This is a genomic window from Psychrobium sp. MM17-31 (genome assembly GCF_022347785.1).
Classification (GTDB): domain Bacteria; phylum Pseudomonadota; class Gammaproteobacteria; order Enterobacterales; family Psychrobiaceae; genus Psychrobium.
On record NZ_JAKRGA010000005.1, the window covers coordinates 288,358 to 346,028 of the forward strand.

A 57,671-nucleotide genomic window follows, 5' to 3' on the forward strand; every position below is an offset into this window, starting at 1 on the left:
CCTTCAACAAAGTCGACATAGACAGCGCCGAGCTTTGGTTCATCGAGCTTAATAAGCTGTAGGCGCTCTGCCGTTAACTGCAATTGAAATTGATGATGTTCTTGCGTTTGCGTCGCCAGTCCCCAGCGCGCCGCAAGTTCTTGTGCGCGCTCTACAAGCGACTCATTATCCGCAACAACGGCAATATCAAGCGTGGCCATTATTGACTAAATCCAACGCGGTTATCACCAACGCTATATGCCAAAATCATGCTCATTTCTGTAAGTGATAAGCCACATTGTGCGTGCCATTCGTTAAACTGCTTTTGAATTGCTTTGAGGCTAGATTTGGTTTGTAAACCACCAGTAATCACGCCGCGAGCACGCATATAATTTTCAACATCTGACGATAATCTAAAAGTGTCTTTACCTAACGCACGCAATACGTTGTAGCCGGTGAAACCGCCAAGACGAGCGCCACGACGTTTAAATAGATCGCACAAACCTATGATGTCGTCTTCTGGCCAGTTAGCGATAAACTCACCGATAGGGCCATGTTCACGCTCTAGATCGCTAATGAGCAGCGCGTTTTCGCGAATAGTCGTCACTTTCTTAAGATTACGAATAATCTTAGGATCAGTGGCCTTACGCTCTACCATTTCATCCGGCATCATCAAGATTTTTTCGAGATTAAAATTGAAAAAATGTTCTTCAAAATCAGGCCATTTAGCTTCAACAACGCGCCACACAAAACCCGACTGAAATATCGACTTAGTCATTTGCGACAACACGCGATCGGCGGTTATCTTGGCGATTTCGTTTTTCGGTAATGGCTGGTACACCAGACTTGCTAACGCATCTTCGCCGCCCTTACGTTCGACAGCACGGCTAATGATGGCTTCGAAATGCTCGACTTTAGCGTCGCCCGTTGGCTCTACGATGTTATTCATTAGGCTGCCTCAATTCCGCTGTGACGCAGCAATGCATCGACCTGTGGTTCGCGTCCCATAAAGTTTTTAAATAAAGCCATCGGCTCTTGTGAGCCGCCTTGCTCAAGAATGCTTTCTAAGAACGAAATACCCGTTTCACGGTTAAAAATGCCCTCGTCTTCGAAGCGCGAGAAAGCATCTGCTGACAGCACTTCTGCCCACTTGTAGCTGTAATAGCCCGCCGCATAGCCCCCAGCAAAGATGTGTGAGAAACCGTGTTGGAAACGGTTAAAGCTCGGCGGAATAACCACTGAATATTGCTGACGCACTTCGTCGAGTACTTCGCCAACGCGGGCACCGACTTGTGGATCGTAGTTAAGGTGCAATTTGAAATCGAATAATGAAAATTCAAGCTGACGAATCATTTGCATCGCGCTGTGGTAATTACGCGCCGCTAACAGTTTATCTAACATCTCTTTTGGCAGTGGCTCACCAGTTTCATAATGACCTGAAATAAAGGCCAACGCCTCTTCTTGCCAGCACCAGTTCTCTAAGAACTGACTCGGTAATTCAACTGCATCCCAAGGCACACCACTAATACCTGATACCGCTGAGATATCGATTTTAGTTAGCATATGGTGCAAGCCGTGGCCAAATTCGTGGAATAAGGTCACTAACTCATCATGGGTAAATAGCGCAGGCTTGTCGCCAACAGGTTTATTGAAGTTACAGGTTAAAAATGCCACCGGATCTTGTAACTGACCATCAGCCTTAACGCGGCGATCTAAACAGTCTGCCATCCACGCACCGCCGCGCTTGTTGGCACGGGCGTATAAATCAAAATAGAAGCTACCGCGATGTTCGCCATAGCGATCGCTAATGTTGTAGTACTTAACGTCTTTGTGCCACACGTCGGCACCTGGTTGCTCGGTAATAGTTAGGCCGTAAAGACGATTAACCACTTCAAACAGACCCGCTACCGCTTTATCTTCTGGAAAATAAGGACGTAATTCTTCATCGCTAATAGCGTAGGTGTGCTGTTTTAGCTTTTCGCCATAATACGCCATATCCCATACTTGCAGGTTTTCAGCGTTGTAATGTTCTTTGGCAAAGGCGCGCAATTCATCGAGATCGCGCTGTGCTTGTGGTTTTGACTTAGCGGCTAAGTCTTCTAAGAAATCTACTACTTGAGCAGGATTTTCCGCCATCTTAGTGGCCAGTGATTTATCGGCAAAGCTATCGAAATCTAATAACTGAGCAAGCTCATGACGCAGCGCTAAGGTTTCGTTGATGATCTCGCTATTATCCCACTCGCCTGCGTTTGGTCCTTGATCCGATGCTCGAGTGCTAAAGGCGGTGTACATTTCTTCGCGGAAGCTGGCATCATCAGCGTAAGTTAAAACAGGTAAGTAGCTTGGGAAATCTAAGGTGAATAACCAACCATCTTGCTCTTTTTCTTGTGCCGCAGCTTTCGCTGCATCGATAGCGCTTTGCGGTAAACCAGCTAATTGCGCTTCATCGGTAATTAATTTAGTCCAACCTGCGGTAGCATCTAACACGTTGTTGCTAAAATTCGAGCCAAGCTCTGACAAGCGCATGCTAATTTCGCCGTAGCGCTTTTGTTGCTCTGGTGCCAACGCGATACCCGACAACTTAAAGTCGCGCAGGGCATCATTAATGACTTTTTGTTGAACATCGGTCAGTTCTTTAAAGCCTTCACTATCAGCCACTTGTTGGTAGGCTTTATATAAATCTGCATTTTGACCAACCCAGGTGCTGTATTCACTGAGTTTCGGTAAACAGGCTTCATAGGCTTGGCGTAACTCTTCACTGTTTAGCACACCGTTAAGGTGGCTTACTGGTGAGAAAATGCGATTTAACTTATCGTCAGATTCTTCCAATGGCGCAACCAAGTTGTCCCACGTGAATGGCGCATCATTGGCTAAAACGCTTTCAATACTCTCGCGACACAATTTAATCGCTTCTGTCACCGCTGGCTCTACATGCTCAGGTTTGATCTGACTAAACGGTGGTAAGCCCGTCATGGTAAACAATGGATTGTCTTGTAGTGATTGCGTAGCGTCGCTCATGATGCTGCCCTTTTTATTTTTGACTGCTAACTAGAATGGGGATAAACGAGCTGTTATTCAAGGCGTTGTTGAAAGAAATCGTCGATAGCTAGGGTCTATCATCAGCATCGAAAAGTCTTGCTCGAAATAATTGTGGATCTCGTTATACTGAGCCAACACGTCTAAATAGGAACAACTCATGATTGAAGAATTTGATTATATCTCGATTGGCGGCGGCAGTGGCGGCATTGCCAGCGCGAACCGCGCCTCAATGCGCGGCGCTAAGTGTGCCATTATTGAAGCGAAAGCGATGGGCGGCACCTGTGTTAACGTCGGTTGTGTTCCTAAAAAAGTTATGTGGTACGCCGGTCATATCGCCGAAGCGCTAACTTACGCACCAGACTACGGTTTCGAATTTAAGCGCGAAGGTTTTAACTGGTCGCAACTTATCAAAGAGCGTGAAGCTTATATCAGTCGTATCCACGCCTCTTACGATCGCGTGTTAGGTAATAACAACGTCACTGTAATCAACGGTTACGCTCGCTTCGTCGACAAAAATACTGTCGAAGTTGATGGCAAACAATATCGCGCAAAACACATCACCATCGCCGTTGGCGGCACGCCAGTAACACCTGACATTCCAGGTGCTGAATACGGTATCGATTCAAACGGTTTCTTCGCCTTGCAAGAGCTACCAAAACGCGTTGCGGTAGTTGGTGCAGGCTATATCGCCGTCGAATTAGCAGGTGTGATGCATGCACTAGGCAGCGAAACTCACTTATTAGTACGCCGCGACAAGCCACTTCGCGCATTCGATGACATGCTAAGCGATACACTAGTTGAAGTGATGGCAGCTGAAGGCCCAACTCTGCATACACAAAGCACACCAAGATCGGTCACCAAAAATGACGATGGTTCATTAACGCTAAATCTAGAAAGTGGCGAGAGCATCGAAGTTGATTGTCTTGTATGGGCAATTGGTCGTCGTCCAGTAACCGAAAACCTCAATCTTGAAGCGGCTGGCGTTGCAACCGATGAGCGCGGTTACATTCCGTCAGACAAATATGAAAACACTAACGTTGACGGCATTTACGCCCTTGGCGATGTGTGTGGTAAGGTTGAATTAACTCCCGTAGCCGTTGCTGCTGGTCGTCACTTAGCCGAGCGTTTATTCGGCGGTCAAGACGATGCTCATCTAGATTACAGCGACATTGCTACCGTGGTATTTAGTCACCCACCAATCGGTACTATCGGTTTAAGCGAAGCCGATGCCAACGCTAAATACGGTGCGGAAAACGTTAAGGTGTACAACTCACAATTTACTGCGATGTACAGCGCGGTAACTCAACACCGTCAACCAACTCGCATGAAGCTAGTTTGTGCTGGTGACGACGAAAAAGTAGTCGGCCTACACTGCATCGGCTTTAACTGTGATGAAATCATCCAAGGCTTTGCCGTTGCCATCAAGATGGGCGCAACGAAAGCAGATTTCGATCGCACTGTAGCTATTCACCCAACGTCCGGTGAAGAATTCGTGACAATGCGTTAAAAACGCTTTCCCCGTCAGCCTACTGGCGGGGAATATTAACCTCTAGGTTTCCCTTCAATTTTCCAGTTTTGAACTATAGTTAACATTCGATCTAATCACCTGTGATGTTGTTGGATGTTAAATGCAGTAAGAATAAAACCCTTGTTGTTAGCCTGCTTGCTAATGATTGTTGGCATCATTTTTTACAGCCAAATTCGCGGTTGTAATGCACTCTTTTTAGTGCCGTTAAACAATACGTCGCTATGCCAAACAACCCAATTCAACTCGACTGCCATCAGCGCCTTAATTAACGCGCTACCAACTTTTATTCACTGTGCAGCCTTTTGTTTCCTAACGTTAAGTCTCGTTAAAAATACTCTTCGTAACGCCGTATTAACGTGCGAGTCTTGGGTATTAATCGGCAGCACCTTTGAACTGCTGCAACTCATTTCTTCCGCGCCAACTAACAATTTACTTATCAATTACTTTAATCAAGGCACATACACCCATCTCGACTTGCTCGCCGTCATCTGTGGTGGGCTTGTTGTCTATTTCTATCAAAAATACACTGGAAACTGTCATGAAAGCGTTAAAAATTGCGGCGCTTAGCGCCATCTATCTGTTAGGTATGCTCACTATTATCGCCAGTGGCGGTGGAGGCGGCGGTAGCGATCCACAGCCTGCTCCTGAACCACCAGCAACGCTAAACGCCAATATTCAGGTTACTCAAACGCAATATTCGGAATTCAAAGTTGGTCAAACTACTGTCACTATCGAAGCAGAACTCGCGCGTAGTGTTTCCTACACCAATTTTAATTTCGAGTGGCAGGTAAAATATCCGTCGTCACGTATCGAGAAATATGCAGGCATTGGCCTAGCGGGTAAAAAGAAGATTATTACCTTACACGAAGCAGGCGACGTCGACATCGAACTTAAAATCACCGACGACAATTCAAATAAGTTTGATTTTAAAACCAGCATAGTCGTCAACGAGTTTTCAAAGGCCGTGCTAGTTCCCAACCTAAAAGTAGATGACAACCTCCATCAACAAGTGACTGCAAGCTTTGACGCCAGTGGTTCTTATGCCACCAAAGACAAAGATGGTGAGTATCCTGTTAACCAAAACCCAACGATTAAAGACTATCAACTGGATATTTACTTTGATGACGCGGTAATCGACACTCTTAACAATCAAAATGGCCGCTTTGAGCATCAACTCGCCAATGAAGGTGAATATAAATTAGTACTGACGTTAACAGCAAACGATGACACCAAAGCTAAATTAGAGAAAATAGTCCCCGTCAAAGCCGTCGCCGACATTGAGCCACAAATTAGCTATAACGTGGGCGCAGTGGTTTGTAACAATGGCTGCCAGCCAGCGTCTGGAGAAGAGGTCAATAAATATGTTCCCGGACGCGGCGTATACATTTATTACTTCGCAAAATCAGGTTATCACGTGGCTCATAGCGATTTTTCAACAGTTGCATTAGATATTCATTACGAATTCACCACGCCTAATGGAAAGGTCACTAAAGATGTGAATATCGATAACACCCATCAATATTGGAACAGCCATCTATTTTTTATGCCGACATTCCACAAAATGCCACAGGCAGCATTAAGATCAGCGCTAAAGTGACCAATGCTAACAATAAGTCTGCGATTTTAGAGAAAGAAGTCGCGCTAGAAGGCGGTACGGTTGAAACCGAAATCGTATTAAAATCAGGACAATTTCTGATTGAGCGCTTTAGTAAAGTTGGCGTCGGCACAGGTAATGGCAACTTCGCTTACACCGCCGAGGAGCATCGCCAGCAAATTATTGATACCAGTAAATTCACCTGCCAAGACTATATGGGATACAAAGAGTTAGCATTGGTTGAAACGATTAAAGAAGATCCCTTTTCCACTAATACCTTTGCTTCTGGCGACAAATTTAGATTTGTTCTTAGCTGTAATTTAGAACAGAAATGTCAAAACTATACTGGTGCTACTTTGGCCGGAAACGCCAGTGCCTTTGATGTGTTCGACAATTACCTCACCAGTAAATCAGTGACTTTTAATTGGGATAGCGCCCGCAGAGATATTAGTGCGTTGGGATTATGCCAAGATCTCTATAAGAGCTGGCCAATAACCACTAATCCGCAATGTCGCGGTGTAATGAAAAGCGACGGTTCAACGTCAAGTTGTGACGGTGTTAAACCCGCCCAAGAGAATGTCATGCTGTGTTGTGCCAGCACGGCAGATTATTAGGGTCTGTTGAACTTTCGAGGATGAATTTTGTGTAATTGACAAGACTGTTTCGCAAGGCATGAGGAGCGACGCCTAGTTTACCTCGGCTTTGTCTCCTGAGTCGCTCTAATTCCTGCATCCATGCAGTCATAGGCGAGCGACGAATAACGCAGCGAAATGCCATTAGGCAGCGTCTTCAACATAATTGTGGCATCATGTTTAAGTTACCAACCTATAAAACTAACGATGCCATCAATTACATATCATCATTTAGAGCCAATTAAATTTCCCCTCGTTAATAAATATTATCAAGCGCAGGGCAGTAATAATCGGGCTTCGAAAAACCAGCAAGTTGTGATCGCTAAAAATCAAGAAAACCACATTGTTGGCGTAGCAAGATTGTCTCCAATTGACAGCCATTGGCTACTTACAGGTGTTCATGTTGCACAAAGCGTTCGCGGGCAGGGAACTGCATCACAATTGGTAAATACCCTATGCGAAAGCCAAAGCATCGTTTTCACCTTCGCATTTGAACATTTAACCGCGCTATATCAAGGATGTGGCTTTGAAATCATCGTACCAGCGGATATACCCTGTGAGCTAGCGCAAAGGTTTAATGCCTATGTAAAACAAGGACGCAAAATTGTTGTTATGATAAGAAAAAATTAAAACAAAAAGGTGCCTGCAATGATCAATAGAAACATTCCACTGACAGATATTCACCGTCATCTCGATGGCAATGTGAGATTGCAGACCATTTTGGAGCTTGGCCGTCAATTCAACGTAGCGCTTCCTGCCGATAACCTTATCGATTTAAAACCTCATGTGCAGATTGTTGAAAAAGAACCTTCACTAGTCGCCTTCTTAGCGAAACTCGATTGGATGGTGGGTGTGATTGGCGATTTAGACGCAGCCCGCCGTATCGCTTTTGAAAATGTTGAAGATGCCTTTAACGCTGGTCTTGATTACGCTGAGCTGCGTTTTAGTCCGGGTTATATGGCGATGAGTCATAAATTACCAGCACAAGGTGTTGTAGAGGCTGTGGTCGATGGCGTAAAAGCGGGCCAAGAAAAATTCGGCGTGCGCACTAACCTAATCGGTATCTTATCTCGCACTTTCGGTGTTGATGCCTGCCAAGTTGAATTAGACGCTATTGCCAGCCAACGCGATAACATTGTTGCCGTTGATTTAGCAGGCGATGAGTTAGGGTTTCCTAGCGAATTATTCGTTGGCCAGTTCAAACAAGCCCGTGACGCTGGATTTAATATCACAGCACACGCAGGTGAAGCAGCAGGCAGCGAAGCCATCTGGTATGCGATACAAGAGTTAGGTGCATCTCGCATTGGTCACGGCGTGAAAGCGATTCACGATCCCAAATTAATGGATTACTTAGCTGAGCACCAAATCGGTATCGAGTCTTGCCCAACCAGTAACGTACAAACCAGCACGGTCAGCGATTACCAAACTCACCCGATTAAAAAATTCTTAGCTCATGGCATTAATGTATCGCTCAACACCGACGATCCAGGCGTGAGCGATATTGAAATAGCCCACGAATACACGGTAGCAGCGAAAGCTATTGGTTTAACGGAGCAAGAGCTATTAACGCTACAACAAAATGGATTAAAACAGGCTTATTTATCAGCCGCCGAGAAACAAGCGCTGATTGAGAAGTGTAAAGCTAGATAAATGAAAAGAGCATCAAATTTGATGCTCTTTTCGTATCCACCTTATTAGCTAGATTTCGATGTATGTGGAGTAAATCTTATTTTTCAGGGATGAAAAATTAAGCCAACACGGATGTTTTCACGGCGAATTTACGTAACATATTTCGAAATCTAGGCCCATGATTTAAACCGTAGTTACTTGCTTCTTATCAGGCAACGAGTAACGCAAAATTCGCTTTACTACCCCGCTATACTGCGTCCAAAAACTTCCGGTGTTGTAGGGAATACCAAACTCCTTAAAAACAGTCTGCACCTGTGGCGCAACTTCCTGATAACGCGATGATGGCATGTCAGGAAATAAGTGATGCTCGATCTGAAAACTCAAATGTCCCGTCAACACGTGAAACCAGTGTTTCCCTTGAATATTCGACGAGCCCAACCCTTGGCGATAATACCAATGGCCCAAACTTTCATTTTCGATCGATTCAGACGTAAACGTATGAACATGTTCGGTGAAATGACCACAAAAGATAATAGTTGATGTCCACAAATTGCGAAGTGAGTTAGCAATGGCATTACCCGCAATTACCCACAAGAACATGGGTCCGGCAATCGCTGGAAAAATTACGTAGTCCTTAATCAACTGACGTGCGCCTTTGCTAAAGAAACGGCGCTTTAACTCACCGTGATTAACGCAATCGCGACGGTTGTCTTTTTTCTTGCCAAAGAATACACGTTCGCCAGCGAGCTCGTGATAAGACACGCCCCACTGAAATAATACGCTTAGATTAAAGTAAGTAATAAACTGCCACAGATTCTTAACTCGCCATCTAAAATCACTCGATAAACGCAACAAACCGTAACCAAAGTCGCGATCTTTACCTATCACATTAGTGTAAGTATGGTGCTCGTAGTTATGCACTCTATTCCAACTAGCACCATCACACGCAATATCCCATTCATAAGATTTCGAGTTAATGTGCTTGTCGTTCATCCAGTCGTATTGACCGTGCATCACGTTGTGGCCAATTTCCATGTTTTCTAATATTTTAGCCAACGCTAATAACAAAACACCGACAACCCACAATGCGGGATGAATAAATACCGTCATTAGCAATAAGCGGCCGCTCCATTCGCAATAGCGCTGACGACGAATCACTTTGCGAATATAGGCCGCATCATGCGATCCCACCTTAGCCATAGTGCGTTGTTTTATGCCATCAATAGCCGTTTCAAAAGCTTTGTAATCTATTTCGCTCATTGCGTTAACTCCAAATCACTCATCGGCTGCGACACACACAGCTGAATTAGTTGTTCACCTGCACCAGATAGCTGGCCAGTACGCATGTCTTTCACCACACCACTCTTTTTCACGCATTGGCACTGGTGACAAACGCCCATGCCACAACCGCGAATAACAGATTGCTGCAGACGCTCTAGTTCACTCAATAAGTTTGCTTGATTAGAGACTGTGAGTTTTTGACGGTTGTATTGCACCGCAAAGTCTTGCTGCTGCTCGCTAATTTCAGGCAACACCGAGAATTGCTCTTCGAAATATGAAAAGCCCAATGCGTTAGCTTGCGAACGTACTTTTTTCATTAACTCGGCAGGACCACAGCAATAAACATCTCGCGGTTGCTCATCGACAAACAACGGCGTGACTTCGTGTTGCTGGCGATTGCATAGCTCTAGTGAGAAGTGAGCGTATTCTTGCGCAAGCGCAGAAAGCTGTTCGACGAAGAAGTGTTGGTCATGTGATGCGATATAACGCAAATGCACGGGCTGTGAATAGCTTGCGAGATGCTGCGATAACATTGCAATAATCGGTGTAATGCCAGAACCTGCGGCGATCATAGTGACAGGCAACTCATCGCTTTCAAAAACAAATTCACCAGTTGGCTTCGAGATTGAAAGCCACTGACCAACAACAGCAACATGCTCTAGTGGCTGAGTAAATTGTCCAAATTGATGACGCTTAATTAATAACGTAATTTGGCGATTTTTCTTAGCTTCATTAGGCGAGATAGCAACGGTAAAAGTTCGGTTGAGCAAACGACCGTTCGCTTCAATCGTCAATTGAATATGCTGACCAGCACGATGAATCGGCCATGTTCGAGGCACCGAAAGAGTCAGTAAACTGCAGTTGGCGCGCGAGTGGTCAACCTCGATAACTTGCGCTCTATAGGTATCAGAGCGCCATGCTGGTAACCATTTCTGCACAACAGGTTCAAAATATGCCGCCAAGCTTTGATGGTGTAAAAACCATTGGCTCAATTTATTGATAGTTCGAGATAACATTTTAAGAGTACACTTGTTAGCTGAATTCAGCGCACAAGTGTACGCCATAAATTCAAAATGTAAACAGCTGTTTTGAAAGAGCAGTTAATTTAAAAACATAATCAATTGGTGTATTTTGTCAGCATAACGTTAGAATCGAGAACTTGATTTGCCATCATTAAGCCCTAATGCCTTGATTAGTAAATGTAAAAAACAACCTTTAACAATATTGGTCATGATTGTTTGTGGCGTGGTCTATGCTGCTTTTTGGCAAAATGGGCTCGACGCTATTTCACTATGGTTTATGCAACAACAGTTCTCGTTTTCCTCCAGTTGGCAGCTTGTAACTCCTAGCTTCATTCATTACACACCACTACATCTCATTACTAATCTCGCAGTATGGTGGATTTTATGCCAAAGGCTTAAGCGCTATAACCAATGGTTTTTGCTGTTACTTTTTGTTGTTAGTGCTGCAACTTCGAACCTAAGTCAATGGCTAGTAACAGGCCCTGAATTTGGCGGACTTTCGGGGGTTAACTACGCTTTATTAGGCTACTTGTTAATTGGATTTCAATTAACGAAAGACGAAGAGTTCAAAGTCGATCCTCTTTTGATTGGATTGTTACTTTTAATGATTCCACTTGGTTTTAGTGAGTTGATGGGTAAATATGCAAACTTCGCCCATTTAGGTGGTTTGATTGTCGGTGGCTTATTTGCAACCATTCAATTTGCGGTATTTAAAAAACAGTAAAAGGATTTGTTATGACGACATTACGCCCGATGTACATGAGCGATCTAGTAACAGTATTAAAAATCATAGATGCCCACGACGAAGACGATGCAACAGCTGCTGAAGATGATTATCAGAGTGACGGTATCGAAAATCAATTCGTTTTAGAACTCGGTGAAAAAATTATAGGTGTAACTGGCTACAGAGCTATAGAGGCTAGCGACAATAGTTACTGGTTATCGTGGACCTATTTATCACCGGATTATCAACGACAAGGGCTAGGCAGGCAGTTACTGCAACAATTAACCGATAAACTACGAGAAAAGTCAGCTCGTAAGCTATTTGTAAAAGTGTCTGACTATTGTGAAGACGGTAAAAAACTATACGAAAATGCCTTTCATGCCTATCGCTCATTTGGTTTTACCGAAGAAGTTATCAATAGAGATTTTTACGAAGAAGGCGAAAGCCAGCACATATTGAGTTTTGATTTTTCTAATAAATCTCAAAATGTGGAATCGGAAGCTCAAGGAAAAAAGATCATCGAAGAACGCCCTAATATCCAATTTTGCGGATTATATGAAATTGCTGAGACAGATGGCTCTTATTCTTTTCGGTGGGAAGTTAAAGAAACTAAAAAACTCTTTGCTAAACGAAACTTTACTGCGGTCGACGTACAAACTGGCATCGACGCCGCTAAAGAACAAGGTGCTCGAAAAATATACTTGACCTTTCCGTCAAATTTGCCTTTAATTCACAAGCCGCTGCAGGATGCTGGTTTCGATTACGTCGGTTGCCTGTCAGATTATTATGAAGACGGCATACACGAATATCATTTTGTTTACAGTTTCTAAACTGCCAACACCGTGACAAAGATTACTTAATCAAGGAAGCACATCATGAACAAATCAGTATTTACCATCGTTAAAGTCGTTGCTATTGCAGCTATTATCGGCTGGGTTTTCTTTTCTAATGACTCAAACGACACAGAATATGCGAAAGACGAAATCGATCTAAACTTAGTACTCGACGTTACAGTTGAAACACTGCATACAGTATCTGAAAATACCCCAGAAGGAACCGACGCCGATCAGGCATTTATCGGTCTAGCAGATGCCCTAGCTGTTGATTACAATAAATCTCAGCCAGCGATTTACAAGTCTGAAATTGGCGTTTCTCCTCAAGTTGACGCTTCATTACTTGCCTTTGCTGACGACAACAAAAATAAAGAGTTAGATGAAAATGAAGTGGCACTATTTAAAATTGAAATCGACGGTGAAAATGCGCGTATCATAGCCTCAAGTCGCAGTGGTGCAGTAAACGATCATCATTTCAGTGGTACAGCTCTTATAGCTGGTTACTTAATTGGTTCAATGTTAACTCGTCAGCGCGCAGCTGGGGTATCGTCAAAATCACTTGCTAATAAGAAAACGATTACATCAAGAGAAGCCGCCAAGGCTCGTGCAGGTTCAGGTAGCCACTCTAAAGGTAAATAAGTTCATACCTCTTATACAACAAAGGGCTCTTCGAGCTCTTTGTTGTTTGTCTATTTGCGCTATATCCCTCTATCTAACTGAAAAATAACTATGTCTACTCCACAAAGCGTCACCAGTAGAGACTTGTCTGATCAACAAGCGCGTATTCTACTTTTTTCCATTCTTATCGTAGCGCTGTGCGGCATTGTCTACGAACTAATTATTGGTACAGTTTCATCCTATTTGCTGGGTAATAGCGTCTACCAATTCTCCCTCACCATTGGTGTGTTTATGTTCGCAATGGGCGTAGGTTCGTTGATATCAAAATACTTCGACGATCAATTTGTTCGCAATTTTATTACGATAGAAATAGCCATTGCCATGATTGGCGGTATTTGTAGTATTTTGCTGTTCATGACATTCCCATACGCTAGAGGGCTCTATGAGCTAGTCATGTATAGCCTAATACTAATTATCGGCGCTTTAGTCGGTATGGAAATTCCAATATTAACCACACTTCTATCGAAGCGAAAAAGCACTAAAGACTCTATAGCCAATGTAATGTCATTAGATTATTTAGGCGCATTAATAGGGTCGGTATCATTTCCGTTATTACTGCTGCCCACACTTGGATTAGTACAATCTTCCTTTGCAATTGGTTTGATTAATATTAGCGTTGCCATAGTTAACGTACTGGTTTTCAAAGATCATCTCCGTAACTACAAAGTAATGCGCAATAGCTGCTTTGCGATTCTCGCCTTGTTGATTGGCTTTATCGTTTACGGCACCAAAATAACCAGTTTTGCAGAGAAACACCTTTATTTTGATCAGGTGGTTTATTCTCAGCAAACCCCTTATCAAAAATTAGTCGTTACTCGTTCAACAACAAACCGCGATCGAAAGCTTTACATTGACGGCCATATCCAATTTTCATCACGCGATGAATATCGCTATCACGAAAACTTAGTTCACCCTACACTTTCAGTTGCTGGTTCTCGTAAAAATGTGCTTATTCTAGGAGGTGGTGACGGCTTAGCCGCAAGAGAAATTTTAAAATATGACGATGTTGAGCAAGTTCATTTAGTGGATATTGATCCAGAAATGACTAGGATTGCTAAAGAGCTACCTTTTCTAAAACGACTCAACGAAAAAAGTATGTGGTCACCAAAGGTGACAGCTTTTAACGAAGACGCGTTTAGTTTTATCAATAAACCGGGAATTTTATACGACCGCGTAATTGTCGATATGCCAGATCCACATAACGAAGCCATCAATAAACTCTACTCCAAAGAGTTTTACACCATGATAAAACGCAGAATGGCCGACAATGGCGTATTAGTGACTCAAAGTTCATCTCCTTTTTTCACCCGTCAGGTATTTTGGTGTATTGAAAAAACACTCGACCACGTATTTTCAAACACGCTTAGCTATCAAACAACACTGCCATCATTTGGCATTTGGGGATTTAACATGGCCCGTAAAGGAGCAAGCTTACCTAACGAGTTTACATTTGATATTCCGACGAGAGCCATTACCGCTGAGACAATGTCTGCAGCAATGGTGTTTTCAAAAGATATGACGAAGGTCGATACACCAGTTAACACCATCATGGTGCCAAAACTATATCATCTGTATATCGAAGATTTGAGCCGCTAACCGCGCAAGATATTTTTCACTTCAACACGCTCAGGTTGGAATATAGATTCCAATAACGAAATCGCTTTTTCTGGCTGAGCATTACCACACATAAAGGCATCAAAAGCGGCATAATTCAGCTCCGGCCATGTGTGAACACTAATGTGTGATTCGGCAAGCAAAGCTACGCCTGTAATACCGCCACCACCAGCAAAGGTGTGAATATGTATGTGCAATAAGGTTGCGCCAGCAACTTGTGCGGCTTGAGTAAGTGCATCTTCCATCAACTCGATATTATTGAGATCTGAAGCACCATGAAAGTCCGCAATAAGGTGTTTTCCAGTATTACCAATGACTGCAGAAACGTCACCCTCAACATTATTTTTACTACTGTCAGCAACGTCACCTGACGAATATGACTTACTAATTTGTTTATCAATCATGGGGTTGGTTACGACGTAATTCGCATCATTTACCGTGCTATTCATTGGTAATCTAGTCCTTTATACAATGCTGTGCTGTGCTGTGGTGCATTAAATTTCTGTTGCTCGACTATAGCACAGAGTTAGCAATAATGAACAAGTCGGTTTAGCGCCGATGAGACACACTGTGATTGATCAGTTGAGGCCAAAAATAGACAAGCAGCCATGAAATCAAACTCGCCAGCCCAATTCCTGCTAAATCAGCCAAATAATCGTAAATATCTAAGGTGCGACTAGGTAAGAAATGTTGACTCAGTTCTTCGATAGTTACAAACAATAAAACGGCACTACTACCCCAATAACAGTGGATTTTTTTCCAATGCCATGTTCGACATTTAGTTGAGAGATTAGCGAGTAAGGTGAGCGTGCCAAAAATGCAGAAATGACCAATTTTATCGCCATGGGGAAGCTGGGTAAAAAACTTAAACCAGCCAACCATTTGGCCGGTATTGGCGAGATAAATAACCCAAATGATAAAACAAGAAAAACAAACGGCTAAAGCGACAAATAATCGATGCATAACAATTAGTGCGTGAGTAAATGAATAAAAGACAGCTCACTTTAACCCTTTAAAACTGTACCTAATCTTGCTGTGAAATTATTTTGAAATAAGCGTTAAATGCTCACTGGAAATAATGATTTGGCCGTCTTTTTGACGCAAGGTAACCTCATCACCTTTTGCCACTACATTGTCGAATTCGAGCTCAACATTACCACTCAACACGCGCGTATTATCACTCATTTTAACGATTTGAGAGTTAGAACGAGTGGTTAATGGACCAGAGTATTGAATAATCACATTGCCGTTAAATGCATGAGTGCCAGCGTTAATAGAAGTGGTTTGTTGTTGTGCAGTGATAGTGAAGTCTTGTGCAAAGCACGCGCCTGAGGTTAACGCTAAGAAGGCTAGAGAAGCTGATAGTTTTTTCATAATAGTCTGATTTCCTTATTTGAAGTTGTGCTAGATACTCTAGATACAACTTTATCGAGTCCTTGATGAACATATACCCAACCAATATATTGCGGTGGCTTGAACATAAACTAACAGAATAAAAAGGCGCTGGCCATAAGTTAGGGTATGACCAGCGCAAAACCTCCACAATAAAGGGTTACTCGCTATAGAATCGCGATTCGTGCTTAATTAATACTTCGCCAGTTTCCATATCGCTGATAATAAATTCGATAGGAAGTACGCGGCGCGGTAAATTCACCGGATCAGCCGTTAGCGTAATGACCTGTGACGACATCTCGCCTGAATCTATGGCAAAGGTTTTAGTCAAACTCGATTGAATACCATCGATACCAGTTGCACGAATACTAAAGCTGCGCGCTTGTGGCGCTTTGTTTAGCAGCTTGAGTTGATAGCTATTCTCTATTAAATCGTCGTTATTAATGCGATATAGCACGTTGCGATCGCGCAGAATATTGAGCTCAACATCTGAGCGCGTGAACCAATAACCTGCCATTGCCGCGAATATCAAGATACAAGCGATGCCATAACCAATTATTTTTGCTCTAAACAAATGCGTTTTACCGCCTTTAAGTTCGTGTTCACTAGTAAAACTAATCAAGCCTTTCGGATAATTAAACTGCGACATAGTTTGATCACAAGCATCGACACAAGCACCACAGTTAATGCATTCATATTGCAAGCCATGACGAATATCGATACCTGTCGGACACACATCAACACACAAATTACAATCAACACAATCACCTAAGCCCATGGCTTTGTGATCGTCTTTACGGCGACGACGGCCACGATCTTCACCACGGGTCGCGTCATAGCCAACAAGCAAGGTATCTTTGTCGAACATCGCCGATTGAAAACGCGCGTAAGGACACATGTGCAAACACATTTTCTCTTTTAAGAAACCAGCATTGCCCCAAGTACACACTGCAAAAAAGACAATCCAAAACCACGCTAAACCGCCGAGAGAGCCATCGACGATACTCGTGTAAAGTTCGAGCGGCGGCATAAAATATGAGATAAAGGTTGTCGCCGTTAAAAACGCCACCACAATCCAACTTGTGTGTTTAAGGCTCTTCTTAACGAACTTCTCGCCGTTCATTTTTTGCTTGTCGAGCTTAATACGTTTATTGCGGCTACCTTCAATCTTTTCCTCTAACCAGAAAAACATGAATAACCAATGAGTTTGTGGACACAAAAAGCCACACCACACACGTCCTAACCACGTTGTGACAAAAAAGAGTGCGAATGCGGCCACCATAAAGAGGCCTGCAACTACGGGAAAGTCCTGCGGGTATAAGGTACTGCCAAAAACGTGCATTTGACGATTGGCGAGATCGAGATAGATGGCGGAATGACCACCGATTTCTATCCAAGGTAAAACGACGAATAACGTCATTAAAAACATGGCAATACCACGACGGATACGTTGGTATTTACCCTTTTGTTCGCGCACATAAATGGCGCTTTTCTGATTACTACCAGGGGCAATAATCAGATCTTTTGGATCGATGTTTACGGACATGCTCTTGCTACTTTTTAATAAATTTATACCTCGCTATTGGCAAGTAGCGCGCCAATTTAAAACAAAAATAACCTATTGAATATTAATGAAATTTAATTTTATCGCCCAAGACAACAACGCGATATATCGCGACACCCACGACATATCGCGCACAATGTATTATTTAAAGGCAATTAAATATCGATTGCCGGCTTGTCGACAGCAAAGCCTGCTGCGTGAAAGTGACCACCACCGCCATATTGCTCAGCCACTTTGGCCACATCGATACCGTCTTTAGCTGAGCGCAGCGAATAAACGCGTTTGTCCAAACGGTCGAAATATAATGCCGCAAACGGATAACCTTGCGCCAATTGCTCTCCCATTTCACTAATGAGATGCGTCGCATTAACACAAGGGACGCGATAACCGCCGATAGTTGCCATTGGCACCTTATCTCCCTGTGGTGTTTTCGCCAACTGTAGGTTTTGATAATCGACAATAGCACTGCCTTTAACAATTAATTCAGCAACTTTCTCGTCGTCGAGATACGGTTGCCACACATCAAGCTGCTTTGGCAGAGTTAACAACGCCGCTGAAACTTCTTTACTCTGCGGCAGCTGCCACCGCCACAAATCGCGGTCTTGCACGTATTTCAACACTAGTGGCGTTGGCAATTCAGGATTTAAGGTTTCCCAAGTTAGCACCGCGCCTGAGCGTGTCATATCAAATACGCAATAATCTAAACCGTCGAGATCTTCCATCGCACTTTTATGATGATCGATTACCGTCAGTTTTTCAGCTTGCTGATTAAGGGAAATTAAGGTTTGGCGATCATAAGAAAAGTCGACAATAAACACCGTTTTCCCTGTCACATCAGGCGCTTCATGGCCGTATTGCGCTGGCAAATAATCACACTCAACACCCAGCTTGTCGCAATACAGCTTAACCGCTAACGCCGCACCAAAACCGTCGGCACAATCCTTGTGGTAAATACATAAATAACTCATCTCAACTGCCCTTTTTCAAATCTGTTTCTTGCTTTAATTTCGCGGATTATTCTGGCCTTGCTATCGCCAATTTCTTCATTCTCGAACGCAACGTACTCTCTGGCAACTGCAAAACGGCAGCTGCACCTGTTTTGCCGCCAATACGCCATTGGCAATGCTTTAATACGCGCTCAATGTGTTCTCGCTCAGCTTCAGCCATAGTGCACATGGCTTTATTGCTCTTATTGCCATTTGCACTGAGCTCACGCCTAACTTCCATGATGTCATTGGTGGTTAAAATAGCCTCGTGTTCAAGCACATTTTGCAGCTCACGAATATTGCCCGGCCAATGATATTGCTTAAGTTTTGTTAGGCTTTTCTTTTTGATACCACGAATGTTTTTACCTAACTTGGCATTGAGCTTGTGAATAATCTCATGGCATAGCGGTTCGATGTCTTCAATACGCTCACGTAGCGGTGGAATATGAATTGGAAACACATTGAGGCGATAAAATAAATCCATCCGAAACGTGCCTTCATCCACCATTTTCTGTAAATCGCGATTAGTAGCGGCAATAACTCGAATATCCACCTTAATAGTTTTATTGCCACCGACCCGTTCAAACTCTTGCTCTTGCAGCACCTGTAGTAACTTGCCCTGCGCACTTAATGACAGCTCACCAATTTCATCGAGAAATAAGGTGCCGTTATTGGCGATTTCAAAACGTCCTTTACGGCGTTCAATTGCCCCTGTAAAGGCACCGCGTTCGTGACCAAAGAGTTCAGACTCCAACAGGTTATCAGCAAAGGCCGCACAGTTAACTTTAATCAACGGCGTGTTGCTACGCGGACTGAGCTGATGAATATTACGCGCCACCAGCTCTTTACCAGTGCCGTTTTCGCCGAGGATTAATACGGTGCTTTGTGTTTGTGCCACCAACTCAAGCTGCATTAGCATTTTTTCAAACTGCACACTGTGACCAACCAGCCCTTGACCAGACCATTGTTGCTGCAGCTCGTTAATGAGGTAGGTGTTTTCTGTTTGCAGCTGTTTTGACAGCGTTTTTACTTCGTCCAACGCGTCGTGAAGGGCTTTTTCGGCTGTTTTTTGCCGAGTTACATCGCGAAATACCGCGACAGCGCCAATGATGTTGCCATCTCGATAAACCGCCGTAGTCGTGTATTCCACAGGAAATGACGAGCCGTCTTTGCGCCAGAAAACTTCACCACTGACTTCGCGGCTTACACCGTCTTTAAGGGTGCCATAAATTTTACATTCGCAAGCGGGATAATGACTGCCATCAGCATGGCTGTGGTGGTGGTATTGATGAATGTTGTGACCGAGCATTTCGCTGTTTTTCCAGCCTGTCATGCGTTCGGCAGCGGGGTTTATAAATACTGCATTGCCATCTAAGTCAAAGCCATAAATGCCTTCACCTACGGCGTTTAACAGCAAATCAGAATCGGCTAAATATTGTTTTATCTCTTGAAACATCTGTCACAAACCCAAGACCACGAAATATCGAGGGTATTGTGACAGAGTTATTTAACCTTGAATAGCGTTACTATTTATTCACGGTTACTTTTGGCTCTAGACCTTCGCCTAATTTAGCCGCTAAACCTGCATAACGGTAACCATTTAGACGACCTGCATGCTTTCTAGCAGCAGCTTCTAGCTTGTACTTAAGCTCTGCAGCGATACCGCGAACCATTGCAACATAAGCTGCTGAAGGCTTTTCACCGCGGCTAGACTTAACTGGCGCCATGTCTTTTAGCAATTTAGCTACAAAGTAATCTTGCAGCATTACGCGATATTGATCAGATTGTGGGCGACGAGATTTAATATCACCGTAAATCGCTTCAACGTACTTATTCATAGTTGCAACTGGATCCATCACATCTTGACCAGCCGCTTGCAGCTTGATTAGCGAATCTAAACGGTAAGACGTTAATGGCGCGCCAACTGCAGAACGAATAATGTAGTTTGCGTATTGCTCAAACTTGTCGTAACCAATGCGCTCTAGAATTTGTTCATTATTCCAGAATGCAGGTAGGTTAACGCCGTTGTCGATTAAGAACTCAACTGCACGCTCTTGCTTGTCTTTGGCGTATGGCACGAACACTTGCTTGTCTTTGTGCGCTTGCGTTAACTCGTTGCGATACATCACACCACCAACCGCTTTAGCCACATGGCCAAGCTCGCGAGCGTGTTGCTGAACAACAGTTCTGTAAGCACTATCTAGCTCGTCGTAACCTTTGTTTGGCTCGAACGTAGAAGCTTCAATAATGTTGGCTAAGATGCGTTCTTTGTTCTTCTGACCTAAGCGAGTCGCTTCAACTGGGTCGTCACCGATAGCTTCAGTTAAGATACGCGGATCTAACTTGCTGCCTTTCGAGTATGCATCCCAACGTAGGCGCTTATCTGTTAACTGACGATCAGCAATCTTGTTTAACAACTTCGCTTCTTCTTTTGGCGATAAATCACCTGGGAATTCTTTGTAACCCCACTCGATAGCGAACTTATCGTACGGACCTGGATCGTAATCAATTGGCGATACACCGTCATCTGGCTGCATTACGTAGTTAAAGCGCGCGTAATCCATGATTGATGAAGAAACACCAAACTCTTTAACGAATTCAGGATCGCGTAACTGCTCGATAGTGTACGAGTTGTTACCGATAAAGTTGTGGTGTAAGCCCGTTGAATGACCAACTTCGTGTGCCACAACAAAGCGCACTAAGTCGCTCATTACGTCGTTTGGCAGTGGTAATTTCTTAGCGCGTGGATCTGTTGCACCCGCTTGTGCGAAGTACCAGCCTTCAAGTAGCTTAATAACGTTGTGATACATGCGAACGTCGGCTTCAATGATTTCACCAGAACGCGGATCGGCTACGTGCGGCCCTTGTGCATTTGGAATGCCAGACGGAATCCAACGAATTACCGAGTAACGTGCATCTTCTGGGTCCCAATCTGGATCTTCTTCCATCGTTGGGGCCATTTTCGCGATAATCGCATTTTTAAAACCAGCTTGCTCAAACGCAGGCTGCCAGAACTCGATACCTTCACGAACAGCTTCAACAAAGCGTTGTGGCGTGCCGCGATCGATGTACCAAACGATTGGCTCCTTTGGTTCACTGATTTCTAATTCTGGATTCTTCTTCTCTAAACGCCAGCGCTTGATAAAGCTAAAAGTATCTAGCTTGTTCTTCTCTGAGCTGTAGTCTGAGTAATTAGCCGTGAAGTAACCCACTCGCTTGTCGTAAAAACGCGGCTTCATTGGTGTTTCAGGTAGGGCAAAAATAGAGTGACGAATTTCGTTAGTCTGGTTACCTTTGCTGCTATTAAATTGTGCTAAAACAGTACCTTCAATGTTCTTTTCAAAGGCTTTAACTTTAGTGATTAGCGCCGCTTTTCCATTTAACTTGTACTTAGTCGCTTTAGGATTGCGTGGATTCGGGAATAAATCCTTGCTGCCACCTAAGTAAAGCTTAGTGATGTCGATAACTGGCGATTTAGCTTCATCTTTCGAGAACGTAGTAATCGGGAATTTAGCAATGATACCGTCGATAGATGCTTTCTTAACAACTAACGATTCTCTTGAACCATCTTCAGATACCACAGAGTAGTTGCGGTTGCGCAGCAATACATTGTCGCCATGACGCTCAAATACCACGTATTGACGGCCAATGTCAGCACTGATTAAACCTTTACCCGGTTGTGTACCAGACGTTTTGATTTGCCATACGAATTCACGACCAAACTCAGCGGCCGGAATTTCGAAATACACTTTGCTATCAACAAGGTGAGTCGTAAAAATACCTTCAGATGTTACCGCTTTATCGGTGATTACATCATCGTATTTTTTAAATTTGTCTTTTTTCTTCTTTTTCTTTTTAGCGTCACTTTTAGCGCCTTTTTTCGCATCAGCTTTTGCTTTGTCGTCAGGTGCTTTTTTAAAGCTGTCTTGAAGAGCAACAGTTGCTTGATCAGCAACTAACGCTTCTGATTCCGGCAACACAGTAGCCTGTGCAAATGCCGTTACATTGGCGATGCTTAGCACCAACAATGACTTTTTAAATAACTTCATAGGAGGAACCTGTAGTCAGTTGAATTCAATATTATTTTTATCAGGCCGTATGATGCCACGTTTGCAGCTAGGAATACGTTTTTGGCGGGAAGATTTTGTAACAAATATTTAGCAATAGGCGATTTTCAAACACAGACAAAAAAACCTAATTGAATATTCGATACTAATAAAAATCCCGATCATTTCTTGCACACCTCACCAAAGTGTATTACTGTACTAGTACACATAGTACACCTAAGATTTAAAATAATGACCAAAGTGACTGCTATTGCGATCCAGATAGTCCCCGGGGACGCCCGACCTATCTTTCGCCAAATAGTCGATGAAATACGCAAGGAAATAGCCACTGGCAATATTCCAGCTGGCGCGAAATTACCGAGCGTGCGTGGCCTAGCCATGCAATTAACCATTAATGCCAATACCGTTGCCAAGGCATACACTGAACTCACCAACTTAGGTGTGTTGGAATCTCGAAAGGGATTGGGTGTGTTCGCGTGTGAGGTGAGTCAGCCGTTATCAAAGGCTGAGCAAACCGAAAAGTTAGCCGAGGCGACGCAACTATTTGTTAATGAGGTCATGCATTTAGATTTTACACCGCAACAGGTGAGTGACCATGTGTTGGAACAATTGAATAAATTAACTCAACGAGATCAAAACAATGACTGATTACATCATTGAAACCAAGAGTTTGACGAAACGCTTTGGCAGTAAAATAGCGTTAAATTCTTTAGAATTAGCTATTCCCAAAGGCGGAATTCACGCGCTGATTGGCGCTAATGGCGCAGGTAAATCGACGCTGTTTCGAATTTTACTGGGGCTAGAAGCACCCACGCTTGGTACTACCGAAATTCTCGGCGCTAACAGTCGTGAACTCACGCCTGAGCAGCGTGGAAAAATTGGCTACGTTAACGAAGAGCACACGTTGCCAACATGGATGACTGCCGATGAAGTGATGCAAATGCAGCGCAATCTATACAGCGGCTGGCGTCAGGACATTTTTGATAATGTACTCGGTAATTTCGATGTGCAGGGACACCAAAAAATATCTGGCTTATCACGCGGTGAACGCGCAGGTTTGAACCTATCGATGGCACTAGCGCAATCGCCTGATTTACTGATCTTAGATGAACCAACCTTAGGATTAGACGTTGTTGCTAAGCAAGCCTTTTTAGAAGCCTTGATGTACACAGAAACCGACAATAACACCACCATTATCTATTGTTCGCATCAAATGGAAGAGATAGAACGCGTGGCGGAAAACTTAGTGATTATGGAAAAAGGTGAGCTCAAATACATGGCCAGTCCAGATGAGTTTTTAGAACGTATTCACTACTGGATTTGCGATTTCGACGGTCCAGCACCTGCCAATAATGAGATTCCTGGGTTACTGACAAAAAAATCCATCGAAGGTCAATATCACTTAGTGGTTACCGATCAAGATGCCGCCGAGTTTGAAGCTTTCCTCAAGCAAAGAAATGCCGAATCTATTGTTCGTTCGCCAATTAATTTAGAGAAGGCGGTCAATTCGGTATTGGCGCAAAACCACAAAGCACCAAAAGCTGAAATAGCTTAGGAGTTATCATGTTTGATTTGTTTAAAAGCGAGTTTAAACGCTTTCGCTTAGTGGCTCTTATTGCCTTTTTAGTGCTGATGTCCGGTTGGATTTTTTACGGAAAAATGCTCTCAATTCTCAACCCAATTGAGATTAATCATTTCATTCTGATGTTAAGTGCGCTCGGCGGTGGTATCGGTGTTGGTGCGGTTCAAATGTGGCTGCATACCCGTAAAAACCATTGGACTTATTTAGTTCATCGGCCGATGCCAATGGCTAAAATTCACTTAGCGCTTAGTGCAGCCGCCATTGCGATAATCACACTTGGCTTTATTTTGCCGTTTTTCATGGTGGTGACTTATCTCGACCTAATGACTAATAACGCAGTCGATTTACGTCATTATCTCACTAGCCTAAACATGCTGTTTATCGCCATTAGCGCCTACTTTATTACCTCGTATGTAATGCTTTCGGCGTCAAAGCTGACTGTTATTTCTCTATGGATGGTGACCTACATAATCTCGCGTCAGAACGTCGAAGCTAGTGTAGTTATCTTTATTGCGTTGATTTTTGCGGTATTGAGTTTTTACATGGCGCATAACGCGTTCAAAATCGATCGCACTCAACTATCAACTAAAAAGCCGATGATTGTCTTGGCAAGCATTAGCATGCAACCGCTGCTGTTTGTTCTCTTAATCATGGCACAGGCTGTGTATTACCATTTACCTCTAGCGATAACTAAATCGCATCCGAGTAAAGACTTGTCCCGTGATACTCATTTTGCATTTGAACGCATTGAAAGCTTGCAACAGTTTGAGAAGATTATCGCCAACAGCGATAGCCCGATAGCTCAATCTCTTGCCCGTCAATTGCCGCTGGCTCAGTTTGAATATACCTGGCTGCTAACCAAAGATCAGACCGTGAAAGGTCAAATATTTAACGCCGATCGCAGCTACTCAATGTGGACTAGCGAGATGGATTCTTGGGTCTTTTCTCATGATGAAATGGTGTTTAAAGGACGCAATTTTCTCAATGACAAGCTCGTTGGCTATTTAACCAACCAAGGTTTTGTCGATTCACTCGATAAAGTCACGCCACAATCGCGCTTCGAGTTTGTGCCTAACATCATTAATGATCAATTGATTTACACCCAAAACAAGCTGTTTAAGGTGGATTTTGAACTGCAAACCATCACTAAACTGTTTCAAACTTCGGCGGATGAAAAACTGCTAGGCAAACCAGTTAATGTCTTTGACTTATCCATTCTGCGCACTAACAAGGCCTTGTTATTGTTTGATAAGACAGATGCGATGACTGCGGATAAACTAATAGCGCCATTACATCGCGTTGAATATCCAATTGCACCTGAAAATCGCGTCACCGTGAAAATTTCACAAATGACCGATGGTTATTTAGTGATGTTTACCAGCGACCACTTCTATGGTTTCGAACGCGGCGGCAGTGAGTTGATTTACGTTGAACACGAAGGACAAATTAGCTCAATTGCGAAAATTGATTTTGACCAATATCACTTCCCTCGACTACTGACAGAGCAATTTTTTACCTTGTCGCCTGTAGTTGCCAACGTAATAGATTTCACCTTAGGCCGTTTGTTAACGACCCCAAAAACGGCACCTGAGTCGATGAAGTATTTTTGGCAACGGGATTATCCAAGTTCGATCTGGCTGTTCTGTCTTGGTATAGCTGTTTTCTCAGCGCTTGTGACCTTCGCTGCAGTTAGAAATCTACCGATGAGTGGTAGTAATCGTTTGCTTTGGATTGCTCTTAGCACCATTGGCGGCCTACCGGCATTAATCGCCTTTTTTGTTCTCAACGATTGGCGTGAGGCGCTGCGCGCTTTGCGCGGCAAAAACAACAAACAGGAGCTGTCTCATGTTTGATTTATTTAAAAACGAGTTAAAGCGTTTTGGCAAATTAGCGCTAATTATTTGTGTAATTTCCATCGGCTATTGGCTCTATCATTCGCTGACGATGCCGATTGTCGAAACCACCAAAAACAAAGTATTCTTTACGAACGTTTGGGTGATGGTGTGCAGTTTAGGTTTTGGTATTTTGCAGATGGCCCTGCATCGCCGCAAAGCCCATTGGACCTATCTTGTTCATCGTCCGATTGGCGTGAAAAATATTCATTTAGCCCTTAGTGGTGCAGCTGCTGTCATGTTATTTGTCGCCTTGGTACTACCTATTTTTGTTGTAACTATGGGTTACGATTTAGGCTCTAATCTAGTCATTGAATCGCGCCATTACCTGCGCCCGGTTCAGCTTTTTTTAGTGGCACTCGTTAGTTACTTTATCGGCTCATTTATCGTGCTATCACCGCATAAAATTGCCTTTTTGTCGCTAAGTTGGTTAGTGTTCGCGTTTAGCTCAAATGACATAGTTAGCAACGAAGTATTATTTGGTGTTTGTCTGTTGTCGTTAGCTATTGTTTTCACCTTAGCAAGACTGTCGTTTAAAGAGGATTTGTCGGCTCAGCTAAGCAATAAACCAGCGGTAATTTTCAGCGTTTTAGCCTTACAACCGGGGTTAACGGCGATGTTGATGGCCTCGCAATTAGTGCATTATCACCTACCGATGATGATGTTTGACGCCCATCCAGATCAATACACAGTGGAGCAACAAGAAGGCTATTACAGTCAGGTCTGGCGCATGAAACCGTCAGAACTCATCGAAAAATTTGTCGATGACAATAACGCCCAAAAATCACAGTTAGTAAAACGCAGTGAAAATGCTGAAGTGCAATGGGTTCGCTCACGCTTTATGCCACAGCCATTTGTTGGCCAAGCGCATCATCACGATCGTCAATTTGCGCTGACAGATAAAGCTAATCAAGCGATATGGGTATTTTCTCATAACCTAGGTGTGTTAGTTGGCACACATCAGCTAACCGATGAGAAACTTGGCTATATTGGTGCTCGTGGCTTCCTTGCTCCTGAAAGCAATATAACGCCCGACGATGTGTTTAACGGTGTGCCTAGCGTGCTGTTTGACCAGTTTATTCAAACCAGAAACGCGATTTACGTGATTGATTTTCAGCAAAAAGAAATGGAGCTGAAGCATCAACTAGGCGACGATGAAATCTATCTCAGCACCCTAGCTCCCGGCGAAACCCATGACTTTTACGCTATCGCATCAAATAAAAAGCTCTATTTGTTTAATACAGCAAACTTTGAAGAAGCCAATGATTATAGCGAGCCAGCGGTAGAGCTGAAACATCCATTTTCGTACAACAACAGCACCACTATTCGCTATACCGATTTAATCGATGGTTATTTAATTGAATACAAGTCTAGTGTGTTGTTTGGCTTTAATCGTCCGGGAATTGGCTTGGCGTTCATCGATCACCTCGGCAAGGTTGATGTGCTCGCTCATCATGAATTTAAAGGCTATCGCGCTCTACCGCAGTGGGTTGCAGATCAAGATTACTGGTTCTCACCAATTATCGTTGGCACGCTATACGCTCAACTCGATAATCTTAGATATCCATCTCGTCCAGAAGGCGGACTACAGATGAAGGATGCTTTAAGCATGGTATACGCGCAAAGCACTTATATCGTAGCTTTGGTTGCTGCTCTCTTTAGCGCCCTAGTGACCTTTGTACTGGCTATAAAAATTAAACTATCCACCAGCAACACTATCATGTGGACAGTGTTAAATTTAATTTGCGCTCTGCCAGGGCTAATTGCCTTTTTGTTCATGACCAATTGGCGCGAGTCGCTATACGCCGCCAAACATCAACCCAATAACTAATCCCCTAACGCAGCCCAATCGGGCTGCGTAACTAGGAAAAACATTATGAATAATTTATCAAAGCTATTAAGCCTGTTGAGCCTGACTGCTGCCTGTTATTCACTGTCAGCAAACGCGATTATCGTTGAAGATATCGATGCAGAAATTCAAAGCCTAAGTCATCACTACAGCGCTCCGTTGGTGCAACAAACAACCGCCGAGCAACTGCAAGGTGAAGTCGCGCTAAGTCAATCAAAGGCTAAGCCTGAATTACACGATTATGAAGACATCCTCGCCACCAGCAATATCTTCAGTGTTGAGCTGTCACCTGACGGTCAATGGCTCAGTTATTTTGAGAAAAGCGGTGTTGATAACCGACGAGTGGTTTCACTCTGGGTTTACAATATCAAGCACCAAAAAGCGCGTAAGCTTTTTACCACGAAACGATTGCAAGAAGCACTGTGGACCGCAGATAGCCAATCTTTGTTTTTAGAGACCGGAAAAAACATTGCCGTCATCGACCTTAAAGAAAATTCCGCCCCACACGTTTTATTTCAAAAAGATCGCCGCAGTCACGAAGGGATTTTATTCGTCGATTATATTCACCGCGACAGTGTGTTAGTGACTCGTTGGGACAAGAAAACCAAGCACTATCAAGTCATTCGTTATAACAGCCAAGGCGACAGTGAGATTATCTACCAAACCGATAAACGCTTTATGAAGTTTGGCATAAATCACCTCGGCCAGCCTGCATTTGTTATGCGTCCTAACGAAGCACAAGACAATAAAGGCGAACGACTAATTTTCGACATTTCTGGCGATAAAGAAAAGCTGATTTGGCAGTGTGATTGGCTGGATAAGTGTGGTGTGCTCTATTTCGATAATGTAGCGCAACTCTTGTGGGTAAAATCGAATACAGACAGTGACTTTTCACGCCTTGTACAAGTCGATGTAAAAAGTGGAAAACTCACTGCACTGCATAGCGATCCCTTAAACCGTGCCGACCATCACAATGCCGTCTTTGAGTTTGATGAAAAACAAAGAACCCTCAAAGCCCCGTTGATTAGCTATCGCGGCGATTACAAAACCTATTACGCCGCCGATAAGCGCCTGCAATCACATCTCGATGCCATTGAAAACAAACTGGCGACTAAGTCATTTGATATTTCAACCGCCATTGCCGCCGATATCACCAAGCAACCTTGGCTAGTGGTTGACCACGACAATCAACGCAGCTCGGTTATCTATTACTTGTATCAGCCACAAACAGGCGCGTTTACCCGGCCATTACAGCAAGTTATCGCCAAAGCAAATACAGATAAAAAACTGCTGCCAGCAGCTGAAATTGCTAAGAAATTTGCCATCAACTATCGCAGCCGTGACGGTTTTCTGATCAATGGTTATTTAACCTTGCCACTTGGCGTGGATATCAGCAAAGCACCTATGGTAACTAACGTTCATGGCGGCCCGTGGAGCCGTGTTGACGAGAGTTATAAGCGTTCGACACAAATACTCGCCAATCGCGGTTATATCGTATTTGAACCCAATTTCCGCTCATCGACTGGCTTTGGTAAAACCTACCTTGCTAGCACTGCTGGCGAACACGGCGATGGCAGAATCCAGCAAGACATTATCGACGGTGTCCACTTCCTGCTAAAACACAATATTGGCGACAAAGATCGCATGGCAGTAACAGGCCATTCGTTCGGTGCTTACAGTGTGCTTGCAGCGTTAGCCTTTAATCCAGAGCTATTCCAAGTGGGTTTTGCAGGCGCAGCACCCCACGACATTGGCCGTTCAGCCAAACTCTACTATCGCTTTGCCAAGCAAACCAATAAACCAGCTCGCCAGTACTTTATGAAAAAGTTAGTGGTTGATTGGGACGATAAAAAAGCCATGGCAGAGCATTATCAGCGTTCACCAGCCGCCAACGCTGGCAAGATTACCAAGCCGCTAGTGATGTGGGCTGGCAAAAACGACCGCCGTGTATTCATTGCCGATATAAAAAACTACGCCTTAACGGTGGAAGAAATGGATAAAAAAGTGAGTTTATTCGTCGATCCCAAGGCGCTCCATTCCCCTGGTAGCCGCTTAGGTATGTTCGCCTATCAATATCTATTGGAGAAAACGCTCAGCGACAATATCGGCGGTGCTATTAAACCTATCGACCCTATTGAAGATAAAAAGCTCTATCGCTTCTTGAAAAAGAATATGGCGATAGATCATAACGATTTATTGAAATAGGGATTTATCTAAACAAGCATTTAGCGCCGTTTCTACAACGGCGCTACTCGTTATTAATCCTCCTTGGTGAAGGTCCCCGGAGAAATGGCGTTAATAACTGTCTTAAAAGCCAATGCCCAAAAGAACAGTAAACCAAAGATGTAAAAATACATATCTTGCGTTTGGAACGCGCGAATACGCGGTTTAAGCAAACGATAGGATAACAGCATGCGCTCATCAGATTTTAACTGATAGATAATACCGTCTTTATGCCAAATGGAGATTGGCGATCCCGTTGGATATTCGCTTTTGATGGTATTACACATGCGCTGACTGATATCAAAAGCGGTAAAACGGTCAATGTCTGACATCACATCCAAGTCGATATAGCGGCGCACTTCATCGGTTTCTTCATTTTCAACATCAGTGATAACACACTTCATGCTAGAAACTGTGGTGTCATATTTTCTAACATCGTCCAATGATGTCACCCAATAATCTTTACCAATCAATAATAATGCCCAAGCGGTAATAATTAATGCGGCACAAATAACAAAGCGGCGACGCTTTTTATTGGCATTGGGTTTAAAGTCGAGAAAGAAAAGATCTTCTTCGTCATCATCATCGTCGTAATCGTAGTTGTTGATCAGATGATCGGTATTGTTACCGTGTAGATTGCCTGAACGACGTCTGCGCTCGATCTCGTCGATAAGCGCTTCGTAGTTTTCAGGAAAGCGTTCGGCGTCAATGCGACTTTTAACATCGAGCAGATCTTTAAGAGAATAGGTGGTGTAATCGACTTTCACGGTAAATCCATTTTAAAACAGAAGAGGCAGGCTATATAACTTAGCCTGCCTCTTCAACTAAAAATGGAGATTTTAGGTAGCTTAAATGACTCGCGAGAACTGCTGCTGACGGGCTCTGTCGCGCAAATAAACGTCAAAACACATGCAGATGTTGCGGATTAAAAGTTCGCCTTTTGGTGTCACTTTTAATGAACGGGTATCATATTTAACTAAATCGTCGTCGATAAACGTTTGAAGTAATTGAAGATCTTCTTTGAAGTATTCCTCAAAGTTAAGATCCCATTGCGATTCAATCGATCCAAAATCTAACTCGAAGTGACAGATCAATTGTTTAATCACCGCGCGGCGAATAAAGTCATCTTCAGTCAAACCGACACCCTTCCACAGCGCATTGGATTTTTCATCAACGCTCGAATAATACTGCTTAATATCTTTCTGGTTTTGGGCGTAACATTGACCAATTTGACTGATCGCCGAGACACCTAAGCCCAACAAATCACATTCAGGTTGCGTGGTGTAACCTTGAAAATTTCGATGTAATTTACCGTTGTTCTGCAAAATCGCTAACTCGTCATCTGGCTTGGCGAAATGATCCATCCCGATGTACTGATAGCCTGCCGCAACTAATTGATTAATTGTATTTTCCAGAATTTGCAGTTTTTCGCGTGGCGACGGCATATCTTCTTCTTTTAATTTACGCTGCGCAGCAAAGATATTTGGCAAATGAGCATAGTTAAATACCGATAAGCGATCAGGTGAGAGCTCAATCACGCGTTCGATAGTTTTAGCAAAAGACTCAGTTGTTTGATGCGGCAGTCCATAAATAAGGTCGATGCTGGTGGACACAAAACCCAGTTCACGAGCGCGCTCGATCATCGCAAAAATAAAGTCTTCACATTGCTCGCGATTAACTGCTTTTTGCACATCTTTATTGAAGTCTTGTACACCCAGACTAATGCGATTAAAACCTTCTGCGCGCAGGTGATCTAGCGTGTCTAATTCAATTTCGCGCGGGTCGATTTCAATAGAGTATTCACCGATTTCGGCGAAGTTAAACTCACTGCGTAATAACTGCACCAGTTTAGATATTTGTTCTTTGGTCAAAAACGTTGGTGTACCACCGCCCCAGTGCATTTGGGTCACGGTCTTTTGTTTGAATAGTTGCGCGCGAGCTTTGATTTCACTGGCGAGATATTCTAAATATTGATCGGCTTTGTGGGCATGACGAGTGATGATTTTGTTACAGCCGCAGTAGTAACAAAGCATGTGACAAAATGGGATATGAATATATAAAGACAGCTTGTCATTATCACTATTTTCCACCGCGTTAACGAAATCGCTTTCGCTAAAGTCTTCATTAAACTCTAACGCCGTTGGATATGAGGTGTATCGCGGACCGCTGTAATTGTATTTTTCAATTAAAGCCTGATCCCATTCTATTGTTTTCTGCACGCTATTGACCACTGTTCAATTAAATATTAACTTATCTTATAGCTAATAGTATTGCTCAGATCATGATTTGAAATATTGATCGATCGCAATGACACACTCAATAATTTGTCTTGACTCCACAAACTGGCAATGGAAGGCACGAAATATGACTACGCGCGCAAATACAGACCAAGAAAAACAGCAAAAACACCAAGCAATCATCGATTCTGCCGCCACTCTATTCCAAGAAAACCTAACGCTGCCAACAGTGGCCACCATCGCCAAACACTGTAATCAGGCCAAAGGTACGGTTTATCTGTATTTCTCAAGCAAAGAAACTATCTACCTGTCATTGCTGCAACAACACTACCAAGTGTGGTTTCAAGAGTTAGAGCAAACACTAACCACAACACAAAGCTTAGCCGAACTCCTCAATTGCTTTGTCCGTTACCCACTCGACGACGCCCTGTTCTTCCCTTTGGCGAGTCTATCTTGCTCGACCTTAGAACCGGGGTGTGACGAACACGTTAAAAACGAGTATTACCAGTGGTTAAGTAATCACGCCAACAGCATTGCCACACAAATTCACCAACAATTCCCAATGCTAAATCAAGCGCAAGCACTGTCGCTATACAACGATTCACACGCACTTATTTTGGGATTGTGGCAACAACGTCAACGCCAAACCGACGAAGATTTCCAAGCACATATCAAGGCTGCCCTAGCGCGATTGTGGAAAGGTTACTTTGCTAAATAGTCTTTATTTAGCTGGGTAATTGAAATATTCCCTTACCAACACTGTTCTAATAGTTTGAAGCTGATCCACTGACACTATCAACAACATTTGCTATGGTGACATATCAGCACTTTATTTGATTAACTTCAGGCTACTCGATGCAACTAAGCGATAACTTTGGCCGTAAATTTTATTATTTACGCCTCTCAATAACGGACGTTTGCAATTTCAAATGCGAATATTGCTTGCCGGACGGTTATCAGCACAAAAGCAAAGCCTGTTTCTTATCGGTTAATGAAATACGACGTACAGTTGAAGCCTTTGCCAAGGTCGGCACTCAAAAGGTTAGAATTACTGGTGGCGAGCCGGGATTACGCAAAGATTTACCGCAAATTATTCGCGCGATTAAAAATATCGACGGGATTAAAAAAATCGCCATGACAACAAATGGCTATAACCTAGCGAAACACGCGCAAGCGTGGAAGGATGCTGGACTTAATCAAATCAATATTAGCGTCGATAGTCTCACGCCACATCTGTTTAACAAGATAACCGGTGTCAATCGCTTCGACGATGTGATGCGTGGTATCGATAAAGCCCTTGAAGTAGGCTTTGACAAAATCAAACTCAACTCAGTACTAATCAAAGAGTTTAACGACAACGAATTACAACAATTTCTAGCCTTTATTAAAGATCGTAATATCGAAATGCGCTTTATTGAGCTCATGGAATGCGGCGAAACTAGTCAGTTCTTCAATCAACATCATTTATCTGGCGATGGCATTAAAACCTTTTTACAGGCGCAAGGTTGGGTACAACAACTGCGTGCCAAGGACGATGGGCCAGCGCAGGTTTATTCACATCACAATTATCAAGGCAGCCTTGGTTTAATTCAGCCCTACGCTAAAGATTTTTGCGAGACCTGTAATCGACTACGCGTGAGTGCGTTAGGTAAAATGCACCTATGTTTGTTTGGTGAAGCTGGCGTTGAAATTCGTGATTTAATACAAGAAGATACACAACAAGATGCGCTGATTGAGCGATTGCATCAAGCAGTACAAACCAAAGAAGTTAGCCATTATTTACAACAAGGCAATACGGGAGCAACTCCCCACCTAGCCTCAATTGGCGGTTAAAGGAACCACTATGTTATCCATTGTGTTTTTCGCACAAACTCGAGAAATTATCGGCCAAGACGAACTGAAACTAGATTTCGAATCTCGTTTTAGCAATTTAGAAACCTTACGCAGCCATCTCGCCGCTATCAATGACAAATGGGATTTAGCCCTCACCCGCGACAAACTGCTTGTGGCGGTTAATCAAGAAATGAGCCCGTGGAATACCGTCATTAAAGATGGCGATGAAGTCGCCTTTTTCCCACCGGTAACAGGCGGCTAATCGTGATTAGTGTACAAACTGACGACTTTGATATCGCCGCGCTTTATCAGCAAATTACTGCTAAAGATAACAATCCGTTGGGCTATGGTGCCATAGTCACCTTTGTCGGCAAGGTGCGTGATTTCAATCTAGAACAAAGCGTTAGTAATTTAACACTCGAACACTATCCGGGTATGACAGAAAAAGCTCTAGCTAAAATCAGTGAGCAAGCACAAGCCCGTTGGCCAATAGCTACGCCATTAATTGTTCATCGCGTTGGCGAACTCACTCCCGGCGATCAAATTGTTTATATCGGCGTTGCTAGTGCCCATCGCAAAACCGCTTTCGAAGCCTGTGAGTTCATTATCGACTATTTAAAAACCCAAGCGCCATTTTGGAAAAAAGAGTCCGACGGAAAAACCGAAACTTGGTTAAATGAGCGTGAGTCAGATCATCATGCAGCCGCAAAATGGAAAAAGAACAGTGGTCAGTAACATGGTGAAATGGCTATTAGGAGTTTCGTTCGCCGTATGCACTTTTTTAGCACATAGCGGAGAAATAAAAGTAGCCGTTGCCGCCAACTTTAAAACAACAGCACAAATAATCACTGAAAATTTCCAGCAAAAAACTGGCCATAAAGTTACCTTGATTACAGCATCGAGTAGCGCGCTGGCTAATCAAATTTTTCACGATGCACCATATGATATTTTTCTCAGTGCCGATCTATCAAGACCACAATGGCTTATAAAAAATAACAAGGCTGATGCTAACTCGCTAATCCTTTATGCCACCGGCCAATTAGCTTTCTTCAGTCAAAAATATTCAGTCGCGTCCTTAGAAGACCTTAAAAACACCTTGAAATTGCAGACAGGTAAGTTAGCAATTGCAAACCCCAAGTTTGCACCATATGGAAAATCAGCTAAAGAACTAATCAGTTCATTAGGCATAAATGACGCTTTAGTAAATAAACTAGTGCTGGGAAACAACGTTATTCAGGCATTACAATTTGTGCAAAGTGCTAACGCTGAATCTGGCCTAGTTTCAGTTAGTCAGCTGCTAGAGTCTGGCGCTGAGCAACACTACTTTATTATTCCCAAACAGCTTCATTCACCAATCAACCAATTCGCGGTGCTCACCAACCACGGAAAAAATAATCAGCTCGCCAAACAGTATTTAGATTACTTAACGCAAGATAGTAAAACAGTCATTTCAAACAAAGGTTACTTAACTGGAGTTAACAATGACTAACGATTTACAAGCGTTATGGCTCACTCTAAAACTGGCTTTTTTAACCACTATTATCTTACTGACCATTAGTCCGTTCATTGCTTGGTGGTTAGCAAAGAGTAAAAGTAAAACACGACCATTTTTTGAAGCCTTAGTCGCCCTGCCGTTAGTATTGCCACCTACAGTATTAGGCTTTTATTTATTACTGGCTTTTTCTCCAAACTATTTACCCGGTCAGCTATGGCAATCTATGACTGGCACTACACTGGCATTTAGCTTTAGCGGCCTATTAATAGGCTCAATCATTTATTCACTGCCCTTTGTTGTACAACCGCTGCAAGCAGGCTTTGTAACCTTGGGTAATAAAGAATTAGAAGCAGCTAAAACCCTTGGTATGAGCCGTTGGCAAACCATAAAGCACATCATAGTGCCGATGACTAAACGCAGTTTTTTACTCGCAGCAGTCATGGGATTTGCCCACACCTTAGGTGAATTCGGCGTAGTACTAATGATTGGCGGTAATATCCCCGGCGAAACACAGGTATTGGCCATTAGCTTATTCGAGCACGTCGAAGCTTTTGAATATCAACAAGCCCACACCATCGCTGGCGGCTTATTAATTAGCTCGTTAGTAATGTTGGTGTTGATTTACGCATTCCTTCAAAACAAGGATGCAAAACCATGACCTTAAAACTCAACATTCAACAACCTCTCGCTCATTTCGACCTCGACATAAATGTCGAACTTAATGCTGATGGCATTATCGGCCTATTCGGCCAATCAGGTAGCGGTAAAACAAACTTACTCAGAGCTATTGCAGGGCTTAACGAATCAAGCCGTGGAAATATTGTTTTTAATAGTCATCACTGGGCGTTAAGCAGTGAACACGCTTGCCGTGTAGGCATGGTATTTCAAGACAGCCGCCTGTTTAATCACTTAACAGTGGCGCAAAATATAGAGATAGTTAATCAACTCGATTTAGCAGCCTTAGAATCATTGATTAGTGATTTTGGAGTAGCTCCGTTATTAGATAAGCGCTGTAATTTGTTATCAGCAGGTCAACAGCAACGCGTCGCTATAGTGCGCAGTCTTGCTGCAAAGCCCGACTTGCTATTACTCGACGAGCCACTATCAGCACTAGACGACACCGCTAAGCAGCAGCTAATGCTCGCGCTTAAAAACTACAGTCAGCAACAGCAATTAGTGATGATTTACGTTAGCCATCACATCGATGAAATCCATTTTTTATGCGATGAGCTGATGCTAATTGAGCAAGGGAACATTACCGATAGCGGTGATTGCCAGCAACTTCTCAAGCGCCACCAGCTATTACCTCATACTAGCCAAGTGCTTGATATTGATGAAAGCAGCAAGCAAATTACCCTGCAACTTACCGACGAAGCCTTTGCGCAATTGGCATCGCAATCGGCTATCAAGCTTAGTAAATAACATCATTCATCACAGCTCGAGAGTCGTTAACTAGCGCCCACTGGCTTGGATAAGCTATAATTCGCCCACTTTGATAACGCGAATCCCATCATGAAAAAGCCAATTGAAAAGCCAACCGCGCCACCAATTCACGAATACCCAAGATATTGGGCGGAGTGTTATGGCACAGCGCCGTTTTTGCCAACATCACGCAAAGAAATGGACAAATTAGGCTGGGATAGCTGCGACATCATCATCGTTTCAGGCGACGCCTATGTCGATCATCCAAGCTTTGGCATGGCGGTAATTGGCCGTGTATTAGAAGCCCAAGGTTATCGTGTAGGCATAATTGCTCAGCCTGATTGGCACAGTAAAGATGCCTTTATGGAGCTGGGTAAACCGAACCTATTCTTCGGTGTGACTGCCGGTAACATGGATTCGATGATTAATCGCTACACCGCCGATCGCAAGATTCGTCACGATGATGCCTACACGCCAAATAACGAAGGCGGTAAGCGACCTGATCGCGCAGTTTTACAATATTCACAACGTTGTCGCGAAGCCTACAAAGACGTGCCTATCGTATTAGGTGGTATCGAAGCCAGCTTGCGCCGTTTAGCACATTATGACTACTGGTCAGATAAAGTACGCCGTTCGGTATTATTCGACGCCAAAGCCGATATTCTGCTGTTTGGTAACGCCGAACGCGCCCTTGTGGAACTGGCTTATCGCATCGCTAACAAGACGCCAGTTAGCGAAATTACCGATATTGCTGGTACCGCAATCATCGTCAAAGAAGTACCGGAAGGCTTTAAAGAAATAGATTCGTCGCGTATTGAAAAACCACATAAGTCTCACGTAAAACCGATGATAAATCCGTATGAAACCGAAACGGATTGTAAAAATGACACCGACAAAGCGCCTGAAGAAGCCAAGGCACAAGTCATCACGGTAAGACCATCGCGTCACGACTCAAATACCACGGTAGTGCGTTTGCCATCGTTTGAGAAATTGCAAAATGACCGTGTGTTATACGCCCACGCATCACGCATTATGCACCTTGAAGTAAATCCATACTCAGGGCGCGCGCTTATCCAGCAACACGGCGATCGCCACTTGTGGGTTAACAAGGCGCCAATTCCGTTAACTACCGAAGAAATGGATTTTGTGTTTGGCCTCCAATACGCTCGTGTACCGCATCCTAAATACGGCAAGGCTAAAATCCCTGCTTACGACATGATTAAAACCTCGGTTAATATCATGCGTGGCTGTTTTGGTGGCTGTTCGTTCTGTTCTATTACCGAGCACGAGGGCCGTGTAATTCAAAGTCGTTCGAAAGAATCAATCTTGAACGAGCTTGGTGAAATTCGCGATAAAGTTCCGGGCTTTACTGGCACTATTTCCGACTTAGGCGGCCCAACCGCCAACATGTATCGCCTTGGTTGTAGCGATCCCAAAGCAGAAATTAACTGTCGTCATCCATCTTGTGTGTTCCCAAAAATCTGTAGCAAGCTCGATACTGACCACAAGCACACCATAGATTTATATCGCGAAGCTCGAAAAGTTCGCGGCATTAAGAAAATCTTAATAGCCTCAGGTGTACGTTACGATCTGGCAGTTGAGTCCCCAGAGTACGTTAAAGAGCTGGTGCAAAATCACGTTGGTGGTTACCTAAAAATAGCGCCAGAGCACACGGAAAAACGCACCCTAGACTTGATGATGAAGCCAGAGATGAAAGCTTACGACAAGTTTAAGGAAATGTTCTATCAGTACAGTGAAGAAGCGGGTAAAAAGCAGTACATGATCCCGTACTTTATCTCGGCGCATCCGGGCAGTACCGACGAAGACATGCTGAATTTAGCACTGTGGCTTAAAGCCAATGATTTCGAGTGTGACCAAGTACAAAACTTCTACCCATCGCCAATGTGTAACGCAACGGCAATGTATCACTCGGAAACCAATCCGCTGAAAAAGGTGAAATACAAGAAAAATGGCGAAGAGCTGTTTGTCGCGAAAGGCGAACGTCAACGCCGCCTACACAAGGCATTCTTGCGTTATCACGACCCAGAAAACTGGCCGCTATTACGCTCGGCGCTAAAACGCATGGGCATGAAGTACCTTATCGGTACTAAGAAGCACTGTTTAGTACCAGACGAGCACGAAGAAGCCCGTGTAGCCGCCACCCTGCGTAGCCGTGAATCAAGCCGTCATGGCAACAAACGCTTTGCAACAAAGAACCCGAAACAACCGGATATTAGAAGCGACAAACCAACTTTTGGCAAAGGCAAAGGGAAATCGGTTTACAGTGATAAGGCAGCGACTGGTAATCAGCCAAGCAATAAACCAGCGAAGAAAAAGGTTAAGCCGAAAGCGAAACCAAATCAGCGCAAACGCTCATCTCTAGCTGGCAAGCCAGCACTGGGAGCAAGGCCTGATAGGGTTTAACTCTCGATACTGAAGAACTAAAAAACCGAGTTTAGTTAATTCTAAACTCGGTTTTTTAATTTATATTTTGTGTGCTTACTTGCTAACTATTCTTGCAACCCTTTAGTTTCTTCTAAGAATTTTTCTTTATCTTTATGTTCTTCAAAAAATCTTACAACAGCATTAATTTGTTGACGTTTTAAGCCAGTGAAATTGTCATTGATGTAATCTTTTATTTCAGAAAATTGCCATGTCAATTCAATATCACTTGGTAATAATTCAATCGAATTTACTACCTCATTAAATGTTACATTATCTAGTAAGAATCTCATGAACTTCATTACTATAGATGTTTGTTCATCGGGGTTGTTTAATTCAACTTTTTCAATTCTCAAAATAACATTTTTAGGCTCTTCGAAAAGAATAGATAGTTCAGCTAAATTTGCCAACGCGTCCTTAACTATTTCTTGAATATCTGCACTATCAATATCCTCAAATTTTTGGATGAGTTCATCAGATATAGAAATGGCCTTATTAAATAATTTTTCTTGTCCATATATAATACCCAAATTCATCATCACTTTAGCGACTTGCAGCTGAATTTCTTCATTATCATGACCAGTAAATTGTTCAATCAGCTGCTTATACGTATCAATGGCTTCACTAGGAGACTTTTCTTGTTTATAAGTCACCCCCAAGTTCATCATCGCCTGTGCAACTATTAACTGAATCTCTTCATTATCATGACCAGTAAATTGTTCAATCAGCTGCTTATAAATCTCAATCTCTTCGTTAGGAGACTCTTCTTGTCCATATATAATACCCAAATTCATCATCACTTTAGCGACTTGCAGCTGAATTTCTTCATTATCATGACCAGTAAATTGTTCAATCAGCTGCTTATACGTATCAATGGCTTCACTAGGAGACTTTTCTTGTCCATGTGTAATGCCCAAGTTCATCATCGCCTGTGCAACTATTAACTGAATCTCTTCATTATCATGACCAGTAAATTGTTCAATCAGCTGCTTATAAATCTCAATCTCTTCGTTAGGAGACTCTTCTTGTCCGTAAGTAACACCTAAATTTGTCATCGTTTTAGCGACTTGAAGCTGAATTTCTTCATTATCATGACCAGTAAATTGTTCAATCAGCTGCTTATACGTATCAATGGCTTCACTAGGAGACTTTTCTTGTTTATAAGTCACCCCCAAGTTCATCATCGCCTCTGCAACTGTTACCTGAATCTCTTCATTATCATGACCAGTAAATTGTTCAATCAGCTGCTTATAAATCTCAATTTCTTCGTTAGGAGAATTTTCTTGTCCATGTGTAATACCCAAGTTCATCATCGCCTGTGCAACTATTAACTGAATCTCTTCATTATCATGACCAGTAAATTGTTCAATCAGCTGCTTATACGTATCAATGGCTTCACTAGGAGACTTTTCTTGTTTATAAGTCACCCCCAAGTTCATCATCGCCTGTGCAACTATTAACTGAATCTCTTCATTATCATGACCAGTAAATTGTTCAATCAGCTGCTTATAAATCTCAATCTCTTCGTTAGGAGACTCTTCTTGGCCATATATAATACCCAAATTCATCATAGCTTTAGCGACTTGCAGCTGAATTTCTTTATTATCATTAACTTCGAATAAAGTAATTATTTGTTTTAAATAATCTACTTCATCATCTGTTTTTTTGATTCTATTGGAAATTGCAGCTAAACCAAATATAGCTCTAAGAACCAGTAACTTATCACTTTGATTGGAATATTCGACAATAGACGCCTGATACAAGTGCTGTTTAGCTACCTGCCAATGTTTATTTGTATAAGCTTTTAACCCCTTGAATAAGTACTGCTCCAATGAACTTAATTTTTCTGATAATGAAGAGTTATTAATCTGTTCTTTTTCGGAATCTGTTAGTTCTTTATTACTCACTATCTTAGTAAATACATCACTGAATTTACTTTCATAATCTCGGTGTAAATCATTAAGCGAATCAACCGCATCATCTAACTGCGGCTGTAATTCTTTTATTACAGATAACAGACTCTCTCTCGCATCACTTAATAGTCCTTGTCTATTGCTATTTAACCATTCTGACATATGACTGTCGGCTGCATCTCTCGCTTCTGACTTAGCACGATGAATTGTTGAAAGACCAGTTATAATACCTGCTATACCAAGAACTAAACCAAATAACGAGAATATAACTCCCCACATATTCGTATTAAAATTTAAATCTGAAATGCGTCCCTCAACATCTTTTATCTCAGATGATTTCACTTGCTCATTCTTCGAAACGAGCTCTTGTAATTTAATTAAGTCTTCACCTAACTTTTTTAAGTCAGATTCTAACTCTTTAACTTTTTCCGAATCATTCTGCTGCTCCAATTTCACTTCCAGCGCAGTAAACTGCTTTTGAATCGCAATGAGTTCTTGATAGAGATAGTTTTGATTATTGGAGATAACGGCTTGCTTTATTTGCTGCTCCTTTGGTGCATCGTCCGCGGCAAAGGAAGTGGAACAAACAAGAAGTGAAAAGAAAAAATAAGATAATGCGAAGAGTCTTGGCATTCTTAATCCCTTAAGAAATTGAAATGTATAAATAATCTAAAGGCATATTACGCCGTTTATCATTTTAAGTCAGCTTTTGTTTTTGGTTGATTGAGCTTTTTAAAATTTCAACTAAACTGACACCTCATTAATAATTTAAAAGGATTTAACTATGTCGCAAAGCAAAGTATTTTCACCTGTTCAAGCCGCTGTTGGCGCGTTTTTGGGTGGGCCGCTGGCTTCAACTATCTTTATCAGTCAGAATTTTTCTGCGCTCAACGAGCCAGAAAAGAAATCAACAACCTTAATTGCCGGCACGATTATTATCATCGCATTGATTGCTGTAAGCCTAAATCTACCCGAAAACTTTCCCGGCCTTATCTTCACTATCGCGACCATTATCACAACACGCCTTATCGTAGAGAAAAAGCAATTTACTAAGGAAAAAATAGAAGAAAGTGAGCAGTTAACATTTCACTCAAACTGGTTAGTATTTGGTATCGGAATGTTAAGTTTATTACTCACCTTTGCCGTAGCATTTTTGTTAATTATGGCAATAGAAGTTTAGGGGCTGTTGGTCTATAAAACTGCTGAAATCTAAAATAATTTAAAAACCGAATCAGGGAATAGAAAATGTCAGTAGGAAAATTGAGTTGTATTTTATCTGCCTTGCTATTAACGGCCTGTGCATCTAATCCAGCAATTGAATACAACAGCTCACTAATTGAAGCATTAGTAAAACGTGGCAGCGACGTAAATAAAGTTCATACCATCAGATACCATGTAAGCTGTAACGCTAAGACTGATGTTGAAAAATTGGTGAAACTTAGTCACGAAAAAGGTTTTAGTGCCGACGTGATTAAATATTTCGAGACAGATAATCACTGGTATACGTCGCTGAAAAAAGAATCACCGTTGAAGATTAAGCCAATTATGGCGTATCTCGATACTCTGACCGATTTACAACAAGGTTTAAACTGCGACAAGGTTACTTGGGGCAGTAAGGTTGTGAAGTAGCAAGCGTTTTTATTCGCTGGCGCATCAACCAATTAACAGACCTCATTTTGAATTAATCGTAAACATTTTCCGTCTAAATTAGCTATTTCATCTTGCTATTTATCGCGCCAATAGCTAATTCAACAGCCTTCGGCTTACCACTTGAATAAGCGTGTAAAGCGAACACTTCATTCGGTGGTAATTGGTAATCAGCAACAACCTTCACTAGTGCAGGCTCTTGAGCGACAATAAAGTGCGGAAGTAACGCAATGCCAGCGCCTGCTTTTGCTAACGCTACAACTGTTGGCAAGGAGTTAGCACGGCGCTGTGGTGTAAAAGACAGATTTAGTTGCTTATTTGTCGACTGAACATGAGTCAGTTGATGATTTACATGACTTCCTTGCCAGTCATTAGCGATATAGTTAATTGTCGACCATTCAATAGCGTTATCACTAAAGTGTTTATCGATGTAAGTTTGCGAGGCACACAATACATCGCGAAACTCGCCGAGTTTTACTTGCCGATAATCACTGTCAGGCAATTCCCCTACCCGCACTGCAATATCAATATTGTTTTTAATGAGATCTTGGCGCTGATCATCAGCAATAAGCACAGGCTTCATTAGCGGATGTTTAATCAACAGTTCACCAATTGCTGGGGCGACTACGCTGTCCATCAATGCATGAGGGGCCGTAATGGTAACAATTCCCTTGGCAACTTCCTGCGCCGCTTGCGCCTGTTGCCACGCTTGTTTAGTGAGTTGATTAATTTGTTTGCACTGTTGATAGAACTCTTTTCCCACTGGCGTTAACGTCTGACGGCGTGTAGTGCGATTTAATAGGGATATACCAAGTTCTTGTTCTAACGCCTTTAAGTGTTGGCTAATCACGGATTTAGATACTTCTAGCGCTTCTGCGGCCTTGCTAATACCACCAGCTTCCACGATTTGGCAAAAGATCTGAATATGACGAGATTGATTAAGCATACTGTTTAATTTTTACGAACAATTATTTCTAAATTACGCTGTTTTTCATTAACTATCTAGTCTCTAAACTATGTCCATCATTTGAAGGAGACCTATTCATGAGCAATCAATTATCAAACGAGCAAAAAGAAATTGTTTTAGCAGCAGTAAACCGTGCAAGCGAAACGTGGAAAAATTCATTTAACTCACAAAACGCGGCAGGTTGTGCAGGCCAATATGAAAGTGACGCAGTAATGCACGCACGCCCATTCGGCACCTTTACTGGAACAGCAGAGATTCAAGCATTCTGGCAGAAGCTTATTGATGATGGTTTCAAAGGTGTTGAATACATCGCGCCAAAATTAGAGGTGATTGACGAAAGCAGCGCTTTATTAACTTCTGGCTGGAAAATGAATAATGCGTCTGGCGTCATCCATAAAGAACTATGGGTATTACAGGAAGACGGCAGCGCTAAATTACGCGAAGATGATTTTGAAGCATTAGCGTAAAACCAAAAATTAAAGCTAGCGTTTTAAAACGCTAGCTTGTCCATTCATTAACGCCTACTTTCATTTCTTGGTTCTTCAAATACGAAAATCGATACCAGAAATAATAAACCGCTATCGCGGTGCCAATGGGAAATGAAAACAGAAAAACACATGAAGTCACCAGTAAAATTGGCGAAGCTAAAGCATGCTGCATATAGTGAAGAATGCCGCCTATTATCGCCAGCAATGGAATTGAAGAAATAAGAATGAGTACAATATTTTGAAACGCCGTTAGTTCAGCATCACCGAAATATGAGTTTATTTCTTTGAGTTGCTCAACAATCATTGGCACGGTAACTAGCATTATGCAGCCGCCTAACAAGCCAATACCGATAAAAATCCAACCAAGTCTAAAATGATGATTATCCATGTAACTTCCCTTTCAAATCCTTTGAATAGCCGTTTGCTATGTTCGTTGAACGATGAAATAACAGTGTAGTTCATATTCAACATAATGGCAGACACAGCCACATTGATCGATCAGCGCTAAGTGTTTCTTGAATCCCAAAGTGCCATAGTAAACTTCGACGCCCATGGCATCATCGGTATGTTGCTGAGGTTCTTCGATGCCACCAGCACTAAAAATTAGTACGCCGTCTTTTGTTAACATCGACATCAGCTTAGTCATTAACGCTTCTTGCTGCGCTAGAGGCACGTGCCAAATGCTATCCCACGCGGTAATGAAATCGTATTTATTAGACGGTTGCCATTGGCAAATATCAGCATGAATAAATTCGATATTAGGATGTCTTTCTTGTGCTAATTGCAGCATTTTCTGTGAAATGTCGATGCCCTGTGGCGTGAAGCCATGGCTAAGTAATAAATCGATAAAACGTCCCGTACAGCCACAACCAACATCCAAGGCTAAACCGCTATTTTTGGCATAACTCAGCGCTTTCTCATGTTGAGCAATACCGTTAGTGCGATCAAAACCTTCCCGCTGCCACAAATGAGTAATTTGGTCGTAGGCTTTACCAGTATCTATCGGCTGCATAGTTTTTCCTTCGCAAGGTGAATCAACTATGCAGCATACTCCGTTTTAGCGACGACTTAAATGCACTCCCGCCAGCATACAACGCACCGAGCCACCAGCGAGTTCGAGTGCAGAGACATCGAGTGGTAATAACTTAACACGCTGTGATAACAGTGTTTTTTGCTCTTGTGTCAGAGCATTAAAAGCAGTTTGTGATAACGCAAGTAAGCGTTGGCCATTACCTTGTAGCTCTATCGCATTTCCACAAAAAGAACCTATTTGTTGTTCGGTTAGCTGAATGACTAACTTACCGGCGTTTTCAAAACGGCGAACGATTTGTTGACGACGAAATTCATCCGTCATCATTTCAAACCCTGCCATGACAAAATCGCTACCAATGCACATTAAAACATTGGTGTGGTAAACCGCCGTGCCGTTGCTATCGCAGGCATCAAATACCATGGGTTCGATATTAAAGTGAGTGCAAAAGCGCTCTAACACGTGAGAGTCGGTACGATTAGAACGCGCGGCGTAGGCAATGCGCTCGACGTGATCTAACACCATTGCCCCAGTCCCTTCCAAGAAAATATCGTCGTACTCAAGGCCTGAGTAGTCAATAATATCTTGAACGCGGTATTGCGCCTTTAGCATATCAATAATATCGCTGCGACGCTCTTGGCGACGGTTCGGCGCATACATCGGATAGATAGCGATTTGCCCACCTAGATGAGTAGAAAACCAGTTATTAGGAAATACTGAATCAGGTGTTTTAGTCCCTTTATCTTCGAACAAATGCACAGTGACGCCATTTTGTTGCAACTCATCAGCCATGGCGGTTACTTGTTCAAATGCTTGCTGTTTTATATGTTGTTCGTCAATCAACGATGCTGTTTGAAAGCTGTTATCACCACGTGTTTGCTCGTTGGGTACAAAATGATGCGGTCTGATCATCACTACCGCCGATGGCGCTTGGGGAAATAATGACATAATGACTCCTACAGGGTGATACCAAATAAATTACGAGGATCTTGCGGATTAGCTAATAGCTCCAATTGTTGACCATCGGAATTTGCCAAATCAAAGACATAACGCAATGCAGAGTAATCCTCTACCGCAAAGCCGACGCCATCAAAGATAATGAGTTCATTTTGAGCCGTGCGCCCTTGTATCTCACCTTTAATCACACGATGCATTTCGGTAACACTAAACTCAGGTGTTAGCTGCTGAATATCCCCTTCGATACGCGTTTGAGGCTCGTACTCAACAAACACCTTAGCGCGCAATAACAGATCATCTTCCAGCTCGGTTTTTCCAGGACAATCACCACCAATCGCATTGACATAAAGCGCGTCCTTAACCATTTCGCTGGTTAAGATGGTGGCGTTTTTCTTATCGGCGGTGCAGGTAGTGATAATCTGCGCACCTTGCAACGCTTGCTCTGCGCTATCACACACAACTACTTCGATATCATAACTGCGCAGGTTATCGCGACATTTAGCGATGGCTGCTGGATCGATATCGTATAAACGCACAGTTTTGACACCGATTACATGATTAAAGGCAATGGCTTGAAACTCAGATTGCGCACCACAACCTATCATCGCCATAGTCGTTGCATTTTCGGGCGCTAGGTATTTGGCCATCATTGCCGAAGTTGCCGCCGTGCGAAGTGCAGTAAGTAGCGTCATTTCAGAGAGCATTAATGGATAACCGCTATCAACGTCAGATAGCACACCAAAGGCCGTTACGGTTTGCAGTCCGCGTTTGGTGTTTTTAGGATGGCCATTAACGTATTTAAAGCTGAATTTATCGAGGTTACCCGTTGGCATTAACTCAATAACACCTTCTGGCGAATGAGCTGCATAGCGCGGCGATTTATCAAAACCGTCCCACTGCATAAAATCTTGCTCTAAATACTCTATTAAGCCAGTAATAAATGCAGGGATCCCCTGTGTATTAACTAAAGAAATCATGTCATTTACACCAACGAATTGAACATTGGATAAGTCATTTTTTATTTGAGAATTCATATTAAATATTCCGCTGAGTGAAGTTTTAAATATGCTAACGCGCTCAAACGTTATAAAAAATGGTAATAATTTGCATAATTCGTACAATTTTCTGTCATTATGTACACACCTATTAGCTATTTGTAGAAAAGTTAATGTCTACTTCAACTAACATCACCAAACGTGCCTACTTACACGATGCTATCGACAAGGAGCTGCTCGCTATTTTGCGAGCCGATGGTCGCGCTTCCGTCTCCAAACTTGCGACAATGCTCAATATATCGCGCGGTACGGTACAAAACCGATTAGATAGATTAGTTAGTAGTGGGGCTATTCTCGGTTTTACTGTGCGTGCTCATGACGAATTAGAAACCGACGTGGTTAAGGCGATGATGATGATTGAAGTCGTTGGCAAATCAACTAATCAAGTAATTCAAAAGCTGCGTGGAATCCCGCAATTAACTAAACTACATACGACCAATGGAAATTGGGATTTAGTGGCTGAAATACGAGCGTCAGATTTACAAGAATTTGATAGAGTGCTTAGTGATGTGAGAACTATCGATGGTGTGCTCAATAGTGAAACTAGTATTCTGCTAAGGTCGGTATAAAAAAGGGCGCCTAAGCGCCCTATTCTTTATTGTTAACTATAAACTAGCTATCCAATCTTTACACTGTTGGTCAGTGGTTGGCACGGTAATACTAGTGTTAGCAAAAGCCGTGTTAGTAGACCAATTTTTTTCATCTTTATCGTAATCAAACACGAAGCTGGTGCTATCCGTAGTTTTAATACGCAATGCTTCTTCGGTTCCCGCTAATCGCAGCGTTAAATCGATAAAGTAATCGGATTTATCCCAATTACCCGTTAGCAGTGTGCCGTTGGTATTTTGCGAGTCATTTGGCTTGCGCAAGTTTTGGAATTTAACACAGGCCGTAACATTACCGCTGCTTTCCCCATTAAAGAAGAAACCAATAACCGCATCGCGTTTAACGTTTTTATCGGTTAACACTAAATGCATATCCGTTAAATCTGTTGGCAATTGATTGCGAGCGCGCATACGCAATGTGCCAGCATCAATATCCCCCACCGTATTTAGCCCGTTAAAGTAATCAGCATCGAAACTATCTTCACCGAGATCGTCGAGTACAACTTCATTAAGTACGATATCGGTTAGCACTTGATTATTATCTAATGCATCCTGCAGACTTTGATCGAGAAAGTTATTGCCAGAAATAGCCATCACACGGGCTTTTGATTCAGTAAGATCTTTTGATAACTGTGTCGTTAGCAAATTATGAAGCTTAGTTAGGCTGTCAATAATAGCGCGTATACGCTCATTAATATCCGATGACGACACTGCTCGCTGTAAACCTTTTTCAGGTGCACTATTTTTGCTGACAATAAAGCTATCTAAACGGGTTCTAACCTGAGTCAATAATTTATTAATGCGCTCATCTGTCATGTCTTTAAGTAAAGACGCTAATGACAGCCTTTCTTCTTTGCTTAGTTTATTGATAGCGTCATACGTATAACCAGCAACATCAACAGGTAAATCTTCATTATCACCGATTTCTGGATACTCTTGCGCGATTTCATTACTAATTAACTCAACGACTTTATGGAGTGTAAATGCCAATCCAAATGCTGAATCACCAGATAGAAATGCATCTTGCATAATATTTTGATTAGCTTCGATACTTTGTTGTTCGTTAATTGCTATGTCGCCAACACTGGTTAGCGGCGTAATGTATTGAATGCCGCTGTTACCTGTATACATGGTGCTCATACGTGAATTAACACGCTCTAACGTCGTTAGATCATACCCACCAACAGCAACTAATTTAACGGGATCATTACTTGGTAATTTCAAACAATAACGGCTGTTATCCGCACAGTAATCTTCACCATCTTTACCGAAACTGTAGTAACCGTTTTTATCGGTAAATGCCCAAGGCTCAAACGGATCTAAAACGTCATCTTCATTGTAATCTGCAAAAACAATAGCGCTGGCAATAAAAGGATCTATTACCGCGCCATTTACCACGACCTGTGTTTGAGTCGCATCGACAACGTCTTGCTCATCTGGTGAACAACCTGCCAATGCGCTAATTACGCCAACGGCTAACAGAGATTTAATAAATTTCATGGTCATCGTCCTTAAAATTGGTTGCTAATAGAAAGATTAATGAATGCACCGCGCGTCGTTGAATCGCCGTCAATTTCCGTTTTATCTAACGAGTAGCCAAGACCTAAACCAAACCAGCCCCAAGTCAATTCACCTGACAGGTAACTTAGCTCGTTGCCAACAAGGTTGTTTGAATAAGTTAAACGGGCATTAGGCGCAAATGAAGTTTCTGGTTTGTAGCCAACAGATGCCGTCATCCACTGCTCTTCAACACCAACAGGTGTTACGTGATCGCTCTCAAGGCTGAAATCGGCACTAAAGCGCTCATTGTCAGAAATATAGTTCGCTTGGAAGGTTGCGTAGCTGGTTGCCTTATAGGTTTCAGTGAGGTCAATGCGATCAGAGTAAGACAACGCAGTTAAACAATTACTGCGGCTAATGTCATTGGTTAAATCACCACAATTTTTACCCAATTCACCATAATCAAACTCTGGCTCATTGACGTTTGATAAGGTTAAGCCGAGATTGTAGTTTTTCGCTGACCAGTAAGCGGATAAATCTAAGGCTATTTCAGTGGTTTCATTTTTGAAATCTTCGTAATCATCGAGGAAAGTATCCGATAAATCATCATCGCCGTCCGCTGCTTGAAAACCGATAACCTGCTTTGATAGACCTAAACGCTGTACATTTAAACGCGCACCAAGGTGTAAATCACCTTGTTTTGGTTGCCACACTAATCGGCTGTAACCAAATGAGAACTCGAGCATATCGGCAACTTTTACATAACCAGCAGCATTCGTTTCAATGGTTTGCTGTAGAGGGTTATAACGAACTGTGTCATCTAAAATATCAATATGAGCAGTGCCATAAGTACGCGTACTAAAGCTAAATGCATCTTTCTCACGCTTCCAAAGTACTGATAGTGGTAGCTCTAAACCAACGTTAACATCGGCGTAGCCTTTATCGCCTGCCAGCTTTAATACGGCATTAAAGCGATCAATTAAGGCATTAGCTTCATCCAGCGTAATGTCATCGCGATCGAGTTCATCGATTAAATCTTCGATATCATCGGCAAAATCAGCATCGCCAATTTCACCACCAAAACGCAGTGAAGTTAAGAAAGCAAAACTGGCTGACTCTTTAGTGTGAGCGTTAACACTCGCAGCGTTTACACCATTCATGGCATAAGCATTATGAGTAGCAACGCTATAACGTGAATTACTCACTTGATCACCTTGTGCAGCATAGAGTGGCGAGCAGAGTAATAAGGATAATGGGGCAAGTTTTTTGAATTTCATGTTCAAAATTCCTTTTACGTGAGAAGTGCGTTTAAAACAGATTTAATTAATTGAACCATACAAAGTAGCTATTAGACAGTGATTTCAGACAATAAAGTAGTGTTTAACCTTACTTTCCCTTACGTATTCTTACATAAACGAACATTTCCCCCACAGTATCCAACAGTCTAAGACACTTTATTTTCATATGATGTTTGCCATCGAAATAACACGATTCAACTTACAAGGAAAATATGATGACTAAACTGAAAACACTATCAATCTCGCTGGTTGCGATTTTGGGAACAGTTGGCGTTAGCTCAATGGCACAGGCGGCAACTAAAGGCCCACATAGCGTTGGCGTTCAATTAGCTGGTGGCGGTGCTGAATACAAAAATTCAAAACAAGACGGCGATGGCGCTGGTTCTATTTACTTTCACTACAACTACAATTTTTCTGACATGTTTGCGCTAGAAGTCGGTTTAAACGGCGGTGGCGATGCCGAAGATTGGAAATGTAAAGACACTAAAGACAAGCTAGTGTGTGAGAGACAAACCAATAAGTTCTTTAACCTAGCGGCAGATGATTTTAAATACGGTAACTTAGTGGTTGCCGCCAAAGGTCAATACGCCTTAACAGAGCGCAACAGCTTATACGGCAAACTCGGCGCTAACTTTTACGATTACGAAATTAACAATGGTAAAAACAAGCTAGTCAGCGATGATGGCATTGGTTTATTCGCCGAAGCAGGTTGGCAATATCAATGGGATAACGGCGTCGCTGTCAAAGCGGGTTATCAATTGATGAACATGGGAGATTTAAAAGTATCTGGCACGACTTTAGGTGTTAGTTACCAGTTTTAATCATCATTGGGAAAGGCGTTAAGCGCCTTTCCTTTTTAAAACACATTAAACAGTTGCTTGAGTGATTGTACTTGGCGACGACTGACATCAACTTGTTGATTTGATTTCATAATTGCCACTAAACTACCAGAAGACATCCCCTCTTCCAAGCGTAAAATACTGTCGATACGGACAATTTCACTTCGGCTAGTTTTAAAGAATTGCGCTGGGTTAAGGCGTTTTTCTACCTTGTTTAACGACGAGTGAATATAGGATTTTCCTTGAGTGGTATAGACAGCAACATGATTACCAACAGATTCAAAACGTTCGATTTCTTCGAGGCGAACGATTTGATTGCTCTCGCCTATTTTCAATAACAAACCGTGATTATCAGGTAAATACTCAACGACCTCAGGCGCTTTTATTGCAACGGTTTCTTTCACTCTAGCAATGGTTTTAGCCAAGCGCTCTGCATTAACAGGTTTTACAATGTAATCGGTGGCGTTAAGAGAGAATGCATCCACCGCGTGCTCATTAAAGGCGGTGCAAAAGACGAATTTGATGTTGGCATCAATTTGCTGCGCCAATTCCAGCCCCGTCACTTCCGGCATTTGAATATCGAGAAATACCAAGTCGATAGTTTGCTGCTTGAGAATAGACAAAGCTTCGGCGGCATTTTTAGCCTGAGCTACCACTTCAACGTCATCTATTTGAGTTAATAAGCGATTGAGTTCGACTCGCGCTAAGCGCTCATCATCTACAATTAAAACTTTAAGCAAGTGGCAGCTCCATTTTCACTTCGAAAAAACTATCGGTCTTAGTTTGCACCCATTGATATTTTTTACCAAACATTAATGACAGGCGCTGCTTTACGTTTTTCATGCCAGTATTGGTACCGTCCGCCTGCGATGGTTTATCGATAGTATTGCCCACCGACAAGTGCCATTTTTTATCGCTAATCTTATTGGCACTCACCATAATTTTTCCCGGCTCACTGTTTGGGGAAATGCCATGTTTAATAGCGTTTTCAATCAGTGTTAAGAGGGTTAATGTCGGAATTTGTTGTCCTAATAGTTCATCGTCCAGCGTTACGCCTAACTGCAAGCGTTCTTCCAAACGAATACCTTCGATAGCGAGGTAACGAGAACACACATTCCACTCATCTTCGAGGGTCGATTTTGCTTTGAGATGTGCTTGAAGATGAGTTCGAAACAATTCAGATAACTGAGTCACAGTATCTGCGGCTTTGTCTTTATCTTCATAGATAAGCGCGCGAATACTGTTAAAGGCGTTAAATAAAAAATGAGGATTTAACTGATTAGTTAGCTGTTGAATTTGCGCCTGATGCATTTCTTTTTGCACCTTACGACGATTGATTTGTTGATGCCAAAACGTATAGACAATAGCCCACGCTAAAAACACGATGTAGGTGTTAAATATGAGTAATGCGATAAAAGGAAGTTTTTGTATATCAAACTCGGTTTCCCCTTGATCGTTAAACAATTTAAGAGAATTCACATCAGTAAAGGCGAAATATTCAAACTGACCAACGCCCACTGCACCAGCAATATGAATAACAGAAACAGGAATTAAAAAGGCTAAGAAACGCCACACTTTAGCCCCTGATAAAGCAGAGTGAGTGATTTTTATTTTTAAGTAACTACGAATGAAAAAATGCGTAATCAAAAAGAACCACAAGCCATCAACCACGGCACGCAATACGATAGCGCTATACTGACCGTTGTGCGTAATCATCGCCTGCAAAATGGATACAGACATGAATAAGTTAAGGGTTAAGCCTACAACGGTAACTATTTTGTAACTCTTAGTAGAGGAGAACGCGATAGCGCGATATTCGCGCCACCAATCATAAAATGCTTGTTTATTCATATCTTAATGCATCAACTGGATTTAATTTTGCAGCTTTGATTGCCGGGGCAAGACCAAAGACTACCCCGATTAAGGTGGTAAAGCCAAATGAAAGTCCGATTGCCCACAATGGCACCATCACGCCATTAGAACCCGGCATAAATAGCGCTACCATGGACGCTAAACCATAACCGAGAATTAATCCGATCAGGCCACCTAATAGTGATAACAGCAAGGCCTCGACCAAGAACTGGAACAAGATAAACTGCGGACTAGCGCCTAGTGCTTTGGCAATACCGATTTCCTTAGTACGTTCGGTCACCGATACCAACATAATATTCATAATGCCAATACCGCCAACTAACAAACTAATACCAACGACGCCACCTGCCACTAAGGTGACTGATGTGGTAATACTTTCAAATTGTTTTTTAGTTTTCTCGGCAGTGACAAACTCAAAGTGATCTAAATCATCGCCGCTTAGTTTGTGTTTTTGACGCAATACCTGACGAATATTTTCTTTGATCGCCTTAAAATCTGCACCAGCAGCAGGCCTAAACATAATATCTATGTTGTCCGTTGCCTGAGAGCCATTAAGGGAACGAACTGTACTGAAAGGCGCGATAATGTAGTTGTCTTGATCAAAGCCAAACAAGCTCCCGCGCTTTTCCGCAAGACCAATCACCCGAAACCAATCGCCGCTAAGATTAATGAACTCACCAATAGGATCTTCCGGCATATTGAGTTTTTTAGCTACTGATGCACCAATAAAGGCAACGCGGCGACGACGTAAATCATCACTTTCAGATAAGAAACGTCCCAATTCAGGATAAACGTGAATGACCGCCTGATAGCTACTGTCAGTACCTATAATTTGAGTTTGGGTGTTATTGCGACCGTATTGCACGCTAGAGCCTAAACTAAAGGCGCGCATTACCGCAGTCATGTCCTCGACGTTTTTAACTTTGCCCTTTAACAACAAGAAATCGTCGTAGCTGATTTTATTACTAACACCTAACATCTCTTGCTCTGGATTGGTGTAAGCGCGTAGTGTCACCATATCACTGCCTAAATCATCGAGCTGATCGGTAATATTGGCACTTAAACTCTCCATGATGGCCACCACTGTGATTACCGCGCCGACGCCAATAATAATCCCCAGAGTGGTTAAGGCACTGCGCATTCCATGTGCGGTAATCGCTTGCATTGCTGCTTTAGAGCCTTCGTAGAAGGCGTGAAAAAATCTAGCCATGACTCGCTTCCTTGTGATTTAACACATCACTTTCAATTTGACCGTCAACGAGACGAATAACACGGCGACAATGATCAGCAATATCCGCTTCATGGGTTACCAAGATAATGGTGTGGCCTTGATCGTGAAGTTCATCGAATAAGTCCATAATGTCACGCGTGGTTTTACTATCGAGATTCCCCGTAGGTTCATCACCGAGAATAATCGCCGGATTAGTGACTAGGGCGCGCGCAATAGCTACCCGTTGACGTTGCCCACCTGAGAGCTGATTGGGCAAGTTTTTGAGCTTATCTGCTAATCCAACGCGTTTTAGGGCGTCTAATGCTAGTTGTTTGCGTTCACTATTTGGCATCATGCGATAAATTAGCGGCTGCATCACGTTTTGTAACACGCTAGCACGCGGCAACAAGTTGAAGCTTTGAAAGATAAAGCCAACGCCATAATTTCGAATTTCCGCAAGCTCGGCTTCACTTTGGCTGGCAACATTTTGATGATCGAGCCAATATTCACCAGCACTAGGGTTATCTAAACAACCTAAAATGTTCATTAACGTCGATTTTCCAGAGCCGGATGGGCCTGTAATTGCAACGTATTCATTTTTATAAATAGATAAATCGACATCCCGCAGTGCGTAAAACGCTTCATCCGCCATGTGATAGCTTTTGCTAACCCCTTTTATGGCTATAACGGCTTCGTTTTGCTGGCTATTCATCATTAACTATCCTTTTTCAGACTAAGCTCACTGCCCTCTTTAATATCGCGAACAATGCGACTAGGGCCGGTAACAACCACTTGCTCCTTTGATAAGCCACTGACAATTTGCTGACGCGTATCTGTGGCCATACCAACTTCAACCCACTGTTGCTTAGCAAGTCCATTTTCAATCACCCAAACATAGTGTTTATCACCCTCTTTCAAAATTGCAGAAATAGGCGCACTTAATGATTCTTCAGCCTGTGCAGTAATGATTTCAGCACGACAGCTCATACCTGGATAAAGTTGCTGGCTGTCTTTAAGGAGTACTTTAACGCGGAAATATAGGCCTAAACCTTGGCGATCGGCGCGTGCCGATGTGCCGATACTAGTCACATCACCTTTTAGCGCCTGTTTTGGATTTGCCGCAGCGAAAACTTCCACCGCCATTCCCGGTTTAACGCTAGCAATATCGGCTTCATCGACTCGTAACTCAGCCAAGATGGTTTTGGGATCAGCCAAGGTCATTAGTGCCGAACCAACGATGTTAGTGGTACCTGCGATAACAGTTTCACCCGGTTTAACATCAACTGCAGCAATAAGCCCCGGCATCGATGCTCTAAAAGTGGTTTTGCTCAGGCGATCTTTGGCAAAAGCTAACGATGCTTTGTTTTGATTAAGACGCTCTTGCGCCGCTTTTACCTTAATGCGGGCAACGTTTAGCTGACTGCGAAACTGCTCTAAATCATCAACGCCAATCAACTTTTGTTTAAACAGCTTAGATTTAACGGCGAATTGACGCTTCATTTCGTTGTACTGTTCTGTAACGAACTCAATTTCGATTTTCTGCGCATTAACCGCGGCTTGATTGTTAGCAACATCTGCTGAAAACGCCGTTTGATCAAGTTGCATCAGGATCTGACCTTGCTCTACATATTCCCCCTCTTCTACTAGAACTTCAGTCACTATCCCTGTGACTTCTGAGCGAATTTGAATTTGGGTGTTAAAAATCAAATTACCCGAAGCTAAAATGCTGTCTGATAGCACTTCACTAGCAATTTTTTCGCTACTTACCGAGAGAACTTGATGGTTGTCGCTATTTTTTTTCCAAAAGACTAAGGCACCTACCCCAGCGATTATAGCGATGAATATTAAGAGCTTTTTCATGGTCTGATCCTGTGACTCAAATTGCAGTTAAGCGGCGATAATAAACCAAGCACCGAAAATAACGATCAATGGTAAAACAGCGAACAATGCAGATTTAACCATCGACGTTTTTAAGCAACGATTAAAACCAACAGCCGCAAGAATCACTGACCAAATAGCGAATAGATTTAGAGATTCAGCCCAAGCATATAACGAATCTGTAGGACCATAATTAAACACAAGTTGGTTTAAAGAAGCATAATTAGCCATCGATAGGGGTAAATCTGCAGTAGCCGCACTTAAAAACAATGCCATAAAACCAAGTGTGTTAATGATAGACGGCATTTGCGTCCAAATAGTGAACGTGAACCAATCACCAAAAGATAATTCAGGCTCGGCACCACCCGCTGTTTTACCGATAATTAAGTAGTAAGTTGCGAATAGTAAGCTGACGACTGGTACGAAAATAGCCGCAGAAACAGCAGCCATAATTCCCACGTAATCGGCCATCATTGTCATGGCTTCTCGTGCAGCTTCGCGCTCAGCTGGTGACATATCGCCAGCCGCCATCAATTGTTGCTCAACGATCCATGAGCTAGACATACCGCCAAAGAACATCACTGAGCTAACGGCTGTAATGCCGATAATTAGCAGCATGCCCGCAATAGCCCATTTTTTATTGGCTTTTAGATTGTCGAAAACAGATTTTGGCTCAACGAATATATTCACAAGAGCCATAGGTGAAGAGTTACTCATAACACAGTCCTTTCATCATTATTGGATTTTAAAGAGTTGAGCAATAACGAACCGCTGATACCAATAACCGTCAATTTAATTAATCCTTGCCACTGACTTGCTGATAAGCCGTAGTTAAGTAATTCGATTGCGTTGAGGTATTCAATCATCGTGATAGC

General features: G+C 42.7%; 57 protein-coding genes (1 of these 57 running past the window's edge). 28 read left to right on the forward strand and 29 right to left on the reverse strand.

Translation table 11 applies throughout. From position 1 onward, the window contains the following. The 3 genes in view from MHM98_RS16030 to prlC are tightly spaced (each overlapping or abutting the next) and all read right to left on the reverse strand, a layout consistent with a single transcriptional unit that may run on beyond the window. Window positions 1-200 carry the 5' end (the start) of a class I SAM-dependent methyltransferase gene (locus MHM98_RS16030; RefSeq protein ID WP_275441639.1) on the reverse strand. Its footprint begins 571 nt before the window's first position, so the window shows 200 of its 771 coding nt (coding positions 1-200); it begins with the start codon at window positions 198-200; the stop codon falls past the left edge of the window. Beyond that, window positions 200-928 carry a DNA-3-methyladenine glycosylase I gene (locus MHM98_RS16035; protein WP_239440375.1) on the reverse strand — a complete coding sequence of 243 codons (729 nt, stop codon included), beginning with the start codon at window positions 926-928 and terminating at the stop codon, window positions 200-202. Before MHM98_RS16035 ends, MHM98_RS16030 begins: the two co-directional genes overlap by 1 nt. Next, complete coding sequence (prlC, locus tag MHM98_RS16040) at window positions 928-2,997, reverse strand: oligopeptidase A (protein WP_239440376.1); 2,070 nt, start codon at window positions 2,995-2,997, stop codon at window positions 928-930. Before prlC ends, MHM98_RS16035 begins: the two co-directional genes overlap by 1 nt. A 178-nt stretch (window positions 2,998-3,175) precedes the next feature. Here prlC and gorA point away from each other — a divergent pair, with 178 nt between their 5' ends. The 6 genes from gorA to add all read left to right on the forward strand — a co-directional run bounded on the left by gorA (window position 3,176) and on the right by add (window position 8,422). Further along, the gene (gorA, locus tag MHM98_RS16045; protein WP_239440377.1) at window positions 3,176-4,525 is read left to right on the forward strand and encodes a glutathione-disulfide reductase; all 1,350 of its coding nucleotides are present in this window, start codon (window positions 3,176-3,178) and stop codon (window positions 4,523-4,525) included. 114 nt (window positions 4,526-4,639) lie between these two features. Further along, on the forward strand, window positions 4,640-5,113 hold the full coding sequence (locus MHM98_RS16050; protein ID WP_239440378.1) for a hypothetical protein: 474 nt from the start codon (window positions 4,640-4,642) through the stop codon (window positions 5,111-5,113). Further along, window positions 5,085-6,143, forward strand: a complete 1,059-nt coding sequence (locus MHM98_RS16055; RefSeq protein ID WP_239440379.1) for a hypothetical protein — start codon at window positions 5,085-5,087, stop codon at window positions 6,141-6,143. The genes MHM98_RS16050 and MHM98_RS16055 overlap by 29 nt, the downstream gene beginning before the upstream one ends. Further along, window positions 6,140-6,754, forward strand: coding sequence for a hypothetical protein (locus MHM98_RS16060; RefSeq protein WP_239440380.1), 615 nt, complete (start codon window positions 6,140-6,142; stop codon window positions 6,752-6,754). Before MHM98_RS16055 ends, MHM98_RS16060 begins: the two co-directional genes overlap by 4 nt. Window positions 6,755-6,979: 225 nt before the next feature. Then, a complete protein-coding gene (locus tag MHM98_RS16065) occupies window positions 6,980-7,402 on the forward strand; it encodes a GNAT family N-acetyltransferase (protein ID WP_239440381.1) in 423 nt (140 codons plus the stop codon). Window positions 7,403-7,420: 18 nt separating this feature from the next. Continuing rightward, the gene (gene add / locus MHM98_RS16070; RefSeq protein ID WP_239440382.1) at window positions 7,421-8,422 is read left to right on the forward strand and encodes an adenosine deaminase; all 1,002 of its coding nucleotides are present in this window, start codon (window positions 7,421-7,423) and stop codon (window positions 8,420-8,422) included. Window positions 8,423-8,584: 162 nt separating this feature from the next. On the opposite strand, the gene MHM98_RS16075 is transcribed toward add, so the two are convergent. After that, entirely contained in the window at window positions 8,585-9,661 is a 1,077-nt protein-coding gene (locus MHM98_RS16075) for an acyl-CoA desaturase (RefSeq protein ID WP_239440383.1), read from the reverse strand. Beyond that, window positions 9,658-10,698: an FAD-binding oxidoreductase gene (locus MHM98_RS16080; RefSeq protein ID WP_239440384.1), complete on the reverse strand. Its 1,041-nt coding sequence runs from the start codon at window positions 10,696-10,698 to the stop codon at window positions 9,658-9,660. Before MHM98_RS16080 ends, MHM98_RS16075 begins: the two co-directional genes overlap by 4 nt. 148 nt (window positions 10,699-10,846) lie before the next feature. Here MHM98_RS16080 and MHM98_RS16085 point away from each other — a divergent pair, with 148 nt between their 5' ends. The 4 genes from MHM98_RS16085 (at window position 10,847) to MHM98_RS16100 (ending at window position 14,535) form a co-directional block, all read left to right on the forward strand. Next, window positions 10,847-11,428 carry a rhomboid family intramembrane serine protease gene (locus tag MHM98_RS16085; RefSeq protein WP_239440385.1) on the forward strand — a complete coding sequence of 194 codons (582 nt, stop codon included), beginning with the start codon at window positions 10,847-10,849 and terminating at the stop codon, window positions 11,426-11,428. 11 nt (window positions 11,429-11,439) lie between these two features. After that, window positions 11,440-12,258, forward strand: coding sequence for a GNAT family N-acetyltransferase (locus MHM98_RS16090; RefSeq protein WP_239440386.1), 819 nt, complete (start codon window positions 11,440-11,442; stop codon window positions 12,256-12,258). A 45-nt stretch (window positions 12,259-12,303) separates the two neighbouring features. Then, window positions 12,304-12,900: a hypothetical protein gene (locus tag MHM98_RS16095; protein WP_239440387.1), complete on the forward strand. Its 597-nt coding sequence runs from the start codon at window positions 12,304-12,306 to the stop codon at window positions 12,898-12,900. Between the two features lie 90 nt (window positions 12,901-12,990). After that, entirely contained in the window at window positions 12,991-14,535 is a 1,545-nt protein-coding gene (locus tag MHM98_RS16100) for a polyamine aminopropyltransferase (protein ID WP_239440388.1), read from the forward strand. Here the strand turns inward: MHM98_RS16100 and speD are convergent. The 7 genes from speD to MHM98_RS16135 all read right to left on the reverse strand — a co-directional run bounded on the left by speD (window position 14,532) and on the right by MHM98_RS16135 (window position 22,544). Further along, the gene (speD, locus tag MHM98_RS16105) at window positions 14,532-15,002 is read right to left on the reverse strand and encodes an adenosylmethionine decarboxylase (RefSeq protein ID WP_239440389.1); all 471 of its coding nucleotides are present in this window, start codon (window positions 15,000-15,002) and stop codon (window positions 14,532-14,534) included. The two genes, MHM98_RS16100 and speD, sit on opposite strands and share 4 nt — an antisense overlap. A gap of 100 nt (window positions 15,003-15,102) precedes the next feature. Continuing rightward, complete coding sequence (locus MHM98_RS16110) at window positions 15,103-15,516, reverse strand: VanZ family protein (protein ID WP_239440390.1); 414 nt, start codon at window positions 15,514-15,516, stop codon at window positions 15,103-15,105. Between the two features lie 78 nt (window positions 15,517-15,594). Then, window positions 15,595-15,927: a hypothetical protein gene (locus tag MHM98_RS16115; RefSeq protein WP_239440391.1), complete on the reverse strand. Its 333-nt coding sequence runs from the start codon at window positions 15,925-15,927 to the stop codon at window positions 15,595-15,597. A gap of 178 nt (window positions 15,928-16,105) precedes the next feature. After that, window positions 16,106-17,491 (reverse strand): cytochrome c oxidase accessory protein CcoG, encoded by a 1,386-nt coding sequence (gene ccoG, locus MHM98_RS16120; protein WP_239440392.1) that lies wholly within the window; start codon window positions 17,489-17,491, stop codon window positions 16,106-16,108. 173 nt (window positions 17,492-17,664) lie between these two features. Continuing rightward, window positions 17,665-18,477: a DHHA1 domain-containing protein gene (locus MHM98_RS16125; protein WP_239440393.1), complete on the reverse strand. Its 813-nt coding sequence runs from the start codon at window positions 18,475-18,477 to the stop codon at window positions 17,665-17,667. Between the two features lie 46 nt (window positions 18,478-18,523). After that, window positions 18,524-19,951, reverse strand: a complete 1,428-nt coding sequence (locus MHM98_RS16130) for a sigma 54-interacting transcriptional regulator (RefSeq protein ID WP_239440394.1) — start codon at window positions 19,949-19,951, stop codon at window positions 18,524-18,526. Between the two features lie 70 nt (window positions 19,952-20,021). After that, complete coding sequence (locus tag MHM98_RS16135) at window positions 20,022-22,544, reverse strand: zinc-dependent metalloprotease (protein ID WP_239440395.1); 2,523 nt, start codon at window positions 22,542-22,544, stop codon at window positions 20,022-20,024. Between the two features lie 249 nt (window positions 22,545-22,793). Between MHM98_RS16135 and MHM98_RS16140 the strand changes: the two genes are divergently transcribed. From MHM98_RS16140 to MHM98_RS16160, 5 genes are read left to right on the forward strand one after another with little or no spacing between them, the layout of a single operon-like run. Beyond that, window positions 22,794-23,210, forward strand: coding sequence for a GntR family transcriptional regulator (locus tag MHM98_RS16140; protein ID WP_239440396.1), 417 nt, complete (start codon window positions 22,794-22,796; stop codon window positions 23,208-23,210). Then, the gene (locus tag MHM98_RS16145) at window positions 23,203-24,117 is read left to right on the forward strand and encodes an ABC transporter ATP-binding protein (RefSeq protein ID WP_239440397.1); all 915 of its coding nucleotides are present in this window, start codon (window positions 23,203-23,205) and stop codon (window positions 24,115-24,117) included. The genes MHM98_RS16140 and MHM98_RS16145 overlap by 8 nt, the downstream gene beginning before the upstream one ends. Before the next feature lie 8 nt (window positions 24,118-24,125). Further along, a complete protein-coding gene (locus MHM98_RS16150) occupies window positions 24,126-25,997 on the forward strand; it encodes a hypothetical protein (protein ID WP_239440398.1) in 1,872 nt (623 codons plus the stop codon). Continuing rightward, window positions 25,990-27,867: a hypothetical protein gene (locus MHM98_RS16155; protein ID WP_239440399.1), complete on the forward strand. Its 1,878-nt coding sequence runs from the start codon at window positions 25,990-25,992 to the stop codon at window positions 27,865-27,867. Before MHM98_RS16150 ends, MHM98_RS16155 begins: the two co-directional genes overlap by 8 nt. 45 nt (window positions 27,868-27,912) lie before the next feature. Beyond that, complete coding sequence (locus tag MHM98_RS16160) at window positions 27,913-30,090, forward strand: prolyl oligopeptidase family serine peptidase (protein ID WP_239440400.1); 2,178 nt, start codon at window positions 27,913-27,915, stop codon at window positions 30,088-30,090. Window positions 30,091-30,143: 53 nt separating this feature from the next. On the opposite strand, the gene MHM98_RS16165 is transcribed toward MHM98_RS16160, so the two are convergent. Beyond that, window positions 30,144-30,875 carry a hypothetical protein gene (locus tag MHM98_RS16165; protein WP_239440401.1) on the reverse strand — a complete coding sequence of 244 codons (732 nt, stop codon included), beginning with the start codon at window positions 30,873-30,875 and terminating at the stop codon, window positions 30,144-30,146. An 81-nt stretch (window positions 30,876-30,956) separates the two neighbouring features. Then, window positions 30,957-32,327 (reverse strand): oxygen-independent coproporphyrinogen III oxidase, encoded by a 1,371-nt coding sequence (gene hemN / locus MHM98_RS16170; protein ID WP_239440402.1) that lies wholly within the window; start codon window positions 32,325-32,327, stop codon window positions 30,957-30,959. Window positions 32,328-32,472: 145 nt separating this feature from the next. On the opposite strand from hemN, the gene MHM98_RS16175 reads away from it, so the two are divergent. The 8 genes from MHM98_RS16175 (at window position 32,473) to MHM98_RS16210 (ending at window position 39,519) form a co-directional block, all read left to right on the forward strand. Further along, window positions 32,473-33,063 carry a TetR/AcrR family transcriptional regulator gene (locus MHM98_RS16175; protein ID WP_239440403.1) on the forward strand — a complete coding sequence of 197 codons (591 nt, stop codon included), beginning with the start codon at window positions 32,473-32,475 and terminating at the stop codon, window positions 33,061-33,063. Between the two features lie 137 nt (window positions 33,064-33,200). Further along, on the forward strand, window positions 33,201-34,178 hold the full coding sequence (moaA, locus tag MHM98_RS16180) for a GTP 3',8-cyclase MoaA (protein ID WP_239440404.1): 978 nt from the start codon (window positions 33,201-33,203) through the stop codon (window positions 34,176-34,178). Window positions 34,179-34,188: 10 nt separating this feature from the next. After that, the gene (moaD, locus tag MHM98_RS16185) at window positions 34,189-34,440 is read left to right on the forward strand and encodes a molybdopterin synthase sulfur carrier subunit (RefSeq protein ID WP_239440405.1); all 252 of its coding nucleotides are present in this window, start codon (window positions 34,189-34,191) and stop codon (window positions 34,438-34,440) included. A gap of 2 nt (window positions 34,441-34,442) precedes the next feature. Beyond that, window positions 34,443-34,913, forward strand: coding sequence for a molybdopterin synthase catalytic subunit MoaE (gene moaE / locus MHM98_RS16190; RefSeq protein WP_239440406.1), 471 nt, complete (start codon window positions 34,443-34,445; stop codon window positions 34,911-34,913). Further along, a complete protein-coding gene (gene modA, locus MHM98_RS16195; protein WP_239440407.1) occupies window positions 34,861-35,667 on the forward strand; it encodes a molybdate ABC transporter substrate-binding protein in 807 nt (268 codons plus the stop codon). Before moaE ends, modA begins: the two co-directional genes overlap by 53 nt. Beyond that, window positions 35,660-36,331 (forward strand): molybdate ABC transporter permease subunit, encoded by a 672-nt coding sequence (gene modB, locus MHM98_RS16200; protein ID WP_239440408.1) that lies wholly within the window; start codon window positions 35,660-35,662, stop codon window positions 36,329-36,331. Before modA ends, modB begins: the two co-directional genes overlap by 8 nt. Then, entirely contained in the window at window positions 36,328-37,095 is a 768-nt protein-coding gene (locus MHM98_RS16205) for an ATP-binding cassette domain-containing protein (RefSeq protein ID WP_239440409.1), read from the forward strand. Before modB ends, MHM98_RS16205 begins: the two co-directional genes overlap by 4 nt. Before the next feature lie 90 nt (window positions 37,096-37,185). Then, window positions 37,186-39,519: a YgiQ family radical SAM protein gene (locus MHM98_RS16210; protein ID WP_239440410.1), complete on the forward strand. Its 2,334-nt coding sequence runs from the start codon at window positions 37,186-37,188 to the stop codon at window positions 39,517-39,519. 86 nt (window positions 39,520-39,605) lie between these two features. On the opposite strand, the gene MHM98_RS16215 is transcribed toward MHM98_RS16210, so the two are convergent. Beyond that, a complete protein-coding gene (locus tag MHM98_RS16215; RefSeq protein WP_239440411.1) occupies window positions 39,606-42,083 on the reverse strand; it encodes a tetratricopeptide repeat protein in 2,478 nt (825 codons plus the stop codon). A gap of 151 nt (window positions 42,084-42,234) precedes the next feature. On the opposite strand from MHM98_RS16215, the gene MHM98_RS16220 reads away from it, so the two are divergent. Together MHM98_RS16220 and MHM98_RS16225 are read left to right on the forward strand one after the other, a co-directional pair. Continuing rightward, window positions 42,235-42,630, forward strand: a complete 396-nt coding sequence (locus MHM98_RS16220) for a hypothetical protein (RefSeq protein WP_239440412.1) — start codon at window positions 42,235-42,237, stop codon at window positions 42,628-42,630. A 65-nt stretch (window positions 42,631-42,695) separates the two neighbouring features. Further along, window positions 42,696-43,079, forward strand: a complete 384-nt coding sequence (locus MHM98_RS16225; RefSeq protein WP_239440413.1) for a ribonuclease E inhibitor RraB — start codon at window positions 42,696-42,698, stop codon at window positions 43,077-43,079. 82 nt (window positions 43,080-43,161) lie between these two features. Here MHM98_RS16225 and MHM98_RS16230 read toward each other — a convergent pair whose 3' ends face one another. Continuing rightward, a complete protein-coding gene (locus MHM98_RS16230) occupies window positions 43,162-44,043 on the reverse strand; it encodes a LysR family transcriptional regulator (protein ID WP_239440414.1) in 882 nt (293 codons plus the stop codon). Window positions 44,044-44,141: 98 nt separating this feature from the next. On the opposite strand from MHM98_RS16230, the gene MHM98_RS16235 reads away from it, so the two are divergent. Then, complete coding sequence (locus tag MHM98_RS16235; RefSeq protein WP_239440415.1) at window positions 44,142-44,531, forward strand: isochorismatase; 390 nt, start codon at window positions 44,142-44,144, stop codon at window positions 44,529-44,531. 31 nt (window positions 44,532-44,562) lie between these two features. Here MHM98_RS16235 and MHM98_RS16240 read toward each other — a convergent pair whose 3' ends face one another. From MHM98_RS16240 to MHM98_RS16255, 4 genes are read right to left on the reverse strand one after another with little or no spacing between them, the layout of a single operon-like run. Next, window positions 44,563-44,940, reverse strand: coding sequence for a hypothetical protein (locus tag MHM98_RS16240; RefSeq protein ID WP_239440416.1), 378 nt, complete (start codon window positions 44,938-44,940; stop codon window positions 44,563-44,565). A 36-nt stretch (window positions 44,941-44,976) separates the two neighbouring features. Beyond that, window positions 44,977-45,564: a class I SAM-dependent methyltransferase gene (locus MHM98_RS16245; RefSeq protein WP_239440417.1), complete on the reverse strand. Its 588-nt coding sequence runs from the start codon at window positions 45,562-45,564 to the stop codon at window positions 44,977-44,979. Between the two features lie 45 nt (window positions 45,565-45,609). Then, complete coding sequence (locus tag MHM98_RS16250) at window positions 45,610-46,530, reverse strand: arginine deiminase-related protein (protein ID WP_239440418.1); 921 nt, start codon at window positions 46,528-46,530, stop codon at window positions 45,610-45,612. 8 nt (window positions 46,531-46,538) lie between these two features. Beyond that, on the reverse strand, window positions 46,539-47,573 hold the full coding sequence (locus tag MHM98_RS16255; protein WP_239440419.1) for an ornithine cyclodeaminase: 1,035 nt from the start codon (window positions 47,571-47,573) through the stop codon (window positions 46,539-46,541). Between the two features lie 134 nt (window positions 47,574-47,707). On the opposite strand from MHM98_RS16255, the gene MHM98_RS16260 reads away from it, so the two are divergent. Beyond that, window positions 47,708-48,163, forward strand: coding sequence for an Lrp/AsnC family transcriptional regulator (locus MHM98_RS16260; protein ID WP_239440420.1), 456 nt, complete (start codon window positions 47,708-47,710; stop codon window positions 48,161-48,163). A gap of 36 nt (window positions 48,164-48,199) precedes the next feature. On the opposite strand, the gene MHM98_RS16265 is transcribed toward MHM98_RS16260, so the two are convergent. Beyond that, window positions 48,200-49,699 carry a hypothetical protein gene (locus MHM98_RS16265; protein WP_239440421.1) on the reverse strand — a complete coding sequence of 500 codons (1,500 nt, stop codon included), beginning with the start codon at window positions 49,697-49,699 and terminating at the stop codon, window positions 48,200-48,202. Window positions 49,700-49,710: 11 nt separating this feature from the next. After that, window positions 49,711-50,976, reverse strand: a complete 1,266-nt coding sequence (gene traF / locus MHM98_RS16270; protein WP_239440422.1) for a conjugal transfer protein TraF — start codon at window positions 50,974-50,976, stop codon at window positions 49,711-49,713. 236 nt (window positions 50,977-51,212) lie between these two features. Here traF and MHM98_RS16275 point away from each other — a divergent pair, with 236 nt between their 5' ends. Next, window positions 51,213-51,818 carry a porin family protein gene (locus tag MHM98_RS16275; protein WP_239440423.1) on the forward strand — a complete coding sequence of 202 codons (606 nt, stop codon included), beginning with the start codon at window positions 51,213-51,215 and terminating at the stop codon, window positions 51,816-51,818. A gap of 35 nt (window positions 51,819-51,853) precedes the next feature. Here the strand turns inward: MHM98_RS16275 and MHM98_RS16280 are convergent, their stop codons facing one another. Genes MHM98_RS16280 through MHM98_RS16310 form a run of 7 tightly spaced genes read right to left on the reverse strand, consistent with a single transcriptional unit; the run spans window position 51,854 to window position 57,662 of the window. Further along, window positions 51,854-52,576, reverse strand: a complete 723-nt coding sequence (locus MHM98_RS16280; RefSeq protein ID WP_239440424.1) for a LytTR family DNA-binding domain-containing protein — start codon at window positions 52,574-52,576, stop codon at window positions 51,854-51,856. Beyond that, entirely contained in the window at window positions 52,569-53,687 is a 1,119-nt protein-coding gene (locus MHM98_RS16285) for a histidine kinase (protein WP_239440425.1), read from the reverse strand. Before MHM98_RS16285 ends, MHM98_RS16280 begins: the two co-directional genes overlap by 8 nt. Beyond that, window positions 53,680-54,918 (reverse strand): ABC transporter permease, encoded by a 1,239-nt coding sequence (locus MHM98_RS16290; protein WP_239440426.1) that lies wholly within the window; start codon window positions 54,916-54,918, stop codon window positions 53,680-53,682. The genes MHM98_RS16285 and MHM98_RS16290 overlap by 8 nt, the downstream gene beginning before the upstream one ends. Further along, the gene (locus tag MHM98_RS16295; protein WP_239440427.1) at window positions 54,911-55,633 is read right to left on the reverse strand and encodes an ABC transporter ATP-binding protein; all 723 of its coding nucleotides are present in this window, start codon (window positions 55,631-55,633) and stop codon (window positions 54,911-54,913) included. Before MHM98_RS16295 ends, MHM98_RS16290 begins: the two co-directional genes overlap by 8 nt. Beyond that, window positions 55,633-56,778 carry an efflux RND transporter periplasmic adaptor subunit gene (locus tag MHM98_RS16300; protein ID WP_239440428.1) on the reverse strand — a complete coding sequence of 382 codons (1,146 nt, stop codon included), beginning with the start codon at window positions 56,776-56,778 and terminating at the stop codon, window positions 55,633-55,635. The genes MHM98_RS16295 and MHM98_RS16300 overlap by 1 nt, the downstream gene beginning before the upstream one ends. 27 nt (window positions 56,779-56,805) lie before the next feature. Further along, a complete protein-coding gene (locus tag MHM98_RS16305; RefSeq protein ID WP_239440429.1) occupies window positions 56,806-57,513 on the reverse strand; it encodes a YIP1 family protein in 708 nt (235 codons plus the stop codon). After that, window positions 57,510-57,662, reverse strand: a complete 153-nt coding sequence (locus MHM98_RS16310) for a hypothetical protein (protein ID WP_239440430.1) — start codon at window positions 57,660-57,662, stop codon at window positions 57,510-57,512. The genes MHM98_RS16305 and MHM98_RS16310 overlap by 4 nt, the downstream gene beginning before the upstream one ends. Window positions 57,663-57,671: the final 9 nt, after the last annotated feature.

Bases quoted from the DNA above. Each gene is read 5' to 3' on its own strand.
- MHM98_RS16150 (WP_239440398.1), top strand. From the start codon at position 24,126: ATGTTTGATTTGTTTAAAAGCGAGTTTAAACGCTTTCGCTTAGTGGCT.
- MHM98_RS16300 (WP_239440428.1), bottom strand. From the start codon at position 56,778: ATGAAAAAGCTCTTAATATTCATCGCTATAATCGCTGGGGTAGGTGCC.
- speD (WP_239440389.1), bottom strand. From the start codon at position 15,002: ATGAATAGCACGGTAAATGATGCGAATTACGTCGTAACCAACCCCATG.
- gorA (WP_239440377.1), top strand. From the start codon at position 3,176: ATGATTGAAGAATTTGATTATATCTCGATTGGCGGCGGCAGTGGCGGC.
- moaA (WP_239440404.1), top strand. From the start codon at position 33,201: ATGCAACTAAGCGATAACTTTGGCCGTAAATTTTATTATTTACGCCTC.
- MHM98_RS16135 (WP_239440395.1), bottom strand. From the start codon at position 22,544: ATGAAGTTATTTAAAAAGTCATTGTTGGTGCTAAGCATCGCCAATGTA.
- MHM98_RS16260 (WP_239440420.1), top strand. From the start codon at position 47,708: ATGTCTACTTCAACTAACATCACCAAACGTGCCTACTTACACGATGCT.
- MHM98_RS16250 (WP_239440418.1), bottom strand. From the start codon at position 46,530: ATGTCATTATTTCCCCAAGCGCCATCGGCGGTAGTGATGATCAGACCG.
- MHM98_RS16265 (WP_239440421.1), bottom strand. From the start codon at position 49,699: ATGAAATTTATTAAATCTCTGTTAGCCGTTGGCGTAATTAGCGCATTG.
- MHM98_RS16055 (WP_239440379.1), top strand. From the start codon at position 5,085: ATGAAAGCGTTAAAAATTGCGGCGCTTAGCGCCATCTATCTGTTAGGT.
- prlC (WP_239440376.1), bottom strand. From the start codon at position 2,997: ATGAGCGACGCTACGCAATCACTACAAGACAATCCATTGTTTACCATG.
- MHM98_RS16110 (WP_239440390.1), bottom strand. From the start codon at position 15,516: ATGCATCGATTATTTGTCGCTTTAGCCGTTTGTTTTTCTTGTTTTATC.
- MHM98_RS16310 (WP_239440430.1), bottom strand. From the start codon at position 57,662: ATGATTGAATACCTCAACGCAATCGAATTACTTAACTACGGCTTATCA.
- MHM98_RS16275 (WP_239440423.1), top strand. From the start codon at position 51,213: ATGACTAAACTGAAAACACTATCAATCTCGCTGGTTGCGATTTTGGGA.
- MHM98_RS16255 (WP_239440419.1), bottom strand. From the start codon at position 47,573: ATGAATTCTCAAATAAAAAATGACTTATCCAATGTTCAATTCGTTGGT.
- MHM98_RS16305 (WP_239440429.1), bottom strand. From the start codon at position 57,513: ATGAGTAACTCTTCACCTATGGCTCTTGTGAATATATTCGTTGAGCCA.
- MHM98_RS16175 (WP_239440403.1), top strand. From the start codon at position 32,473: ATGACTACGCGCGCAAATACAGACCAAGAAAAACAGCAAAAACACCAA.
- MHM98_RS16140 (WP_239440396.1), top strand. From the start codon at position 22,794: ATGACCAAAGTGACTGCTATTGCGATCCAGATAGTCCCCGGGGACGCC.
- moaD (WP_239440405.1), top strand. From the start codon at position 34,189: ATGTTATCCATTGTGTTTTTCGCACAAACTCGAGAAATTATCGGCCAA.
- MHM98_RS16080 (WP_239440384.1), bottom strand. From the start codon at position 10,698: ATGTTATCTCGAACTATCAATAAATTGAGCCAATGGTTTTTACACCAT.
- MHM98_RS16035 (WP_239440375.1), bottom strand. From the start codon at position 928: ATGAATAACATCGTAGAGCCAACGGGCGACGCTAAAGTCGAGCATTTC.
- MHM98_RS16225 (WP_239440413.1), top strand. From the start codon at position 42,696: ATGTCAGTAGGAAAATTGAGTTGTATTTTATCTGCCTTGCTATTAACG.
- MHM98_RS16130 (WP_239440394.1), bottom strand. From the start codon at position 19,951: ATGTTTCAAGAGATAAAACAATATTTAGCCGATTCTGATTTGCTGTTA.
- MHM98_RS16230 (WP_239440414.1), bottom strand. From the start codon at position 44,043: ATGCTTAATCAATCTCGTCATATTCAGATCTTTTGCCAAATCGTGGAA.
- modB (WP_239440408.1), top strand. From the start codon at position 35,660: ATGACTAACGATTTACAAGCGTTATGGCTCACTCTAAAACTGGCTTTT.
- MHM98_RS16115 (WP_239440391.1), bottom strand. From the start codon at position 15,927: ATGAAAAAACTATCAGCTTCTCTAGCCTTCTTAGCGTTAACCTCAGGC.
- MHM98_RS16235 (WP_239440415.1), top strand. From the start codon at position 44,142: ATGAGCAATCAATTATCAAACGAGCAAAAAGAAATTGTTTTAGCAGCA.
- MHM98_RS16205 (WP_239440409.1), top strand. From the start codon at position 36,328: ATGACCTTAAAACTCAACATTCAACAACCTCTCGCTCATTTCGACCTC.
- traF (WP_239440422.1), bottom strand. From the start codon at position 50,976: ATGAAATTCAAAAAACTTGCCCCATTATCCTTATTACTCTGCTCGCCA.
- MHM98_RS16210 (WP_239440410.1), top strand. From the start codon at position 37,186: ATGAAAAAGCCAATTGAAAAGCCAACCGCGCCACCAATTCACGAATAC.
- MHM98_RS16100 (WP_239440388.1), top strand. From the start codon at position 12,991: ATGTCTACTCCACAAAGCGTCACCAGTAGAGACTTGTCTGATCAACAA.
- MHM98_RS16215 (WP_239440411.1), bottom strand. From the start codon at position 42,083: ATGCCAAGACTCTTCGCATTATCTTATTTTTTCTTTTCACTTCTTGTT.
- MHM98_RS16220 (WP_239440412.1), top strand. From the start codon at position 42,235: ATGTCGCAAAGCAAAGTATTTTCACCTGTTCAAGCCGCTGTTGGCGCG.
- MHM98_RS16065 (WP_239440381.1), top strand. From the start codon at position 6,980: ATGCCATCAATTACATATCATCATTTAGAGCCAATTAAATTTCCCCTC.
- MHM98_RS16155 (WP_239440399.1), top strand. From the start codon at position 25,990: ATGTTTGATTTATTTAAAAACGAGTTAAAGCGTTTTGGCAAATTAGCG.
- MHM98_RS16075 (WP_239440383.1), bottom strand. From the start codon at position 9,661: ATGAGCGAAATAGATTACAAAGCTTTTGAAACGGCTATTGATGGCATA.
- MHM98_RS16090 (WP_239440386.1), top strand. From the start codon at position 11,440: ATGACGACATTACGCCCGATGTACATGAGCGATCTAGTAACAGTATTA.
- MHM98_RS16145 (WP_239440397.1), top strand. From the start codon at position 23,203: ATGACTGATTACATCATTGAAACCAAGAGTTTGACGAAACGCTTTGGC.
- MHM98_RS16285 (WP_239440425.1), bottom strand. From the start codon at position 53,687: ATGAATAAACAAGCATTTTATGATTGGTGGCGCGAATATCGCGCTATC.
- MHM98_RS16290 (WP_239440426.1), bottom strand. From the start codon at position 54,918: ATGGCTAGATTTTTTCACGCCTTCTACGAAGGCTCTAAAGCAGCAATG.
- MHM98_RS16295 (WP_239440427.1), bottom strand. From the start codon at position 55,633: ATGATGAATAGCCAGCAAAACGAAGCCGTTATAGCCATAAAAGGGGTT.
- MHM98_RS16050 (WP_239440378.1), top strand. From the start codon at position 4,640: ATGTTAAATGCAGTAAGAATAAAACCCTTGTTGTTAGCCTGCTTGCTA.
- MHM98_RS16095 (WP_239440387.1), top strand. From the start codon at position 12,304: ATGAACAAATCAGTATTTACCATCGTTAAAGTCGTTGCTATTGCAGCT.
- MHM98_RS16125 (WP_239440393.1), bottom strand. From the start codon at position 18,477: ATGAGTTATTTATGTATTTACCACAAGGATTGTGCCGACGGTTTTGGT.
- MHM98_RS16245 (WP_239440417.1), bottom strand. From the start codon at position 45,564: ATGCAGCCGATAGATACTGGTAAAGCCTACGACCAAATTACTCATTTG.
- add (WP_239440382.1), top strand. From the start codon at position 7,421: ATGATCAATAGAAACATTCCACTGACAGATATTCACCGTCATCTCGAT.
- MHM98_RS16160 (WP_239440400.1), top strand. From the start codon at position 27,913: ATGAATAATTTATCAAAGCTATTAAGCCTGTTGAGCCTGACTGCTGCC.
- MHM98_RS16240 (WP_239440416.1), bottom strand. From the start codon at position 44,940: ATGGATAATCATCATTTTAGACTTGGTTGGATTTTTATCGGTATTGGC.
- ccoG (WP_239440392.1), bottom strand. From the start codon at position 17,491: ATGTCCGTAAACATCGATCCAAAAGATCTGATTATTGCCCCTGGTAGT.